Source organism: Paenibacillus sp. FSL H8-0175, from assembly GCF_045040615.1.
Taxonomy (GTDB): domain Bacteria; phylum Bacillota; class Bacilli; order Paenibacillales; family Paenibacillaceae; genus Paenibacillus_AQ; species Paenibacillus_AQ odorifer.
This window is the reverse complement of the sequence record NZ_CP150299.1, coordinates 4,612,325-4,669,995: the sequence shown is the minus strand read 5'-3', so window position 1 is coordinate 4,669,995 and position 57,671 is coordinate 4,612,325. Positions and strand designations below refer to the sequence as shown.

Sequence of the window (57,671 nt, the reverse complement as noted above, 5' to 3'; positions counted from 1 at the left end):
TGTACATTTGAAGATGAACAAGAAACAGGCGCGCATCCGGGCGATTGAACTGATTAAGCAGGTAGGCATATCACGACCAGAGCAAATTGCTGATAGTTACCCGCATGAATTAAGTGGAGGTATGCTGCAGCGGATTATGATTGCTATTGCCATTGCCTGCAGTCCAAAGCTATTGATTGCTGATGAACCGACTACGGCGCTGGATGTAACGATTCAAGCGCAAATTCTGGATATGCTGCGTGAAATTAAAGATAGCTCGGGCATGTCCATTCTACTAATCACCCATGATCTTGGCGTAGTGGCAGAGATGGCCGATTATGTGATTGTTATGTATTCCGGAAAGATTGTGGAGGAGGGGGAAGTTGTTGAATTGTTCAACAACCCCAAACATCCCTATACAAAAGGGCTGCTCAAATCGAAGCCGGTAATCAATCAGCGACAGGATGAGCTGTATTCCATACCAGGTCAAGTGCCAAATCCGCTTGAGCTGGTGCCCTCTTGTTATTTTCATGACCGCTGTGAGCATTGCATGCCTGTATGTGTCAGCCAGCAGCCCCAGCTTAAAGAGGTGGCCAGCAGACAAAAGGTAGCTTGCTGGTTGTATGAGGAGGCGGTTGTTCATGCCTGAAGCACTGCTTGAGGTCAATCATTTAAAGAAATATTTTCCTGTTACTAAGGGGCTCCTTAACCGAACCGTTGGGCATGTAAAGGCTGTTGACGATATTAGCATCACACTTCAACCTGGGGAAACGTTTGGGCTTGTAGGGGAATCTGGGAGCGGCAAAAGTACAGTCGGACGGACGATTTTACGGCTAACGGATAAAACGGCAGGTGAGATCAAGTTCAAAGGGATAGACATTCACTCCCTGTCGCCCGCTGAATTGCGCAATATTAGACCCCAAATGCAGTTGATCTTCCAAGATCCTTATAGCTCACTTAACCCACGGGTTCGTATAGGTGATGCCATTGGTGAAGCTTTACTGGATCATGGTTTATGCTCAAGATCCGAGGTGCGAGATCTGGTGCTTGAAGCGCTAGCGGCTTGCGGGTTATCTTCTTATCATATTGATCGCTTTCCGCATGAATTCTCCGGGGGGCAGCGGCAGCGGATCGGGATCGCCCGTGCGCTTGTTTTGAATCCTGAGCTGATCATTGCAGACGAACCAGTTTCAGCACTGGATGTTTCCATCCAAGCACAGATTATTAATTTATTCAGTAAGCTCCAGCAGAGTCGAGGGTTAACGTATTTGTTTATCTCCCATGACTTGAGTGTTGTGGAGCATTTGTGTTCAAGAATCGGTGTCATGTACCTGGGCTCTATGATGGAGACGGCTTCAAGAGATGAACTGTTTAAGAATCCGCTCCACCCGTATACCAAAGCGCTGCTGTCGGCTGTTCCGATTCCTATTCCAAAGCTGAAAAGGGAAAGAATTGTACTTAAGGGAGATATTCCGAGTCCGGTAAACCCGCCTTCTGGCTGTAAATTCCATACCCGTTGTCCCTTTGCGCAAGAGGTTTGTAGATCTGAAATCCCGGTATTTCGTGATGTTGGCAGTAACCATTTTGTAGCTTGTCATTTAGTTTAATAGTTGTCACAAATATAGCAATGATTTACTCCTAAGACATGAATAATTAATGTTGAATTGTATAATAATACAATTTGACCTTATTTTTGCCTGGGCTCAAAAGTCGTGAGAGGTTTCAAAGCCAGGTCAATGGGGTAATTAGAGAGTGGTTAGGTTAGGCGTACATATCTAATCGGTCTAGTATAAAATCCCTACTTAGGAGGAATCATCGTGAATACAACAGTACGTTTGACAGAAAGATCCGGCTCCACTTCTTCACAGCGCAGAAAAGGCTTTGTACCGGTAGTCGTGTACGGTGCAGGTTCAGATAGCCAGTCCTTTACAGCGGATGCTAAGACAATTTCAGGTATTTTAGCCAGCAACCCACGGGCTGTTCTTACTTTGGAATTGCCAGACTCGGGCAAAAAGAACGTGGTTATTCAAGAAATCCAACGTCAGCCCATTTCCAAACAACTGCTGCACATTGATTTTCAGCAGATTGATATGAAGGCCAAATTGGATACAAAAGTAGCGTTCCACTTTACAGGTGAACCAGTAGGTGTGAAGAGCGGCGGCGTGCAACAAATTGAATTGCATGAGCTGGATATTCGCACACTTCCAGATAAAATAGCTGCATCCTTTGAAGTGGATATCAGTGGACTAGATATTGGTGATCAATTGCTGGTATCTGATTTGCCGAAGCATGAAGGCTGGGAAGTATTGACGCCTGAGGACACATTGATTGTCCGTATTTCACCTCCAGCAGCGCAAGAGCCAACAGAAGAAGATACTGCTGAACCCGCTGTAGCTGAAACTGCTGGCGAAGATAAAGCAGAATAGTATAGAGATAAATAGTAAAGAGCAGATAGAATCCTTATAAAGGAGCTGTCTGCTCTTTTTGTTTTGTCTTCATAAATATGAATTCATAAAAATGATGCTGGTCTTTCGTATGATTTCTCAAATGGCAATTTTGGTTGTTTCGCCTCATTTAGTTAAAAATTTACATAAAATCGTTGACGAACGGGTTTCTAAGCCTGAAAATGAGGACAATTACCATGGTAAAATATTCAAAAGTCCCTGTTGTTGCTGTTTGAAAACGCTTTAGTTTTTATGCTTCAAAGAACTCTTATTGCCTAGTTCATCATGATTAAGAGGAGGAAAGTTATGAAGATGAGGAAGCTGTTTTCGATCTTAATGACAAGTTTGCTGGTGCTTGGGGTAGCTCTACCCTTTGGTGGAAAAGCGAATGCAGATGCTGCAAGTGACGCTTCAAATCGTGCTTTAATCTGGCTGAAGGCCCAGCAGGATGCAACAGCGGGGTATGCTTTTGAGGGACTGGTAGATAGCTTTGAAGATTTCTGGGGACCAAACAACCCCAAACAGATTGTATACACATATGATCAAGCGGTTGCAGCTATCGCCTTTATTGTAAAGGGTGAACGGACGCGGGCAGAGCAGGTTTTGAACAAAATGCGGGACATTCAAGATCCATCAGGCTTCTGGCTGAATTCTTATTGGTATAACAACGGCTTCGGAGAAGAAATCCGTAAACATGTGGGACCCGTTGTATGGATGGCAATGGCTGCTATGGCTTATGAGAAGCAATATAATGATTCACGGTATCGTCCAATGGCGCTCAAAGCACTAGATTGGAGTTTACAGTATAAAAAGGCTAATGGCAGTATCGCAGGGGGATGGAGTGGTTGGAGTAATTCCGATGAGCCTTGGAGCTCAACCGAGCACAATATCGATATTTACCGGGTATTGCAGTATTATGCTTCGGTGGATTCCTCAAAGGCAGCCACTTATAACAGTGCGGCTTCTGGAGTCAAAACCTTCCTGGATAATTATGTGTGGGATGACACAGTCAAACGTTTCAAGGGGGGCTGGAAAAACGATACAAATCTGATCGACCCCAAAATACCTTTAGACGTGAATCCTTGGGGAGTATTAGCTTTAGGCGTATCCGGAACACATAACTACGGCGCAAGCTTAACCTATGTGGAAAATGCCTCCGGCACCCCGGGAACACTTGCGAATCCGCGTTACAAGCAGACGCTTACTTACAATGATGCTGGGAATACGCTCACCGGATATGATTTTGACTGGACAGATGAAGTATTGCCAGCGTATGACGATAACGGAAATCAAATTGGCAATACGGGTGCTGACGTATGGTTTGAAGGAAGCGCATTCATGTCGCTCGCTTATTATCTGCAAGGCAATGCCTCAAAGGCAGACGCTATTAATACAGAGATTATTAAAAAACAAGGCACAAGCGGTGCTTCGCTTGGGGGTATTCCCTACTCGCTGAAAGGGTCCAGCAACAGTTATTGGGTGATGGCGCAGCAAAACTGTGTTTCCAGCACAGGTTGGTTAATAATGTCCCTGCACCGGTTTAATCCATTCACAGGTCAATATTTGACGGGTGGTGGTAATACTGGGGATACAACCGCGCCAACCGCTCCCGTTAATCTAACGGTAACCAGTAAGACGGATACAGGAGTTAGCTTAAGCTGGTCCGCTTCTACCGATAATGTTGGCGTTACAGGTTATATTGTTTATCGCGGAACACAGCAGGTGTCCACTGTGGGGGGAACTACAGCTACTGTTAGTGGACTTACTCCAAGCACAGCCTATACGTTTACAGTAAAAGCCACGGATGCAGCAGGTAATTTATCCTCCGCTAGTAATACCGCAACAGTTACTACTAATCCCACTGGAGGCAGCGGAGGCGGTGATCATGTGACGGCTGACTTTACAGCAGGGGTAACGAGACTTTCTGCTACAGAGGCGAGTATCTATATTACACCTGTAACCAGTGCCCTTTATGTAGATGTGCATTACAAGATTAATGGGGGTTCCCAGCTTAATTACAGGATGACTAATAACTCAGGAACATGGAAGCAGACGGTGAGTGGATTAAGCGCTGGCAGCAGTATTGAGTACTGGTTCACTTACGAAAAATCCGGCCCGCAATATGATTCAGCACATTATACTTTTGTTCAGTAAGATTAGCAGATCGTAAAAATCATTCTAAGAGAAGGCTGTTCCATGCTGCTATTTATAGCGGCGGGGGCAGTCTTTTGTTGTGGAAAAAATAGTGAATGACCGTTAAATCCTTCTCAAGACGGAGGTCTGCTCTTAAGGTATGCTTTAAAATCTTTGGGGGAGACGTTAGGACACGATGGTTACTAGCGTAGGTAGGTATGAGGGGAGTTTAATTTATTGGTTTTACAACGTAACAGTGTTATGTTACGATGGCTTCAAGGAGTGATAAGCATGGAAGAGGATTTGATCTCAAAGAAGCAGCTATTGGATTTAACCGGTATATCTTATGGGCAATTGTACCGCTGGAAGCGGAAGCAGTTGATTCCAGAGGAATGGTTTATCCGTAAATCTACGTTTACTGGACAGGAGACTTTTTTTCCAAAAGACATGATTTTGTCCCGTATCGATAATATTGTGAATATGAAAGATGGACTTTCTTTGGATGAAATGGCTGATAAGCTATCAGATAAGGCTTCTTTTGACAGAGTAAGTGTATCTGCTGCGGAAATTATAGAACGTAACATTGTTTCGTCGATGACGCTGGGGAAATTTGGAGAGAGGCTCGGTGTCAAGAATGGATATAGCTTCGATCAACTCACTTATTTATTGGCTGTAGATCGCCTGCTTAGTGCAGGGGAGATGAGTATGGAGGAAGCAGAGCTGCTGTTTCGAACCTTAATGGATAAAGCCTCCAATCTTGAGAGTGGCAGCTGGGAGTTATTTTTTATCCGCAAAATGGGGGTGTCATCCTTTATTCTGGCTCAGGCACCAGCGGAGTTATGGTTCGATGAAGGGGTAAAGCTGGTCAGTAAAATACTAAGTGCAGATGTAATAGAACAATTGAAAGGTAAGCTTGCTTTTAAGCTTGTTGAATAGGGGGTTAGTGTAATGGACAAACGAGAGCTGCCGGATCTGATTATAAACGGAGTCAGCGGGGGGGCCGGAGGTACTTATAACAGCGTGCGAATCGATGGTGTAGGCAAAGTAACGGGATCCATCGTGACGCGAATTTTTAAAGGAAACGGGCATATGAATTTGAAGAATGATCTCTCGGCGGAAGAAGCGGAATGCAATGGAACGATGAAAGTGCTGGGCCATTTGCGTTTTAACTCCCTAAAAGTGGACGGAATGATTACTGTCGGGGAGAGCATTCGGGGAGAAAGCTGCACACTTCATGGAATGCTGAATATCAAGGGTGATTGTGAGCTTGAGGATTTTGCGGGGGAAGGAAGCTTTAGTGTCGGAGGTTTACTTAGTGCAGGACATGTAGACTTCAAACTGCAAGGGCAGGGAAAGGCGCATGAAATTGGTGTGGAGAGTCTAGTGATCCGGCAAACGAATAGTGGAGTCTGGAGCAAAATGTTAAGTGGAATCATCCCTAAATTAAGATCGGAGCTGCGGGCTCGGACTATTGAAGGAGATTTTATTGATTTGGAATATACAACGGCTGATGTTATCAGGGGCAATATTGTGATTGTAGGTCCAGGCTGTACTGTCGAACGGATAGAGTATCGTGATCAGATTACAGTACATCCTGAAGCAAAGGTTGGAAAGGTGGAGAAGATCGGTGACTGAAGAAACAATTCGGAGTAATTTGAAAATAATGGGCACAACGACCTCAGCGGGAGGCTTTTTTCGGGATATTAAGGTTACTGGGGAAGGTCATTTTGCAGGGGATGTAGATTGTGAGAAGTTGAGCCTGACTGGAAATGCCAGGGTAGATGGAAACCTGCTAATGACCAAAATGAAAATAACTGGCGAAATGACACTTATGGGTAATCTTGAAGGGGATGCCTTGCGGGGTCAGGGTGAAATTAAAGCAGCCTCCGTAAAAATCGACGATATTCATCTTAACGGTAATTTGGAGGTTAATGGTGATTGTGAAGGTGAACATCTGCGTATTTCGGGCGCTCTCAATGTGGCAGGACTGCTAAGTGCGGAGCAACTGGAGATCAATTTATATGGTCTAAGTAGAGCGAAAGAGGTTGGAGGCAGTGCTTTAACGATCAAAAAAAGCAAGACCGGAAAATTCCTGCATTTGATGAAGCAGAATCCTAAAGTGCTTTTTGAGGCTGGGCTCATTGAAGGCGATACGATAGAGCTGAATAATACAAAAGCAAATATTGTCAGAGGAGATCGGGTAATCATCGGTGTGGACTGTGAGATTGATACTGTGGAATACCGTAGTGCTTTGGAGATTCACAAGAATGCAATAGTGAGGCATCAAGTGAAGCTGTAACAGATAGTTATAGATCTTTTGACAATGGGGAGTGGAATAAATGAGTGCTGCCAAAGCGCCCAATCTGGGCATTGTAATCGCAGGTCTGCTGTTAGGAATACTGATGGCCTCCATGGACAGCACCATCGTTGCTACAGCAATGGGCAATATTGTTGGGGAACTAGGCGGTATGGACAAATTTGTCTGGGTAACATCAGCTTATCTCGTAGCTGAGATGGCGGGGATGCCTATCTTTGGCAAGCTGTCTGATATGTATGGGCGTAAAAAGTTTTTTGTTTTTGGGATTATTGTATTTATGGCGGGTTCAGCGCTTTGCGGGACGGCAGATACGATTACTCAGCTGGCTGCTTATCGGGCGATTCAGGGAATTGGAGGCGGCGCGCTAGTGCCGATTGCTTTTGCCATAATGTTCGACGCCGTACCGCTGGAGACACGGGGCAAGCTGGGCGGTGCATTTGGTGCGGTATTTGGATTATCGAGTATTTTTGGTCCATTGCTAGGCGCGTATATCACCGATCATATTGCTTGGCAGTGGATATTTTATATTAACTTACCGCTTGGACTGTTGGCTTTTGTGATGATCGTTTTCTTTTATAAAGAGTCACATGAGCATTCCAAACAACCTATTGATTGGCTGGGTGCGGGCACATTGCTGGGCTCTGTCATCTGCTTAATGTTTGCGTTGGAGCTGGGTGGAAAAGAATACGCTTGGGGCTCATCGATGATCCTCGGCTTATTTGCAGCTTTTGCTATATTGGCGGCAGTGTTCCTTTTTGTAGAGACGAGAGCGAAAGAGCCGATCATTTCCTTTGCGTTATTCAAAAAAAGACTGTACGCCGTCAGCATTCTGTGCGCGCTATTTAGTGGTGCTGCATTTATCGTGGCTTCCGTATATATCCCGATCTTTATCCAAGGTGTATTAGGGGGTTCGGCTACCAATTCAGGACTTGTCCTGCTGCCGATGATGGTCGGCTCAGTAATTACCGCCACAACGGGAGGATTCCTGATGGCAAAAACCAGTTACCGCAATCTGCTGATTCCTACGTTTGTACTTTTGGTGATCGGCACAGGACTGGTAGCAACGCTTACTCCGGAAGCTTCACGTCTTTTGGTTACCTTGTATATGATTTTAATCGGATTAGGCATTGGCGCTTCCTTCTCTGTGTTAAGCACGGCAGCCATTCATGGTCTGACTGCGCAGCAACGCGGCTCCGCCAGCGCAACACTGAATTTCATTCGTTCGCTTGGCATGACCATCGGAATAACCACATTTGGCATTATTCAAAGCCATTATTTCTCGGGCAGTCTAACTAAGTTGCTCACAGCAAATGGAGGAGGAGCTGCTTCTGCGGGGGCTGCTGGGGTTATGGATTTTAAAGATCCGCATTCCCTGCTGTCGCCTGAGACTAGAGCACTGATTCCACCGGAAATTTTGAGCAAAATTACAGAGGGACTTTCCTCTTCCATTGCGAACACCTTCGCTTGGGCGGTTATTCCTGCTGCGTTAGCTTTGCTGGCCTCCTTTTTTATGGGGCGCCAGAAAATGGATGCCTCCGCGGAGGGGAAAGATCAGGCGCCCGGGCATTAGGCAATGGCGGAAGGCGCGGGCATTCGAATGACGAGCGGAAAATAGTGCGCATTATGCGGAATGCATTGAATTGGTTGTAAACAAACTAGGGTTGTAAAGTGATGGAGCAGCTCCTCATTTGAGAGGCTGCTTTTTATGTGTGGTTGGGAGTACAAATGAGCATGAACCCTCGAAGTAAGGGAGCTGAGTTCGAAGGTTGAGTAAATGCGATGAATTCTGGAAATAAGAGCATCTGAGTCCGATAGGATGAGGGAATGCGATGGATTCAAGAATGAGTCAGACAGCAGGTGGGAATGCGATGAATTCAAGAATGAGTCAGACTGCATGAGGGAGTGCGCTGAATTCTCGATAGAAGTGCGCCTGAGAATGATGCGTGGAGTGTTGCGGACCGTATAGTCGCTATTGCTGATTTTTGAGCTACTTTGCCGTAGTTTCGGACTGTATAGCTCTTATCGGCATGCATATGCTCGTATTTGGGCTATATTTGTGTGGATAGCTGCACCTGAGTCCGATAGCACGAGAAAATGTGTTGAATTCCGGAAATAAGTGCACCTGAGTCCGATAGCGTGAGCAAATGTGATGGATCCAAGAATGAGTCAGACAGTATTAGCAAATGCGATGAATTCTCGAGAGAAGAGTGCCTGATTTTGCTGCATGAAGTGTGTTGCGGACCGTATAGTCGCTATTGCTGATTTCTGAGCTACTTTGCCGTAGTTTCGGACTGTATAGCTCTTATTGCCACGGATTTGCTCGCAGTTGGACTATATTTGTGTGAATAGCTGCACCTGAGTCCGACAGCACGAGAAAAAGTGTTGAATTCCGGAAATAAGTGCACCTGAGTCCGAAAGCGTGAGCAAATGTGATGGATCCAAGAATGAGTCAGACAGTATGAGGGAATGCGATGTATTCTCGATAGAAGCGTGCCTGATTTCGCTGCATGAAGTGTGTTGGGGACCGTATAGTCGCTATTGCTGATTGTTGAGCTACTTAGCCATAGTTACGGACTGTATAGCTCTTATCGGCATTCATATGCTCGTATTTGGACTATATTTGAGTGAATAGCTGCACCTGAGTCCGATAGTACGATGAAAAGCGCTGAATTCCGGAAATAAGTGCATCTGGGTCCGATAGCGTGAGCAAATGTGATGGATCCAAGAATGAGTCCGACAGTATGAGGGAATGCGATGTATTCTCGATAGAAGCGTGCCTGATTTCGCTGCATGAAGTGTGTTGCGGACCGTATAGTCGCTATTGCTGATTTTTGAGCTACTTTGCCGTAGTTTCGGACTGTATAGCTCTTATCGGCATGCATATGCTCGTATTTGGACTATATTTGAGTGAATAGCTGCACCTGAGTCCGATAGTAAGATGAAAAGCGCTGAATCCTGGAAATAAGTGCACCTGTGTCCGATAGCGTGAGCAAATGTGATGGATCCAAGAATGAGTCAGACAGTATGAGGGAATGCGATGTATTCTCGTTAGAAGAGTTCCTGATTTAGCTGCATGAAGTGTGTTGCGGACCGTATAGTCACTATTGCTGATTTTTGAGCTACTTTGCCGTAGTTTCGGACTGTATAGCTCTTATCGGCATGAATTTGCTCATATTTGGACTATATTTGTGTGAATAGCTGCACCTGAGTCCGATAGCACGATGAAAAGCGCTGAATTCCGGAAATAAGTGCATCTGGGTCCGATGCCAAAACTATGAAGCGTGAAAGACCATAACTAATGAAGAGGACAAAGCGCACCATAGTTGATGTAGCGGACGAAGAGGACAAAGCGCACCATAGTTGATGTAGCGGACGAAGAGGACAAAGCGCACCGTAGTTGATGTAGCAGATGAAGAGAACAAAGCGCACCGTAGATGATGTAGCAGATGAAGAGAACATAGCGCACCATAGTTGATGTAGTGAACGAGGAGAGTCTAGTTGCCCATAGATCCCAAGCGCTCCTTGGCAAACCATCTCTTTCAGCGGCAGGATGACGGGAATCTCCGTCATCCTGCCGCTTTTTATAAGCCCAAAGGCATGTATGCTCTCCATCACTAGACCCACAGCGATTAGGTAGAAAATGGTCGAAATAGATGCGAATTTGGTTCACAAGCATCAGACGGTTCTCCAGTGAGGCCGTTCTGTGATCTATCTCGTCATACGTAAAGGTTCTGATACTATGAAAACGTAATCAAAATCTGGGTATAGGAGATTCCGACATGGGGGTACCTTCTGGTGAATTACTTCCCAGCGTCGATCCGGTTCATCGATCCCGCTGGAAGATGAAGAACAAGCATAAGTTGTTCTTCATGGCTTTTCCGTTTCTTGTTGTCACCTTTATTTTCTATTATCTGCCGATCAGCGGATGGATTTATGCATTTTATGATTTCATTCCCGGAATACCGTTGTCTGACACGCCATATGTCGGGTTGAAATGGTTCAAGACGATTGTATCCAATCCAACACAGACCGCAGAGGTTGTGCGCGTGCTGAAGAACACTCTTGCCATGAGTTCACTTGGACTAATCACCTCGATATTTCCAGTGATCTTTGCGATTTTCCTGACCGAAATTAAGTCAGGCTGGTATCGCAAGATGGTGCAGACGCTAACCACGATTCCGAACTTTATCAGCTGGATTCTGGTATATGCATTGGCCTTCTCGTTGTTTTCCGTTGATAACGGGGTCATCACACACATTTTAGTGCAGCTTGGAATCGTTGATGAGGGTTATAACTTTTTAGCCTCCAGCTCAAATATTTGGGTCACTATGATCATTTGGTATTGGTGGAAATCGTTAGGCTGGGGTGCCATTCTCTATCTTGCTGCAATCGCAGGCATTGATCAGGAGTTGTATGAAGCCGTAGAGGTGGATGGTGCAAGCCGGTTCCGTAAAATCTGGCATATTACCATTCCGGGTCTTATCCCAACCTTCTTTGTCCTACTGCTGCTCTCCATAGGTAACTTAGTCAATAACGGGATGGAGCAGTACTTTGCCTTTCAAAATGCGATGAATAAAGATTCCATAGAAGTGCTGGATCTTTATGTATACAATATTGCGTTCGCTAACAACTTTCCGTTTGCCACAGCTGTCAGTATGCTGAAGTCGGTTGTCAGTGTAATTCTACTGTTCGCAGCAAACACATTATCCAAGATGGTGCGTGACGAATCTATCATTTAAGGCAGGGGTGATCCCATTTGAGAAAGAAAAAACTAACTTCTGGAGAATTAATCTTTCAAATTATTATCTACACACTCTTTGGATTGTTCACCCTGTCATGCATTTATCCATTCTACTATTTGTTCATTAATACGATCAGTTCGAATGATCTTAGCGCAGCAGGGTACATCAAATTTTATCCAAGGCAGATCCATTTTGATAACTATAGTAAGGTTCTAAGAATCAGTGGTTTAGGTCATGCGGCTACAGTCTCTATTTATAGAACAGTTGTTGGTACTTTGCTCACCGTTGGATCTTCGGCATTTCTTGGGTACTTGTTCACCAAAAAGGAAATGTGGGGCCGGAGTATTTGGTACCGCAGTGTTGTAGTTACGATGTATTTCAGCGCAGGGCTGATCCCATGGTATATCACCATGCATAACTTGCATCTGACTAATAATTATCTGGCTTATATTTTGCCAACCATTATTACTCCTTTTAATATCATTTTGGTCAAAACCTTCGTCGAGGCAATTCCGCCCTCACTTGAGGAGTCAGCGTCAATGGATGGAGCAGGTTACTTCCGGGTGTTCTGGAGTATCATTGTTCCTCTTACAACACCTATCTTGGCTACGATTACGATTTTCTCAGCGGTGAATCAGTGGAATGCCTTTATTGATACGGCGTTTCTGATGACAGATACGAAATACTTTACGCTCCAGTTCTTATTATGGCGTTATTTGAACGAATCCAGTTCGCTCGCAGCCTTAATTCGTAATTCGCCAGATATGGCCGCTAGTGCAGCGAATATGCAGACTCCAACCTCTGTGCGGATGACTGTAACGATGATCGTCGTATTGCCGATTTTGATCGTGTATCCGTTCTTCCAACGCTTTTTCGTCAAAGGAATTATGATCGGTGCGGTTAAAGGCTGATGGGTGGCCGCTCTGGACTAGAACTGGGTTTTCCTCTGTTATAAGCAGAGTTGAACTATAAGTGAAGAGATGAAAGGGAGGGTATAAAGCAATGAGATTAAGAAGAGCATCGCTTGTCATGCTATCCGTAATTCTGGTCTTCGTTCTTGCAGCATGTGGCGGGGGGAATAATGCGGCTAACTCGGGCAAAAACACGAGCACAGAGAAACCTACGTCGGCTGCCACGAATGCCCCGGCGGAAGAGACAGCAGCACCGGATGACGGAGCGCTTGATCATTCCAAGCCGCTGAAGCTGACTGTATTCTCAACAACCGCTAACTATGCCGGTCCACAGACCGGATGGTTTGCAAAAATCATCAAGGATAAGTTCAACATCGAAATGGACATTGTAGCTTCAAACCTGACTGGTGGAGATACCAAAATCTCTGCAATGATGGCTTCCGGAGATCTTGGAGATATCATCATTTTCGGTGACGACAAGAACCACTATCCAAACGCCATCAAAGGAAAGCTGCTCTTGGACTGGACACAGGACGGTCTTTTGGACAAATACGGAAAAGACATTTCCAGCACTTTTCCAAAAGCTATTGAGAAAGCAAAGGTAGCTTTTGGCGGTGGATCATCAGTCTTTGGTATGGGGAACAGCGTAGCTTCTAACCCATCCGGACCTTCTGAAGGAAAAGATATGACTTGGGGTCCAGACCTGCGCTTTGATCTTTACCAACAAATTGGAGCGCCAGAAATTACAAAGATTGAAGATTATCTGCCTGTGCTGAAAAAAATGCAAGAGCTCGAGCCTAAGAATGAACAAGGCAAAAAAACCTATGCTTTCTCGATGTGGTCTGATTGGGATGGCAACTATAAAATGACATTGGCTAAACAGTTCGCAAACATGATGGGCTATGACGAAATTCCTGATACTGCTGTGTATGTTAAGGCAGATGAAGAAAAGTATTATGACTTCTTATCCGAAGATAGCTGGTACATGAAATCGCTCAAACTGTATTTTGAAGCTAACCAGATGGGGCTGGTTGATCCGGACTCTATGACGCAAAAATTTGACGATGTTGTTGCGAAATACAAAGATGGTCGTCTATTGTTCTCTTGGTTCCCATGGCTTGGAGCTGCTAACTACAATACACCAGAAAGAACAGCCGAAGGTAAAGGTTTTGCGCTGGTTCCGTTCAAAGATGAATTGATGTATTCCACAGGCTTCAATGTTTACGGTGGTAACGGTATTATTGCAATCGGCGCAAAAGCTAAGGAGCCTGCTAGAATTATGGAATTCATTAACTGGATGTACACACCGGAAGGTGCAATGATTTCTGCAGGAAGTGGTACAGCAGTACCAAACGGACCTCAAGGTCTGACTTGGGATATTGATGCAAACGGCAAACCTGCAGTGACTGATTTTGGTTGGAAAGCTTATACTGATCAACAGAATACTCAAGTTCCTGCTGAATACGGCGGTGGTGACTACTACTATGGCTCCAATCAAATGAACTTCTCGTTTGTGGTTCCGGCGATGGTGAATCCAGAGAATAGTGAGCCATTCGATCATAATCTGTGGACAACAACCCTAGAGCGTAACCCATCCAAGCTTGATAGTGACTGGAGAGCGAAAATGGGCGTTCTGACTCCTAAGGAGTATTTTGAGAAAAACAATCTATTGGCTGTAGCACCACAAGGCTTCACTGGCAAAGAGCCATTAACCATGGATAAAACAGTGGAACAAAAGAATAAACAAATCGGTACGGTTATTCAACAGATTTCCTGGAAAATGGTCTTTGCTAAAGATCAAGCGGAATACGATAAATTGAATAAAGAAATGCATGATAAGGTAAATGGTCTTGGGTATTCCGAAGTTATGGATTTCTCGATTAAAAAGGCTGAGGAATTGTTCGAGGCTCGTAAAAGCGTTAAATAAACACGGCTAGTAACTATAAAATAAGGCGGGGCGGCGTGGAGGCTGTTCTGCCTTATTCTATTCAATTAAGGATAAATGTGGTATTCTCACATTAATATAAAACGCTTTCAGATAGAAAGAAGAGGATAATCCAGATGGTAAGAGTACCCCTGCGGAGTCATACTCCAGCTGTCAAATCCTTACGTAATACCTTATTTATCTATCTAGTAATCGGAACACTACTTCCGCTTCTCTTAGTAGGATTCGTAACCTACACCTCTATTTACTCCATCCTTTCAGGTAAAATTGGCAACGGGATCAGCGCTAGTCTGAGACAGGAAGCCTCAAGCCTGGAGAATGCCATCGACAATATGGATTTTGCCTCCAAACAGTTTGCTCTGGACGGTCAGATTGTGCAGGAGATGTCCTCATTTATTCAGGAAAAACAAATTTTTCGCAAATCGCAAATGATGAATTCCATCAACCAGAAGATCAATCTAGTCAATTTTACGAACCCTTATATTGGACTTACAGCCTACATTATGCCGGACAGCGATGATCCCGTTCTGTTCACCAACATGAGCGCACGCAGAAATTTTGATATCAGTACATTGCCGTCTTTTATGCGATATAACGGGGCTGACTATTATGGACCACATCCTACTATGTACGCTGTTGGTGATAATCTCGTATTCTCGGAGCAGCGGATTGTCCGTGTGCCGGGTCAGCATAAGCTTTATATTTATTTGGAGACGAATTATAGTTTGTTTCGCAAAATCTTCAATCAGGAGTCCTACGGGATGAAAGTAAATCATCTGCTGGTCAATCAGCAAGGTAATAGTACAAAAGTGATCGATGGCAAACTTCCGCTAAGTATTATTAAAGCTGCGGGAAGCAACTCCAATCTCACCCATGAAACGCTAAGCGGATATCATCTTTTTCGTTACGCGAGTCCTCAGGGCTGGAAACTTATTGCTGTTGTGAAAAAATCAGAATTCAACAGTGAAATTTATTCTTGGTTTTATAAAATGATCTTACTTGCCTTCTCCACCCTTCTTTTTGCCGGATTTCTGGCTTGGATCATCTGGAGGAAAATTTATGGTCCGTTGCGTAAGGTCAACCTTGAAATCAACCGAATGGCGGAAAATGTTACCGCTCCGGTAGCCTATACGAATGTGGAAGAATTTGATTTCGTGCTTACCAACTTTCAGCAGATGAAAAAACAGGTGAATGAGCTGATTGTTGCGGTTGCCCATAATGAGAAACAGAAAAGCCAATTTGAGATTGAGAAGTTGCTCAGCCAGATCAATCCTCATTTTTTGCATAATACCTTAAATACGGTACAGTGGATGGCCCGGTTAAACGGCCAGAAGGAGATCGACAAGCTGGTCACTCTTCTTGTAAAGGTGCTGCATTATAATCTGGGCAAGCAAAGCATCATTGTTACCATTGGCGAGGAAATTGAAGCGATTCGAAATTATATGGAGCTGCAGCGTATTCGTTATGATTATGAATTTGAATTTAACGTTGAAGCTGATGAGGATGTATTGTCTGTGGCAGTCCCGAGATTTCTGCTTCAGCCTCTGGTGGAGAACTCGATTTATCATGGATTAAGCGATAATGGCAAGGTAGATGTTGAGATAACGAAACATGGTGAAGGAGAGGTTCAGCTATGTGTGAGAGACAATGGCGCTGGGATGGATGCAGATACATTAGATCAGCTGTTGTCTGATGATGGAGCGAAAAAACGGGGACTTGGAATTGGTTTTTCATATGTGAACCGGATGCTTAGAACCTATTATGGAGAACAAATGAAGCTAGAGATGTTCAGTAAGCCAGGAGAAGGTACGGTTGTATCCATTGTGATTCCGAGGAAAGGTAAGGAGGACTTCGATGATTAAGGCTGTAGTTGTCGATGACGAGAGACTCGTGCGAAAAGGCTTCATTTCCCTGATCGACTGGTCATCCTTAGGGATTGTTATAGTTGGGGAGGCAGGTGATGGTAAATCTGCTTTGGAGCTGCTTCAACAGCAGGAAGTAGATTTATTATTTGTGGATTTGACCATGCCAGGCATTTCAGGCTTCGAGCTTATTAAAATGGTTAGACAACGGTTCGCAGGCATTCGCTGTGTTGTCCTTACTTGTCATCATGAATTTGACTATGTTCAGGAGGCTATGCGTTTAGGAGCCGTTGACTATATTGTAAAAACACTGCTTGAGATGGAAAATGCGGATGAAACCATCAGACGTCTTGTCGATCGTATTAAATGGGAGGACAATACACGGGATGCTCTGGTTCGTGGGGAAAGTAAACGTATGGCTGCTGATAAGGCTCTGCTGTATTTGCCCCTAAATCATCAATGCAATGAAGAAGAATTATTTCAGCTGTCCAGCGTGAAAAATAATCCGCTCATTACTTTTCATGAGATGTGGATGTCGCCCTTATTACATCGTTTCTCAATAGATGAGAGCAAACGTGAGCTTAAGATCCAGCTATCCGGACGATGGCAGACCGCGCTGATCAGTGGATTGAGAGATCAACCCTTGCAGGAACTGGAGGAACAGCTCACTGCGAAATTACGCCGTATTCTATTTTATCATCCTGAACCTGAGGATTTGACCTCATTGAAATATGAAGACATAAAGAAGGAACCAGCGGCTCCCTATTCAAAACAAGAGGCGGATAATCTGCTGGAGCAAGCACAGAATCTAAAGTGGACAATTGATGGAAATGAGTGGGAGAAGTTTGTAGCAAACATACTTCAGCAGAAACCCCGTTCTGATCAGTTTCTGGCGTTTGCACACTCTCTAATACAAAGCTGGAGCTCTTTACTTTTAAAGCCTGAAGATGCTGCTCAACTGGAAAGGGACATCTCCCATAATCTGAACTGGTGCCATTGGAAGAACTGGCTGCGGCGATTTTCTGATCATGTGGGACGAAGAATGCTGGAACTTGGATTAACTAAAGAGGTTATGTCCTGTCTTATTCGTGCAGTTCGTTATATGCAGAGCCATGCAGGTGACAAAATCAATCAGAGCGACGTAGCAGCCGTCATTAATATGAGCCGTGGTTATTTCAGCCAATGTTTCGCTCGTTTTGCCGGAGAGACATTTGGTGAATGTTTACGGGGAATGCGGCTGGAGCTTGCCAAATCACTGCTGCTGGAGACTACGCTTCCCGTCTGTGAGATTGCTTCGCGGTCCGGTTTTGAGGATGATCGTTATTTTAGCAGATTGTTCAGAGAACGTATTGGTAAATTACCAAGTGAATTCCGTGCGGAGGGGAAAAACCAAATATGAAATTTTGGAAATCTATCCTCCTAGTGTGTCTGGTCATTGGAATGACATCATGTCGTGACAATATCGGTACTGTAGATTCGGTTGCAAGCCCTCAGGCAGGGGATGAAGCTACTTCTATCGCTTATAGCAAATATGAGGATCCGATTGTGATCCGAGTAGGGTTTAAGGTTCCCGACTCGCGGCTTAATACAGGTGACAGCAACGATAACAATCCAATCACCCGTTATTTAGAGAGCATTACGAATATCAAAGTGGTTCACTCCTGGGAAGCGAAGGGTGAGGATGCTTTTACGCAAAAGGTACAGCTTGCCATTGATAGCAACGATTTGCCTGATGCCATGGTTGTGGATCGTGATCAACTGAAGAAATTAATTGATAATGATATGATTGAAGATTTGACAGAGACTTATAAAATATATGGATCTGAACTTATCAAGGATATGTACAATTCTACAAAGGGTGAGGCATTAGAGGACGCTTCCCGCGATGGTAAACTATATGGATTACCGAATGTAGCTATTGATGCTGACTCTCCCGTGCTGCTCTGGGTACGTCAGGATTGGCTGGAGAAGCTGGAGCTGCGGCCTCCTCAAACTTTTGAAGACATCGAAAAACTTGCCAAAGCTTTTATTGAAAAAGACCCTGATGGAAATGGAAAAAGAGATACCGTCGGTCTAAGCGGCTACAAAAATATCGTATATGGAACTAAACCATTAGTTAATGGTCTGGATGCTGTGTTTAGTGCATTTCACGCTTTCCCCACGAATTGGATTAAGGATAACAACGGCAATATCGTGTATGGCTCTATTACACCAGAGACCAAACAAGCGCTTGCTAAACTTGCTGATTGGTATAAACGCGGGTTGCTGGATCCGGACTTTGCACTATATAAGGAAACTCAGGAGCCTATTATTACAGGTAAATCCGGGATGTTTTTTGGTCCTTGGTGGATGCCTTATTATCCTTTATCAGAGGCAGTGGCTTTGGATACGAAGGCAGAATGGAGAGCATATGCAGCTCCAGTTGACGATTCCGGTAAGTTTGTCGCTCATTTAGCGCCGGTAACAGATCGATATCTTGTTGTGCGTAAAGGGTTTGAACATCCTGAGGCTGTAATCAAGCAATTAAACGTGTTTACAAGACTCGAAAGAAGACAGGATCCTAATCAAGAGGAGGTAAAAAAGCTGGGTGATTTCTCTGCGCAGACAGGCATTCAGCTGCGTGCTTATTATCCGTTCGATCTTCTGATAGATTATAGGGATGCGATTGAGAAACATTATGCTGATATCCAGCAGGCTTTGCACGGAAAGATAGACCCGGATACATTAAATTCTGATACCCGGCTCATTTATGATCAATGGGTAGCGGAAACAGAGCAGCCCAAAAAAGATCTTGAAGGCTGGAAAGCAGCGAATGCGTATAAATATGGAGTAGCTGTGTTAACCTCAACTGCTATAGAGGGAGTGCGTGGGGTCTTTTATGGGAACACCCGGCTTATGAAGACTAAATGGCCGGAACTGCAGAATCTGGAGAATGAGACGTTCTTAAATATCATTGTGGGTGATTCACCGCTTAGTGATTTTGATGCGTTTGTAGCTAAATGGAAGAGTATGGGCGGAGAAGAGATTACGGAAGAAGTTACTGAGCTCGTAAAGCAAAAGTAAACGTGGGATGTCTCAACAGCCTAATGGCTGTGGGACATCCTTTTTCTTATGTTCTATTCTTCGTTTTTGCTGATTTTTTGCAGCAGGAAATGTAGTTGCTCTACTTCTTCATCGGTTAAATGGCCAACAAGGCTTTTATTAAATTCATCTAAGATGGACTGTAAAACTGGGAAGAAATCAATGGCTTTTGGGGTAGGATATAGAAGGTGAGAGCGTCGATCATTAGGATCGTCTTTGCGCTCGATATATCCCGAATTCTCTAATTGCTTCACAGAACGTGCTGTAGTTGCTTTATCGAACTTCAATTCGGCAGTTAACTGATCCTGAGTAATGCCTGGCCGAGAAAGAATCAATTTAAGAAAGCTATGCTGTCCACCACTACCGATTCCATAGGGGACAAATTGCTTAACCAGTTTCTTTTGATTTTGACGGTGAAGATGGGAAATTAGCTTCCCGATAGGCTCTCTTGCCAATATAGACACCTCTTTGGGTTATATGTTCGCTCATTTGTTGCCTTGAAATAAAGTGTACAATAAAGTCGTTGCGCACGCAACTAAATTGTTGTACACTGGGTATGGTGAGTTTGGTTGCGTGCGCAACTAAACAGTGATTATTAATATTTAATGAGGTGTTAGTTATGAGTTCTGTAAGTGCAACCTATCAGGAGGATAAAGAAATTCAGAAGAAACGCTGGATGATCTTAATTGTTCTGAATATTTTTACGTTCATGTCCACCCTTGATGGTAGTATTGTCAATATTGCTCTGCCTGAGCTATCCAAACAACTGAAGCTGCCCATGGCGCAAATCGAATGGGTAACAACAGGATATTTAATGGCGATCTGTGCGGCGATCCTTTTCTTCGGCAAGCTTGGAGATATCGTAGGAAAGATTCGAATTTTTAAGATTGGCACGATTGTATTTGTTATTGGATCTATGCTGTGTGGGCTTAGTGTAAGCTTACCAGCCTTAATTGCTTCACGCGTTGTTCAAGCCTTAGGTGCTTCGATGACCATGGCGAACAGTCAGGGAATTGTTACGGATATCTTTCCTGCCACGGAGCGTGGCAAAGCCCTTGGTTTCATTGGTACATTCGTGTCTCTGGGAAGTATAGCTGGTCCAAGTCTAGGCGGGATTATGGTTTCCACCTTAGGCTGGGAGTATATCTTTTGGGTAAACGTCCCTATTGGCCTGATCGCTATATTTTTTGGCTGGAAGGTATTGCCTAAGGATTTAACGAGAGTGAAATCTTCGATTGATGTGCCGGGCAGTTTACTGTTCGCTGTCTTTATTATTACTTTGTTCGCAGGATTATTACTAGGTCAACAGCTTGGATATGGTAACAGCTTAATTGTTACATCAATAATTGTTGCTGTAGTCAGCTTCGTTGCTTTCATATGGATGGAGCTTCGCAGAAAAGAACCGCTGTTGCAGCTGTCATTATTTAAGAATCCGTTGTTTTCTTTAAGTATCTTATGTGGTTTTCTCGTATTTACAGCGAATTTCTGCTTCAATATTATCGCGCCGTTTTATGCACAGAACATGCTTAATTTATCGCCATTCTATGCAGGCTTTTTGTTAATGCTGCTGCCGATATGTATGGTAGTCGTGGCTCCAATGAGTGGAGCGCTATCGGATAAAATAGGCTCGGAATTTTTGACTTTTGCAGGGCTGGTGGTCATGGTTATTGCGCAGTTCGGATTAGCACAGCTTCATGTAGGAAGCTCTGTTGTGCTGGTAGGTGTGTGGATCGCTATGCTGGGGATAGGAAGTGGTCTATTTCAATCGCCGAACAATTCGCTTGTCATGTCTAAGGTACCAAGAACACAGCTTGGTTCTGCGGGTAGTGTCAATTCGTTAGTTCGTAATGTTGGTATGGTTGTCGGCATAACAATTGCTACTACAATACTTTTTCAAGTGATGAGCAGTAAAGCCGGCTATAGGGTGACAGGGCTAGTTCCTGGTCGGCCAGAGTTATTTATCGAGGGCATGCATGTAGTGTTTGTAACCTCGGCATCGATATGTCTAGTGGCTGCTTTATTAACTGGCTGGAGATTGGTGAGTGCAAGAAGTGCCAAAGTGCAGTCATCTGAAAGATAACATAAAATGAAAAAGATCCTTCTGGCGCTACGGCTAAGAAGGATCTTCTTTGTGATGAAACTGTAAGGCTTCCTTAACGGCTTGCAAGTATTGATATTGATAACGTACATCCGGTTCTAGGTAGGCCCCTTCAGCCCATTCATTCCAGGCGTTGATATAAATATATTCACTTTTGAACATTTTTTTGGCGCGCTCAATTTGTCGTGAAAGGTATTGGCCGAATTTTTGAGGATTAGCGCCTAAGGTGCTTTGTCCGGCAGGGCCTTTACGTGGTGTGTTATCCCAGTTGACAAAGGCTCCCGGATATATGATCTCTCCGTCTCTATGGGGTGTCCGCTCCAACATGGATTCCCATAACTCATCATAATCAATTACGATATGCCTCTGATCCTCCACCTGCTTTGAGCTCCATAAATGCTTAACTCCGCCATGTGCGAATGTGTAATGCGGCTCAAATTCCAGACTGGCATCGAATCCTTGCTCTTTCTTTAGGGGGAAACCGCCCAGTGTCCGGACCAGATGAAGTCCTTTAAGTCCGTTCTGCAGAGCCAATTCGCGCCAATATTGAAGCATTTCTTCACAGTGCGGGATACTAGCAGACCGATAAATGATAAAGACAGGCTTATCCTCCACCCGGATATAACGATCATCTTTGAAGGCTTCCAGCAAAGCAAAAAAGTGCATTCGCCAATCCCGTTCTTCTCCGTATTCCTGTGGCATCAGGACATCCTCTTCGGTACCATCCCAGCTACGTGTCCAGGGTTCGTTAGCCCAAGAAAGGCAAAAGGGGAAGTCAGGCTCTTTGCTCGCAAGAATCTGCTGAACCGGTTGTTCCAGTAGCCGCCTGCCATTAAACCAATAGTGATAATAACAAAAACCGTAAATGCCATGAGCCCTTGCCGTCTCTGCCTGCCATTGTTTCACTTTAGGATCCGTTAAATCATAGTAGTAATTATTTAATGGCTTCTTGGGCTGATCATGTTCAGGATAAAGGGCTGCAGCCTTCCTGACATTTGTCCATTCTGTAAAACCCTCACCCCACCAGGAATCGTTCTCTGAGATCTGATGAAACTGAGGCAATACAAAAGCAATGCATTTCAAGTCAGGTCACCCCCTATGGTTCCTTGAATATTTTTCTCAGCAGTAACTTTCCTTGCTGGATATAAGAATGGTTATATTTAAGTTCCTTTAGGGCACGAGAGGCAGAAATTCTTCTTTCTTCACTATGTGAAAAATAGTGCTTAAAGCTATCGGAGAGCTCTTTGAAGTTCTGGAAACGAATGAGATCTTCTTCTGCAATTCGGTAATTATGAAGATGGGGATGATCCTCCACTAACTGAAATACACCGCAAGCGGTGACCTCCATAATCTGCTGCACAGAACCAGTGCAATTGATGACGATTTTTGCTCCATTATAATAGCTGGACATATCTTTACTATGGGTGATATCAATGAAATTTCTGGGGGGTTCCCAACCACGCCCGGCGATCATTACCTTAAGGCCTTGAAGTAGGTCTGAATACGCCAACGTGTAAAGCACACTATCGATTTGAAAATCGCCAAGAATGAGTACGTCACTCTGATAACAGTCCTCCACACGTCTTGGATAATAGAGATCCGTATCCGCAGCATATGGGAGAAAGCTGGAATGTTTGCCCCATAAACCCTGATAATAGATCAGATTAGCTATGTTCTGTGTGAAAATATAATCGAACAACAATGCCAGATTACGTTCTGTTGGAGTAAGACAAGCGGCATCTGCCATCCATACCGCTTTGGGAACGTTGGAAGCTTTCAGAGCAGGGAGGTTCTCCTCCGGAAATAGGGTCTCCGATCCTAGAGCTAATATTAGATCAGGTTGAAAATGGGCTAAATATTCCTCCAGATTATGCTGGAATTTAATAGCAAGTACTTCTTTGACCAAATGCCTTAGTTGATCCTTAAAAAGTCGTACATTAGGCATTTTATCACTTGCCACTGTAGGAACAAGCAGCAATATTCTTAATTGCTTGAGTTCCCGTTGCAAAGGCTCTGCTCTATAAGAGTTCATCTCTAGGATGAGGTTATGGTGTTGCGATGGATTAACTTGGCTGATGGTGACTTCGTGACTTGAAGGCCTTTCAGGAGTGAGCCTATTAGCTGTCTTCTTCATAATTCCTCCTGTATTCTGTGGAGCCAGTCGTCCGCTCTAGCACCGAGTCTTGCTAATCATTATATGTGTAGGGGGTTATTTTGACTTTAGGTATAAGACCATTAATCAGAGTCTCGAAGATAAAAAGCGGATTTAGTGAAAGCTGTATATCTATCTATGACAGGGCTGGCTTGTTTAACATAAGATATACTATAAAACCTGAAAGGGATGATCGCCTTGCCAACCTTCGATAGCGTTCTAGTTACAGGAAGTCAGACCATTCAAAATGATCTGCACGTTAATGGAAATGAGACTATCGATTCGAATCTGCATTTGAATGGTAGTCAGACTATAATGGGAAGCCTAAATGTGAACGGCAGTGAATCCATACTCGGTCATCTGGGGGTAACCGGTGAAATTAGCGGGGCAGGCACCATCAGAGCTGCAACCCGGTTGATCGCTACGAACCAAGCAACATTGCCACCAGGCGCTCCTACCAGCCTGCAACAGGTTCGATACTTTTCTGTAGGTGCTGTAGGTCAGACTGGTCTCGTTCTGAAGGGCACAGATGGAAATGATTATGTATTATTTATCGATTTGACTGGCGGAACGCCTAATATCGGCATTCAACGGGCTTAATCAAGATAAACAAATATTCTCAGCTTTAGAATATAAAAAAACAGCAAGTCTCCTATGTACAAATAGGGACTTGCTGTTTGAGGTTTCTATTAATTCTTAAAGCTATGAATTGGAGCAGGGATTCGTCCGCCACGATTAACGAAGTTCGCGCAGTTGAAGCCATTCACTGCCATAACTGGTGCATATCCGAGCAGGCCGCCAAATTCGACCATTTCACCAACGTCCTTGCCGATTACTGGAATCACGCGAACCGCAGTGGTTTTGTTATTCACCATGCCGATTGCAGCTTCATCCGCGATGATGCCGGAAATGGTCTCCTTGGTAGTGCTTCCTGGGATAGCGATCATATCCAGTCCTACGGAACACACACAGGTCATAGCTTCCAGCTTCTCTAGTGTAAGGGCACCCCGCTGAACCGCTTGAATCATGCCATGATCTTCACTGACCGGAATAAAGGCTCCACTAAGTCCACCTACATAGGAGGAGGCCATTACGCCACCTTTTTTAACATTGTCATTTAGGATCGCCAGAGCAGCGGTTGTTCCCGGAGCGCCAGCTTCCTCCAGACCCATGACTTGAAAGATTTCGGCAATGGAATCTCCGATTTCTGGAGTAGGAGCTAAGGATAGATCGATAATCCCAAAAGGAACATTCATCCGTTTGGAAGCCTCTTGAGCAACTAGCTGACCGACACGTGTGACTTTGAAGGCTGTCCGTTTAATGGTTTCACATAAGGTTTCAAAATCCTGCCCTCTAACCTCTTCAAGCGCACGTTTGATTACACCAGGACCGCTGACGCCAACGTTGATGACACATTCCCGTTCACCAACCCCGTGAAATGCTCCGGCCATAAAAGGGTTGTCCTCAACTGCATTACAGAAAACTACCAGCTTGGCGCAGCCGATGGAATCCCGATCCTTGGTGCGTTCCGCAGTTTGGATAATGATGTCGCCCATTAATTTCACAGCATCCATGTTGATTCCACTTCTGGAGGAACCGACATTGACCGAGGAGCAGACTCTTTCAGTGACTGCCAATGCTTCAGGAATACTGTCGATCAGAATACGATCGCCTTTGGTGCAGCCTTTTTGTACAAGTGCAGAGAAGCCGCCGATAAAGTTAACGCCTACCTCTTTTGCAGCCTTGTCCAGGATTTCAGCAACAGGTACATAGGTATCTGTCTTCACCGCACCAGCGGCAATAGCGATGGGTGTGACAGAGATCCGTTTGTTAACGATAGGAACCCCAAATTGTCTTTCCAGATCTTCACCCGTCTTTACGAGCTTTTCAGCGGATCTGGTGATTTTGTCATATACATTTTGATTAAAGGTGCGCATATCCGTGTGGGCACAATCCATGAGGCTGATCCCCATCGTTATGGTACGCACATCCAGATTCATTTCACGAATCATCTTATTCGTTTCTTGTACTTCCACTAGTGATATCATGGTCAGCCATCCTCCTAGATTCGGTGCATAATATTAAAAATATCCTCATGCTGAAGCTTGATTTCCACGCCAATCGATTCGCCAAGCAAATGTAATTCCTCTACAATATTCTCAAAAGCTTTAGTTGAGCTAGAAATGTCTACAATCATCATCATGTTAAAATAATCTTGAACAATCGTCTGCGAAATATCCAGAATGTTCAAATTGTGTTCGGCTAGATATGTACATACTTTAGCGATAATCCCTACTTTATCTTTTCCTAATACAGTAATAATCCCCTTCATGAATACAGCCTCCCTTTGTATTTGTTGATTTCACCGTGTATACGGAATGAACCATTCCAACTATTATTGCAAATGATGAAACAAGCTTCAACCAAAGGTTTTTTGTCAGTTTGATTAAATATTTATTTTGGCAGCTGAAATTATAGAAAATTCATTTGACAGCCTATAAAAAATGTGATGAACTGAGAGTTTGATATGATAGTCTGAAGGAGTAAATATGACTACACAAAAATATAAAGACATGGTTGAGCAAAGAACGAAGATGACCCTCCAGGAATGGACGGAACAGGCGGAAGTGAAGGAAAAGGACATTTATCGTTTTTTGCATAATTTAAAAGGCACTGCTGGAACTGTCGGATTACCAGATGTCGAACAATTTGCCGAGGATACGCTGCCCTATTTCATGGAAAGCAGTCTTAAGAGTTGGTCAGTCGAGGAATGGGGGGATTATTTATATCCACTGATTCCATTGTTTAATGTCCATTCATTGGCAGCTTCAAGCTCTGTTAAAGCATTGGATAAAAAGGGACCTGCTGAGACGCTCACGCAGAATGATATTCTTCTTATCGACGATGATGTAGAGTTAGTTGCTTATCTGAAAGAGTCGTTGGAGAGGCAGAATTACTATGTAAGCATTGCCTTATCTGCTGAACGGGGACTCAAAATCTTTTATGAAACGAAACCAGATCTCATTCTGCTGGATATTCTTTTACCGGATAAAAGCGGGATTGAGGTGTTGAACCAAATTATCGGCAAGGCTAAAAAAGAACGAATTCCCATTATCATTATAAGCGGGGAGTACTCCAAAGCGACGCAAATGCAGGCGTATTCGCTGGGGGTGATGGATTTTTTACCGAAGCCTGTAGATATTGATTTATTTCTGGTATTGATCAAAAATCGCTTTCAGCTCAAAAGAGAATGGCAGGAGTCCATCATCGTGGATGATTTGACCGGCGCATTCAATCGCAAACACTTTAATCAAGTCATGAAGCAGCTGATTGGTGATTTTAAGCGGACCAACCGCGTATTTTCGTTAGCGCTGATTGATTTGGATTATTTTAAAAACGTTAATGATACATATGGTCACCTAATCGGAGACGAAGTTCTGCAGGGCTTTTCCGAGCTTGTGAAGAATTCCATCCGTCTGGAGGATACCTTTTGCCGTTATGGGGGAGAAGAGTTTGCAGTGTTCTTACCTCACACGGATGCGGAATCTGCAATGTTGGTTATACAACGTATTCAAGAGCGGTTTGTGGCGACTGACTTTTTTGCGAAAAATGAAATCTTTCATGTGACTATCTCTAGCGGGATTTCTGAGGTAACAGATGCCGAGAATATAGCCGATAAATTGATTGAGGAAGCAGATCAGGCTCTTTATGCTAGTAAGCATGCTGGAAGGAATCAGACAACGCTTTATTCGGACCATTTATCCACTACTAAAAAGCATTCGGTTCTGAATGTGATTGTTGTGGATGACGATACGCTAATTCGGAGAATTGTGACCAGTCAGTTCGCCATTTGGGAGCCGGAGAATATTGCTGAGGTGAAGGTTAGCAGCTATGCGAATGGGCTTGATTTCCTGCAATCGGATTGGTATGCCGTGGATGAGAAGTATATTATTTTGCTGGATGGTGTGATGCCTGATCTGGATGGGGTAGAAGTTCTGGAAAGAATCCGCAAAACGTATCCGGAAGTAAATATATTAGTGATCATGTTGACGGGAAGAAACAATCAGGCGGATATTGTACATGCCCTGCAGATGGGTGCCGATGATTATGTAGTCAAACCGGTCCATATGCCTGAGTTATTGTCGAGGATAGAGCGGTTGGCTCATAGATTTTTGTTCTAATTGGGTTCTGAATATGTTGTGAGCACCAGGAGAGATCTAAAGCGGAGGGAACTAGGCAGCTATGCAAAAGGTAATGGTAGTGGATGATGAAGAAGTATTACGAATGTTAATCGTAGACACCTTAGAAGATTTGGAAGACGTGGAGATCCACACTGCCGAGAACGGATTAGAGGCGCTTTCAAAATTGTCACAGGATCATTATGATTTGGTGATATTGGATTATATGATGCCTGAAATGACAGGGATTGAAGTCCTAGGCCAACTGGATGATGAGAAAAAGAAGGCTACAGCTATTTTAATGTTAACAGCCAAAGCCCAAGATGTAGATCGTCTTCGAGCGGTAGATGCAGGCGCACGTTATTTTATGCCAAAACCTTTTAGTCCGATGGAACTCTTGCAGATTGTGGAGGGGATCCTAAGTGACAAAGGGTAGCAGCTCTAATCACAGTATTAAAAATAGATATTTTCGTATCATTGCCTTGGTTTTTTCGTTAATCATTCTTATGGGATCTGTATTTTTGTTTTTCATAAACAATGAGCAGAACAAATTAAGTAGAGACCGTGAAGTTCTGCAAAATAAGGCGGACACGATTAACGAATTGGCGACTGCGTTAAATGAGGTTTTTTTCCGAGCGAGGGGATTCAGCGCACTTAAGAGTGACAATGAATTAGAGCTCTTAAACTTAGGACTTGTTAACTTTGATAAGATTCTGGATACCTATTCTAATCTCAATTTATCTCCGGAAGAAGCCTTGTTTAGAGATGGTTTGAAAGCATTTTATGTTCAGTACAAAACTAAAGTTTTGCCGGAAGCGATTCGGTTTGTCGAGGCAGACGATTATGTGTCTTTGAGAGCTCTATCCGCAGATGGCAACACGAAATCAGTAAATGATTTTTTAATGTATACAAAAGAGTACAAGCAACGATCCGATGCCGCATTAAATACTATGGCTATGGATTACATCAAACGTGCCAATGAGTTTACCTTTATCGCATTCTTTTTCAGCACGATTATTCTGCTAATCTTCACCTTTATGATCTGGCGGATTCTGAAGAACCTAATAGATCCTATTCTGAAGCTGGAAGGGGCAACCCATTCCCTGGCTGCAGGAGAAGAAATTCTTCTGGGCAAGCTTAAGAATCAAGATGAAATTGGCCGACTTTATGATGCTTTTCTAAATATGGCTAGAAGTATTCAAGATAAAGAAGAAGAATTGATGATGCAGAATGAAGAGCTGCATGCGCAGCAGGATGAACTTCAGGATCAGCAATATAGGCTGCAGCGCTCGCTTAGTGAAATTGAGAGTATGATGAAAGCCTTGGATCAATCGTCTGCGGTGGGGATCCTTACTGCTAAAGGTGTCTTTACCTACGCGAATGATAATTTAAGTGGATATACCCGCTATAAGAAGTCTGAGATTATCGGTTACACCTATAAGTTATTTGAACTTTATAATCTCTCTGATGAGGGTTATCAGAAAATCTTTAACAAATTAAATACAGGCGGAGTGTGGAACAATGAGCTGCAGATTCTAGCCAAAGACGGATTGCCCATCTGGCTGCATCTGACGATTGTGCCGTACCTGAATGAAGAGGGTGTGATTTATCAATACATCCTTATTGCGAACGATATCACCTCAATGAAAAGCGTGCAGCAGGAGCTAGCCGAAACGTTAAAAAACACAGAACAGACCAAGATGATGCTTGAACTTAATAATCAGCTGAATCATGATATTACTTATACTTTGGATAAACATGAATTTGCCGATAAGTTTATTGAGTTTATGCATCGCCTGTATGCCTTTGATTCGAGTTTCTTCCTGCTTGTGAAAGATAATATTGCGGCTGTGAAAGGCATTCCACAGGAGAATGTGGAGCGTTATCTTGATCATGAGAATAATGAGATGTTATATCGCTTGCAAGCGGAAAAAACGTACCTAATCAAGCGCCTGGCCACACAATCAGAGCAAGGGATTTCTGCGAGTGAGGTCTATGTTTACGACTTCTACACTACTGTTGTGAACGCAGAGGATGAGATTCTTGCAGTGTTCTGTGGCAGCCGGATTGGTCATTCCTTCAGCAAAGAAGAGATTAATGAGGTTCAGGGGATGATGAACCGCGTAGCGCTGGCGATTGAACGTTTATTCATGTATGAAGAGATTGAACATGGACGAAAGCTGAATCGGGACATCGTAAATAATGTGAACGAGGGCATACAATTTGTGAATACAGAAGGTATGCTCCTGCAGATGAATAAAGCGTTGAGCAACATTTTTAATTATGAGTGGACAGAAGGAGCTTTGATTCCCCGTCAGAAATGGATGGATTATTTCATTGAGCACTCGAATGAGAATCATGAACTTCGGATGTTTTTTGAAAAAGCGATTGCTGAGGATGCTCTGGAATCCAGCAGCATGCAATACTCCATTGGAACTGAATCGAAGAAGCATATTGACGTGTATGCGATCCCTGTATTCCGTCGCGAGCTGCGTATTGGTACATTGTTTGTCTACAGAGATATCACTAGAGAATATGAGCTGGACCTTATGAAATCTGATCTTGTCAGTACGGTAAGTCATGAGCTAAGAACACCGCTATCGAGTGTACTTGGTTTCACAGAACTGTTATTGTCTAAGACCATGAAGCCTGAGAAGCAGCTTAAATATCTGGAGACGATTCATAAAGAAGCTAAACGACTGACGGAGCTCATTAATGATTTTCTTGATTTGCAGAGAATGGAGTCAGGTAAGCAGCAATATATCACGGAGCATTTGAATCTCAGTGAAATTGTATTAGGTGTAATTGATCAATATAAACTGAGCAGTACCCATCATGTGCTCCTAGTGGATGAGGCTTTAAATGCGGATGTTGATGTGGACAAGGATAAGATTGTCCAAGTTCTGACGAATCTGTTAAGTAATGCGATTAAATTCTCACCTGATAACAATGAAGTTAAAGTACTGCTGCATAACGAGTCGGATAGAATTATTGTACGTATCCAGGATAATGGTCTTGGCATTCCTAAGGATCAAATAGGACAGCTATTCCAAAAATTCAGAAGAGTGGATAATAGCGCCTCTAAAAGAATTGGAGGAACAGGACTCGGACTTGCTATCTGTAAGGAGATCATTGAGAAACAAAAGGGAAATATCGGTATAGATTCCGTTGAAGGAGAGGGCACTACCGTCTGGTTTAGCCTCCCTATCCTCCATGCGGAAGCGAGCCGGCAACGGGATGAGCTTAATAAATGGAGCACCGAAAAAGAGCTCAAGCCTAATGTAATGATCGTTGAAGATGATTACAGTCTTTCGTTGCTTTTATCAGAAGAGCTTAAAGGGAAGGGGTTCCGTGTTACCCATCATTACCATCCACAGCAAGCTTTTGATCAGGCCTTGAAAACACCATTTGTGGCGATTGTGGTAGATTTGATGTTGGGTGAAGAACTGGATGGCTGGGATTTGATCCGAATGCTTAAAGAAGATCCAAGAACTGAAAATATACCTATCGTTATTTCTTCTGCTCTGGATCAATCGGATAAGAACCAATTAAACGATGTAATTCAAAAATATTTAACTAAACCTTATCCGCCCGGCGAGCTGTCGAATACGCTTGAGGAGATAGTGAAGATTAAGACGGGGATCGGCGAGGTGTTATTTCCCGAAAGTCAGCAAAAATTATAGCTTTTATTTATCACAATATTTTATAAATAGTATCACTTTTTATAATGAAACCGATCAAAACAGGTTAAATCATACTGTTTTGATCGGTTTTTACGTACTTTATAGATACTTTTTCAATAAATTACAATTATTAGGGTAAATCGACATCATTGATCGTTTACAATTATTGTGATAGCCTGATTTCATGAGGTACGGATCATCAGAAGATTTCATGTTTAGGAGAGGTGGATATTGTTGCAACTACAGGTAACGAACAGTCCTTTTAACGAGAGCCAAGTCGAGCTACTCAATCGTCTTCTACCATCCTTAACGGAGACACAGCAAATATGGCTTAGCGGTTATTTGTCAGCCATGGGCCTTACTACTGCATCATCGGCAGGTGCCGAGGTTCAATTAGTACAATCAAATACGATAGGAAATGTGGAAGGTAGTGCCGTTAGTCAACCTGTAGCTTCACGTGAAGTGACCGTGTTGTTTGGGTCCCAGACAGGGAACTGCCAACGGCTGGCTGGGAGCTTGTCCCGCAAGCTGGAGGAGCAAGGATTTCAGGTCACACTCACTGCGATGAACAGCTTTAAGCCCAATGCGCTTAAGAAGGTTCAGAACCTCCTATTGCTGGTCAGTACACACGGTGAAGGCGAGCCGCCAGATAATGCACGGATGTTCCATGAATTTCTCTATAGCAAAAGAGCCCCTCAATTAGAGAATCTGAAGTTCTCAGTGCTGGCACTGGGGGATACCTCTTATGAATTCTTTTGTCAGACCGGCAAGGATTTCGATCAGCGGCTTGAGGAACTTGGCGGCAAGCGGTTAAGTCCACGTGTGGATTGTGATCTTGATTATGATGATTCGGTTACCGAGTGGTTTGAAGGCGTGATTGGTGCCTTAAATGCACATTTAAATGCTCCGGCCATTGCGGCAAAAGCGGTTCAAGCTGCGGAAGACGCAGATTCTCAGGAGCCTTTGTATACCCGCAACCATCCTTTTAAAGCGGAAGTATTGGAGAATCTAAATCTGAACGGACGTGGTTCCGACCGTGAGACCCGCCATTTGGAGCTATCCCTAGAAGGTTCTAACATACAATTTGAGCCAGGGGATGCGCTGGGTGTCTATCCGGAGAATCATCCTGAATTGGTAGACGCTATTATTCATACTATGGGCTGGAATCCTAATGATATTGTTCCATTTAATAAAAAAGGGGAAGACGGCACCTTACGTGAGGCCCTTCTTCACCACTATGAAATCACTGTATTGACCAAACCGTTACTTGAACAAGCGGCGAAGTTATCTTCTTCTAACCATTTAAGAGATCTATTGTCGCCAGAACGTGCGCAACAGCTTAAGGAATATATTCAAGGCCGCGATCTGCTCGATTTGGTTCAGGACTTCTCTCCATGGGAGGGTTCGGCCAGTAGCTTTGTGACTATTTTGCGCAAGCTTCCGGCACGACTCTATTCAATTGCCAGCAGCTATAAAGCTAATCCAGATGAGGTTCATTTAACGGTTAGAGCTGTACGTTATGAGGCACATGGCCGTGAGCGTTATGGGGTCTGCTCGGTACATTGTGCTGAAAGAGTCCAGCCGGGAGATACGTTGCCCATCTACATTCAACATAATCCGAACTTTAAGCTTCCGACGAATCCTGATGCACCGATCATTATGATTGGACCGGGCACAGGTGTTGCACCCTTCCGCTCTTTCCTGGAGGAACGTGGCGAGCTTGGGGCGGAAGGTAAATCATGGCTGTTCTACGGAGATCGGCATTTTGTGACGGACTTCCTCTATCAGACGGACTGGCAGAGAATGCTTAAAGACGGCTTGTTAACTAAGCTGGATGTTGCTTTCTCCCGTGATACCGAAGAGAAAGTATATGTTCAGCATCGCATTCTGGAAAAGAGCCGCGAGGTCTACGAATGGCTGCAAGCGGGAGCTCATATTTACATTTGCGGAGACGAAAAGCATATGGCACATGATGTTCATTCTGCTCTGATTACTGTCATCCAGCATGAGGGTGGTCTGAGTCCTGAAGAAGCGGCAGCTTATTTGGATAATATGCAGCAGGCGCAGCGCTACCAACGTGATGTTTACTAATGGATAGAGGAAAGTTATCGAATGACTTCGGGGGGAGATAACAACAATGGCAAACAATGAAAAGGTTAAGCCGATCGGCGGGCCTCCAAGCGATGTTGAGCACATTAAGCAAGAGAGTAACTATCTGCGGGGCGCGCTTGTTGAGACATTAAGCAATCCGATTACCGGAGGCTTGCCGGAAGATGATAATCGGCTGCTGAAATTTCACGGAAGCTATATGCAGGACGATCGGGATTTACGCAACGAGCGCGAACGGCAAAAGCTGGAGCCTGCATTCCAGTTCATGCTTCGTGTAGTTGCCCCAGGCGGGGTAGCGACACCAGAGCAGTGGCTAGTGATGGATGATCTGGCACAAAAATACGGCAATGGAACCTTACGTCTGACTACCAGACAGGCGTTTCAAATGCATGGGGTACTCAAATGGAATCTTAAGAAAACCATTCGCAGCATTAATGATACGCTGATGACGACGCTGGCAGCTTGCGGCGATGTTAACCGTAACGTAATGAGTAATCCGAATCCTTACCAGTCAGAGGTGCATGCAGAGGTCTACGAATGGGCGCGCAAAGTAAGTGATCACTTATCACCACGTACGCCTGCTTACCATGAAATCTGGTTGGACGGTGAGAAGGTAGTAGATAGCTTAGGCGAGCGTGCGGAAGTAGAACCGATCTATGGACCGGTATATTTACCGCGTAAATTCAAGATTGGTCTAGCGGTGCCTCCTTCTAATGATGTGGATGTATTCTCGCAAGATCTGGGTTTTATCGCTATTCTGGAAAATGAGAAGCTAGTCGGCTTCAACGTTTCTGTAGGCGGCGGTATGGGGATGACTCATGGCGATACCAGTACTTATCCTCAGTTGGGACGTATAATTGGTTTTTGCCGTCCGGAACAGTTGATTGATGTGGCAGAAAAGACCGTAACAATCCAGCGGGATTATGGCAATCGCTCTGTCCGCAAAAATGCACGGTTCAAATATACAATTGACCGCCATGGTCTGGAATGGTTCGTAGACGAACTGCATGAAAGACTCGGATGGCAGCTTGAAGCAGTACGTGATTATCATTTTGATCACAACGGAGACCGTTACGGCTGGGTGAAGGGGACCAACGGAAAATGGAATCTGACACTTTATATCCAAAGCGGACGGATTCATGACCAAGAAGGATACACCTTGATGAGTGGCTTGCGGGAGATTGCTAAGATTCATACTGGAGATTTCCGGCTAACGCCGAATCAGAATCTAACGATTGCCAACGTCACTACTGCCAAAAAACGCAAAGTAGCTGAGCTGGCTAAACAGCATGGACTAACAGATGGAGCACATCTTTCTGCATTGCGGCGCAGCTCCATGTCCTGTGTAGCACTGCCAACCTGCGGACTTGCGATGGCTGAAGCGGAACGCTATCTACCTTCGCTGATAGATAAGCTGGAGCTTGTTATAGATAAAGCTGGTTTGCGGGACGAGGAAATTGTGATCCGAATGACCGGCTGCCCTAATGGCTGTGCTAGACCGGCGCTGGGTGAAATCTCGTTTATCGGCAAGGCTCCTGGCAGATACAATATGTATTTAGGAGCAGGCTTTACGGGTGATCGCCTCAATAAAATGTATAAAGAAAACATAGATGAGAAGGAGATCCTAGAGACGCTTGAACCTATTCTTCACCGATATGCCAAAGAACGTCAACAAGGCGAGCATTTTGGAGATTTCGTGATCCGTGCAGATTATGTTAAAGCCGTTACCTCTGGACTTAATTTCCATGACTAAATGAAAGTAGATTTAAAAATGTCCCGGGGCCAGTTGATGGCTGCCGGGATTTTTGTGGTTTGGTCGTAGTTAGATGCGCGGGGTGTCGTGTCGTACACATAATGCTCCAGAGGTAAAGAACGGTAGGTGAGCGCAGACGAGCGCAGACGAATAGAAGATGAGTAGTAGATGAGGGGCAGATGAGTAGTAGATGAGTAGTAGATGAGCAGCAGATGAGGGGCAGATGAGTAGTAGATGAGCGCTGACGAGCGGCAGTAGACTAACAAGGTGGCGGACTCAGGAGCCCGTATTTCCTGAAATCTTGCCAATTTGCCGAGTATTCGGACCCCAGCGCCGTTATGGGGATGAAAAGAGGCCAAAACAGGCTTTTTTCAGAGGAATAGCGCCTCTCCAGTCCGAAAGTTGCTCAAAACGGCTTAACTCGCACAAATAGCGTCATCTGAGTCCGAAAATCATAACAGAGTGCTCCAAAGGTAAAGAACGGCAGATGAACAGTAGATGAGCATAGACGAGCGGCAGTAGACTAACAAGGTGACGGACTCAGGAGCCCTTATTTCCTGAAATCTTGCCAATTTGCCGAGTATTCGGACACCAGCGCCGTTATGGGGATGAAAAGAGACAGGAACCGGCCTTTTTCAGAAGAATAGCGCCTCTCCAGTCCGAAAGTTGCTCAAAACGGCTCAAATCGCACAAATAGCGTCATCTGAGTAAGAAAATCACGACAAAAGCGCTCCAAAGGTAAAGAAGGCAGATGAGCGCAGACGAGCGGCAGTAGACTAACATCAGAGTAGTAAAAGGGTCATATTAGATAGTGGGACAGAGTGATATTAGCGCAGTAGGAGCAATTGTAGAGTAATACGCAGAACAGCAGGAGCAATAGTGAAGTAACGCAGAACAGGCAAACAAAAGAGCAGTAACCGACTAGCGGCACAATAAACGAGCGGCAGTAGACTAACATCAGAGTGGTGAAAGGGTCGAATTAAATCGATAGTAAAATAACATTAGATGGTGAAATAGTAAAATTAGATTAGCTCAGCAGTAGCAATAGTGGAGTAGTACGCAGAACAGCCAAATAAAAGAGAAGCAACCGACTAGCGGAACAATAGACGAGCGACAGTAGACTAACATCAAAGTAGTAACAGTCCAGCGGTAGACTAACATCAGAGTAGTAACATTCCGGGAGCAGGCTAACAGCAGTAGATCACCGTTGACTGACAAATCTAGCAACAGCCTTCATTTGATCTACAATAATCTAGTAAGATCCCAACATCTGCGCTACAACAGATTCAATTTAAAAACCAGCAAGTCTCCAATTCCGGGAGGCTCGCTGGTTTATGTGTTTAAGGAGCGATGCCGGAGATCAGTACATCGTTTTGATACAGGGTTACTTTGTTCCAAGTGCTGAAGGAAACTTTGGTTGGATCGAACGAATAGTCATTTGCTTCATTGAAGTTAGACCAGTCGCTTTTGTGCACGCGTAATTGGATTTCTCCTGATTGTCCACCGGCAGGTATGGAGCCCGCGCTAGTATTGAAAGTAAGCTCAACGTAAGAGTCGGCGTTCGTCCCACTTGTGGACCCGAGGGCAACCGATATATTAGAAGCACCGACCTGCGCCCAATCGATTACTCCATTGAGAGAGGCGCTTCCATCTTTAGTAAAGTAATAACGAATTTTCAGTCCATTTAAATTGACTGCCGTTGTTCCGTTGTTATAGATGTTGAAGTAGGGCTTGATTGAATTATCAGTAGCATTGGTATCTGCTGCACGGTAGTAAAGTGCCAGATTACTGGATGGCGAGCCGGTAGGAGTGGCTGTAGGTGTTACTGTAGCTGTTGGTGTAGGTGTAGGTGTAGGTGTAGGTGTAGGTGTAGGTGTAGGTGTAGGTGTAGGTGTAGGTGTAGGTGTAGGTGTAGGTGTAGCTGTTGGCGTAGGTGTAGCTGTTGGTGTTGGTGTAGGTGTAGGTGTAGGTGTTGGTGTTGGTGTTGGTGTTGGTGTTGGTGTAGCTGTTGGTGTAGTGCCACCATCCGGCACAGGTTGGTAACCAGGTGTTGTGTAAATTTTATTAAGCACGGAGGTTGCTAAGGTTCCGTTTGCTCCATTAACGACTGTATTTCCCCAGTTGCTGAGTGTTCCTGCTGGACCGCTGGCTAGATCCAGATATTCAACGCCTCCGCCATTACCATACCAGGACCAGGCGAGCCAGCCCACCTTTTTTTCCTTCGTGTAGCTCATAATGGTGGCTTCATCGACATCTCCACCCGTGTGCTTGTCACCGAATTCGCCGATAATCACAGGGGCTCCAATAGCCAAGGCACTATCGATATTACTCTTGACTGTAGCAGCATTACCTCCAGCATATTCGTACATATGAATTGAGAAAATAGTGTTTTTTAAGGTATCTGAATTAAATACAGCCTGACCACTAGTGAAAATAGATTGTGGGTATTGACCCCATCCCGCTGCATCTACAACTAAAGTGTTCTTAATGCCCGCATTTCTTAACGCAGGAATTGCCGCTTGGTATCCACTGGCCCATGTTGCAGTGTTCCAAGAACCGTACCATTCATTAGCAATATTCACAATGACACGATCTTCTTTACCGATCAAAGCATCCTTGATGCTGATCCAATAGTTTACTGCAGCGTTAAGGTCAGAGGTGTTGTCTGAGCCCGTAGCATCATGCACTTCAAGCATGGCAATCATTTTATACTGATCACAAAGCTTTAGAATATTTTGGACATCAGCTAAAGTATCGAGAGACCACTTGCTGCCATTAGAAAGTACAATTCTGACGGTATTGGAGCCAGTCGCTGCGATGGCCGGTATTGCAGTAGCCAGATCGTTTTTGTACCAAGTGTGTGCATGATTCACCCCACGCATTACAAAAGGACTGCCGGTGGCATCGTATAAAGTGGTACCGCTTACATAAAAACCTTTAACAGAAGTGTTTGCTGCCGCTGCCTGCTGTTGAGGTAAAGAAATAGAAAGAGTAAGGATACTAATTAATACTAACAAACTGATTTTCCGGAACGAAAAATGCTTTCTGAATTTCATCAACATTTCCTCCTTAATCAAATAGGGTTGCTTCTTTGATTATGCGTATCCTCCAGGTGGTTGCAGTAAATGCACTCAATTACAGGCATGTATCACCTCCTCAGTTATTTTGAATATAACATATAAAGGAATTTTTAGGAATAATAAATAATTTAACGATAACAATAACTTTATGTTTTATTAGAAAGATAAGAGAAATTGCTGATAAGGCACTCGTCTTTCATCTAACATTCTCAAAAAAAATGATGTTATTTTTAGATTCAGGAAGGAAAATATAATTTTTTTTGCCTAATGATTTGGATTTCTCGCGATTTTCTTTCATAATATAAAGGGTAAACTAAATACAAAAGAAGAACCGTTGCCCGAGAGCGATGTGTTCTGTACAGAAGAGGCGATATTATGATTATCATGAAAACGATGGAAGAGATCGAAAAAATGCGTGCGGCGGGAAAAATTCTCGCTGCATGTCATCGTCAAATTGCGCAAATTTTGCAGCCTGGTATTACGACCTGGGAAATTGATGAATTTGCAGAAAAATTTATATTGTCTCAAGGAGCTACTCCTGAGCAAAAAGGATATAATGGGTACCCGTACGCAACCTGTGCATCTGTAAATGATGTAATATGCCACGGATTCCCGAAAAAAGAGCCGCTAAAAGACGGGGATATCGTAACCATTGACATGGTTGTTAACTTAAACGGCTGGTTGGCAGATTCGGCCTGGTCTTACGGGATTGGCAATATTAGTGAACAGGCGACCAAACTTCTAGACACTACTAAGGAATCTTTATTCCGTGGAATCGAGCAGGCGGTTGCAGGCAACCGTATTGGCGATGTTGCGCATGCCATCCAAGTTTATGCAGAGTCTAACGGGTTTTCTGTAGTGCGTGATTTTATTGGCCACGGGATCGGTTCAGAAATGCATGAAGCTCCGGAAGTACCTCACTATGGTCCAGCAGGGAGAGGGCCTCGTCTTAAAGAGGGGATGGTATTTACCATTGAGCCCATGCTGAACACAGGCAGTTACAGAACAAAAATTGATGCGGATGGTTGGACTGCGCGTACCATTGACGGCGGATTGTCAGCACAATATGAGCATACTTTAGCGATTACCCCACAAGGAACGATTATCCTGACTGAACTGTAATTTTGATGAAAAATAAAATGACCAGTCTCCGTAATGGAGATTGGTCATTTTTTATTAATCTGTAATGTTGCGAGTGTAATATTCAATGATATCTTTTCTCCTAATAATTCCAACAAATACACCCTCATTATCAATCACAGGAACGAAATTCTGATCCGCAGCAAGCGTCAGCATATCCTCCATTTCTGCATTAATGAGAACACTTTCGTTATGAACATGCTTTTGGATGTCGCTTACTGGAACTTCCCCTATATTGTCAAAGGTTAAATCTGCTGTGTTTTTCAGCTTCCACAATAGATCACCCTCCGAAAGTGTTCCTACATATTTTCCTTCATTATCAATAATAGGGATAGCCGTGTAATGGTGCTGTTCTAATTGTTCTAAGGCTTCCAGCATGGATAGTGAGTTAGTGATATAGGCGACTTGATCTTTTGGCAACAAAAAAGAGGATATTTCCATCGGCATGAACTCCTTTGTATTATGTTATTTTTTGATTAGGCTACTTTTATTTAAACATACTTTTGGAATGGATAGAATTTTAAATTTTCACCCCTTGAATTATAGGTAATAAGTCCTATTGAATAGAGGTCGTATTTTGTCGATTAAAGATATATTATCCTAGAGTGGAGTTGTTCAGATGGCATTGTATCGAAGGCTTTCATTAACGTTTAAATTTGTTATGGTGGTAAGTTTAGTAATTATTGTGATCTTTTTCTTTAGTTTAGTCGCAAACCTGGCTAATCTGCGTAGTGTGAGCATATCCAACGGTGAACTTCAGGCAGAGGTCGCAGGAAAAAGTTATGCGGAGACCATTCAGAATAGAATGATAGACATTCAGTCGACGGGTGAAGCGCTCGCTGAAGTACTCCTTGAATCAAGAGAACGTCAAACCTTGGACCGTGAAGATGTTGTTTCTACAATGAAAACTATGCTTGAGCACAGACCAGAAATTTTTGGGATGAGCATATTATGGGAACCCAATGCTTTTGATCAGAACGATCAGGCTAATATAAATAAGATGCCATATGATGATGGTACGGGGCGTTTTATTCCTTATGTCTTTAGAAATCAAGGTGCAATAAAGGTTGAACCCTTAAAGAATTATGATGTAGAAGGTGCGGGTGATTATTACCTTTTACCAAAAAAAGAGAAAAAACCGGTCTATATTGAACCCTACTCCTATGAGACGACTGGTGGAGCTATAGAGATGATTTCGGTCATGCTGCCAATTTTGGATAAAACGGGTGCATTTCTGGGGACTGTAGGGTTCGATGTTTCGTTAACCCAATTGCAGGAAGAAGCCGTTAACTATAAACCTCTGGGAGGTTATGTTTCTTTAATCACTGGTAATGGCAAATATGCAGCCAACCCAAATGATCCTCAAAGTGTACTCAAAGAATTTGGTGATACAGAAGATAAAACAGTACTGTGGAAGCGTGTGAAGAATGGGGAGGCCAAACTGGGATACACGATAAATTCCAAGGGAGAAGACGTGCTGCGGACTTTTGTTCCGATACCAATGCCTGGAAGTGACCAGGTCTGGTACACACAGACAGCGATCTCTAAGGATGTTATCATGGCTGATTATGAACAAGCTAAAACAGAATTTTTTATCATTATGATTATTGGGATTTTGATTTTAGCTGTTATTGTTGGTCTTCAACTATGGTTGATGGTAGTTAAACCGCTTCGTTTGTTATCTGAGAAATTGCAGCTGATGTCTCAGGGGGATTTGACTCAAACCCTGCAGGTTCGAAATGATGATGAATTCGGCAAAATGGCTACACATTTTAATCATATGACCCATAAGCTTCGAGAAATGTTTGGACTTGTCGCTGATCTATCAATGTCCGTGGGAGCTACCTCTGAAGAGCTGACAGCTAACGCTGAGCAGACTGGAAAAGCTGCTGAACAAATTGCTGTGGCAATTGGACGAGTAGCCGAAGGAGCGCAGCTGCAGAATGATTATGCGGGTGATTCTTCAATGGCGATGAGCGAGCTGAATGTTGGAGTGCAACGGATCGCTGACTCTTCGTCATCGGTGTCTGCGTCTGCAGATGAAGTTACCGATCAGACGAAAAAGGGCAGTGCCCAGCTGCAAATGGCAGTGAATCAAATGTCGGAGTTAAAGCTGTCTGTAGATGAGACAAGTCTGGCGATTGAACGTTTAGGCGAACGATCTGCTCAGATCAGCGGGATTATCGGCTTGATTTCGAACATAAGTAAACAGACCAATCTGTTGGCACTAAATGCGGCTATTGAGGCGTCCAGAGTGGGTGAACATGGCCGAGGTTTTGCGGTGGTGGCCTCAGAAATTCGCATGCTGGCAGATCAGACTAAAAAAGCTGCCGAACAAGTTACTGCTTTGGTTGAAGATGTGGTGCAAGATACTAATCAAGCTTCACAAGCGATGGCTGTCGGCAATGAAAAAGTAATTCTTGGTGTGCAGAGTGTATCTGATAGTGATCTTTTATTTACGTCGATTCTGACAGAGATGACACAGGTAACCGATCAGATCCAAGAGGTCTCAGCAGCTGCACAGCAGATGACCGCGGGAACGGAGCAAATTTCAGTTACCGTTAAACAATTAGCCGATCTTGCTTCGGAAGCTTCCTCGGACTCCCAAAGTGTGGCAGCAGCCTCTGAGGAGCAGCTTGCTTCTATGGAAGAGATCTCAGCCTCGTCGGAGTCACTCAGCTCAATGGTGCAAGACCTGTTGGATAAATTATCTTACTTTAAAATTTAGATTGCCTTTTCAAATATAGAGAAGGGCTGTCACCTAAAACTATGAAAATGACTGCTGTGTCGAAAGCAGATGCTTAGTCACTGGAAAATACGCTTAGTAACCTGCTAACGGACACAGTGGTCCTTAAAAGTACGATTATCCGATATTTGGAATGTTATCGGACTCCAGTGCAGCTATTGGCCTAAAAAATGCTTATTATGAGCCTCTTTCCAAGGAATAGCGTCACTGGAGTCCGAAATCTAGCGGTAAAGAATTAAAACATGTAAATAACGTCTACCGAGTCCGAAAGCCCCGTAGGATAATGAATGTGTAGTCGTAGTAGGCCGCGAATGACCAAAAAACGCCGAACAGCGATTCTTCGATAACAGAAGAATCGCTGTTTTGTTGATTTTAGGATTTTGAAAGTGAGGAGGTCAGTCACCGCTCGTAGAATCAATTATGGCACAGCTCATTCTTACCTCCCATTTTCTTCATAATGCAGAAGAGTATCTATTTGGTGTTAGCTGTGTTATAATCAATCTATCGAAAGTATTTACCTGGCGAATTCACATAGCGTAGAGGGTTATTCTTTAGACATTAATAACCTTGTACCATATGTGAATTTTTATTTTTTTAGAGATTTTGCAAGAGATTTTTTGAGGATAAGAATAACATGTAAATAAAAATAAGGTGGTAATTATATTATGCAAACAGGAACAGTGAAATGGTTTAACGCAGACAAAGGTTTTGGTTTTATCGAGGTTGAAGGTGGAGAAGATGTATTCGTACATTTCAGCGCAATTACTGGTGACGGATTCAAGTCCCTGGATGAAGGACAACGTGTAGAATTTAACGTAGTTCAAGGTAATCGTGGTCAACAAGCTGAGAATGTTGTAAAACTGTAAGTAGTAAAATGAATCCCCAAACGTATCGTTTGGGGATTTTTTTATAGAAAGGTGGCGGATGTAAATGCAGGTGTTTGAAGACTGGAATTTAAAAGTTAAGAAAACCTTTAACGCTACAAGTAACAAGGAAGTATTGACGGTGTCTGAAGCGGGAAGCTTGCTCGGGCTGTCTAAAGATCAAATGAAAAGTTATGTAGATCAGCATAAGTTGACTAAAGTTCCGATCATGAGAAGTGTCGTCAGATATCTTTTACTCAAGAGTGAGATCGATATGATTGTGAAAAAAAACTAAGATCATCATTAATAAATAGGGTAGACCAATCCTTGATAGGATATGGTCTTTTTTTGTCTCACAAATTTCTTATAAATAGAAACTTATCGACCCTAAGATCGTCTATAATAATGGGATATTTTAGGTAACAGTGTCATCCAGCAAAAAATACCCTCACATACTGGTGGTTATCTATCAAAACATTACGTGAGATCTAAGGAGAAAATTATGAAACGACTAGAGCGTAAAGATTATTACAAAGCTATTGAGCCTTTAGGAAAAGTGAAAATAAATACGATGTTTGCTGAGTCAGTGGTTAAACAAGTCATACCTGGCAGCGTATATGTTGACGATATAGTTAACCCGCGTGCTTTTTACATTGCACACCCTTGTGGAATGTCTTTATTAATTGGAGAGTCGGATAATGAAGAGTTTAAGCGCGATCTTTTTGATTACATAACCAATAAAAATATGATTCGGCATCATCAAGAGCTGCTGCAGGCTGATCGAGCGGGAGGCTGGACGGAAGTTATCGCTCATTGGAGTGAACAGGAAATGCTCCATAGAAATACAAGGGTCAACTTCAGCTTTAACCGCGAGAAATATCTGAAACAGAAAGCTTCTTATCTTAACCAAGACCTTGAAGTGGTGCGAATGAACAAAGAACGGTTTTTGGCGGCAACAGGAGGTGTCAATCCTAAGGCGTTTTGGAGGAATGAAGAGCAATTTCTTGCTGAGGGGCTGGGCTTCAATATTCTTGACGCTGGGGAAATTGCCTCTACGGCATTTTCGGGTTTTGTTAATGAGCATCAACTGGAAATTGGCATAGAAACTTCAGAAGCACATCGGGGGAAGGGCTATGCCTACGCGGTCTGTTCAGCCTTAATAGAATACTGTCTAGAACATCAGCTTGAGCCGGTGTGGGCGTGTCGTCTGGATAACGAGGGTTCTTTCAACTTAGCGCATAGATTAGGCTTTGAGACAACCTACATGATTCCCTATTATCGGCTGGTAGAATCCGTCATCAGGAAGGGTTAAGGATCCGAATGAAAAATAAACAGACTACCCATTCAGCTTCTTCATTTTCTTTAAGTAGAATTGAGAAAAAAAAGGTGAAGAAGAAAACTAAGACCAGCAAGAAAAAAAAGATCTGGTTATTTACGCTTGCTATCGTACTTATTGCTGGGCTAGGATCTTATGTTTTTCGTAAAGAACTGCTGATTTTCGGATTTAATAATGTTGTGGCTCCGACTATTGAACACACGCTTGATGGATCATACGTTCCTTTAGAAAATAATGAAAACGCTGAAGCTCCTGGATTACAACCAACGGCGGATAACAAGGATCGTCCATTTTCTATCCTCCTACTGGGTACTGATCAGCGGGGAAAAGAGAACGGGCTTTCTGATTCGATTATATATACTGTGATCCGGCCAGTTGATCATAAAGTATTGTTCGTGTCGATCCCTCGTGATTCCTATGCAGAAATTATCGGAGCGGAAAAGGTTAAAGGAGCTAGGAAAGAAACCAAGATTAATGCAGCTCATTCCTATGGCGGTCCTCAGATGAGTGTAGACACCGTTAAAAATTTATTAAACGCGCCTATCGAATATTACGCTACTATTAATTTTAACGGTCTTGTGGGCGTTACAGATGCTCTAGGGGGTGTTGAACTTCCGATTACCAAGGTGATTGAGAACAAGAGCCCGGATCATGAGAAATTAAGAATTGAACCCAACAAACCGATTTATTCTGGCGCTGAAGCATTAATGTATGTAAGATACCGCGAGGATTCTGATTTTAAACGAACGGAGCGGCAGCGGATCTTTTTGAAATCTGCGCTTGAACGGATGAAGAGAGTAGATAATATCCTTAATATACAGAAAATCATCGAAATAGCAGGCAGTAATTTCCAAACCAATATGAAGTCAGACTTTATTCTTGATTTGGCGAAAAGAGTAATTCTTGAAGGGGGTACTCCTGAGATCACAAGCCATATGTTGCAGGGTGAGGGCAGACGGAAGGATCAATGGTATTACATCCTTGACGAAAATGATGTGAAGCGTACCCATGAGTTGATTGAGATTTGGCTGAATCCTGACTCTACCGATACGGATCTGGCCGCAGCTTCTGCGGATGACGCAGCATAGATGTTGTGACTGAATTATTTTATTTTTCATGTGGAGGTTGATCTCTCTGGCTGCAAAAACAAATGAGCAAATGTTACTCGAATTTAAGTCCCTCATCCCGTTCGTAGAATCTTTAGGTGAAGTATCAGCTAAACATTGGAATCAGCCTATTGCAGCTGGTAAATGGACTTTAAAGGATATCATCTGTCATCTCATGTTATGGGATAAATATTTTTATGAAGGTGCGATTAAGAAAATAATTCTCCGGGAACCGATCACAACCAAGCAGTTGGATTTTAACGAGTTTAATGCTAACGCTGTAGAATATGCTAAATTATTATCTGAACAAACATTAATTGAACAATTTGTACGTTATAGAACTAAAATCATAGATGCAGCTGTAGGCTTAACGGAAGAGGAATTCAATCAGGAATATAAGGATGGAGATCGCAAAAAATTCAGCGTTCGCAAGTACTTGAGAAGTTTTATCCCACATGATAAGCATCATAAAAAACAGATTGAGCAGTTCTTAAAACCTTAAAACTTGGCGCGATTTTGAACTAACTTCATGGATTGGCGTATGAGGATAGGACCAAACATGCTTCCGGCAGAGGCGGCAATTAAGGAATGGAAGGGGAATTTTATAGCAAAATAAAAGACCCATCCAGCAACAATATCAATAAGGATGAACTTCTTGATCTCGGATAATGGTATGGTCACGAAGACAATGGATTGTTTGTTTCTCACAGCAATGACCTCCTAATTTTAAGAAAACATCTTATAAATCCACTGTTCATTCTATTTTGGAACTAAGATGTCCCATTCCGTCTAAATCTACAATCGAATCGTAAAAAAAGGAAGTATGCCTTGCGTATCTTTTTCGCAAAGTGTAATTCCTTTTTTGTATGTGAGGATATTATCCGACTAATATTTGGCAGGGTATGGAAAGTCACAGAAGATATATTCAATCACTAGTACAATGTAAGCGTTGTCTTTTGTGAAAATATATCCTAAAGGAGCTAAGCTATGAGAGTGAAGAGACTATCTTTTAACCAGCTTGTGTTTATCTGTTTAGGTTTTCAATACTTGTTAATGCGTTTGTTCTCTGCCGGCGAGGCGATCGTTATCACATCGATAGAGCTAGTAATATATATTGTTTATACTGTCGCCACCCTTGCCGGATTGTTTCTCCGGAGCAGACGAATTGATAGTGAAGCTGTATCCGGGTTGTCGTCGTTATTTTTCAGCGTGTTATGGACGGTGTCTTTGTTCTCACAATTTCGGAAAGAAAGTTATCCAAATGCTTTAACAATCATTAATTCGCTGGGGGTGTCTTCAGCGGTAATCGTGATGCTCACGCAATTTATAATTTTGGCCAAGGCTTAGGCCTTAGCTGAAAAAAGGCGGGTGCCCAGTAGCTATTTTATGGCTATTGCGGCACTCGTTTGTTTTTTTCATCCCCAGAAATGAAAGCTCACCCTGTTCATTTCGTTTAAATTCAAATTCACTGTCATGCTTGGTATGATGGAATCTTGTTTCTGAGATAGGATAGAACGGTGTAACCTCTTCATCATTCCAGACAAAATAATAGTCCTGGCCCCTACGCTCCACGCTCGCTTTGCAGCCAAATCCCTCATAGGTCCCCATATATTCAGCATACATGCTATCATCAAGTGGGAAGGCTTGCGGGAATATCGGTATCTGGGCAGGCTCACCGAATACTAATCCAGATAGAGATTCCGTTAACTTGGTAATGGGGACACAATCATAATTGGTCAACATGATGACGGTTGTCTGCTCTTCTGGATATCTGTGCATTTCACTTCGGAAGCCGCGATAAGCGCCACCGTGATACATTCTTTTGCGATCATAACGTTCGTCCAAGAACCAACCAAATCGATATTTGAGATTACTTGAATGAAAAGCCATCTCCAGGGTATCGTGAGACACTAATTGATCGGAGTATAACGCTTGATCCCACAGGAAAAGATCAGCAGCCGTCGAATACATGGCACCCGCTGACAGGATAGAGCTCATATGTATGTATTCACCCTGAGTATACTCTCCCCATGAGGAATGATAAGGTGAGGCTAATTTTGAAATGATTTGCTGATTGTTATAAACTCCTGTATTTACCATGCCAAGAGGCTGTAATATAAAAGTAGTGATATAATCTTCAAATGTCATGCCAGTAATCTTTTCAATGATCATCCCCAATAAATAATAGCCTGAATTATTATAGGAAAACGATGTGCCAGGCATAAATGCAGGCGGTTGACTCACAAATAGCTGTAACATCTCCAAGGGAGTCAGCTTCAGTTTATTTAATTTTTGATTATATTCGGGTAGAGAAGTGTAGTTGGCTATACCCGAGGTATGCCCCAGCAGATGAAGGATGGTCATCCCCTCGAATGCATGCTGTTCAGGAAGATATTTTAAGATCGGATCTTCCAGTCGCAGACGTTTTTGTTCTTTTAGCATCAGAATCGCCATGCCAGTGAATGACTTGGTTAGCGACCAGATCCGGAATTTGGTATCTATAGCGTTCGGGACCTGATGTTCAAGATTCGCATACCCATATGCTTTTTGTAGCTTGATTTCTCCATGCTGAGCTATCAAGACTGTGCCGCTCAATGGCCAGCTTTGTTCGTATTTATCTAAAAATTGCTCCAGACGCTGGGATTGTTTATCCACAGGTAACCCCTCCTTAAAGGCATATTCTAACATAATACTAAATTCTGTTGAAGCGGAGAGAAATCCATGAGATATGATTGTTTAATTATTGATGATGAAACTGAACTTGCGGAGACCACCTGCGAATATTTTAATTTGTTCGATGTTCAAACCGCGTTTGTTACAAGCGCTGATGCCTGTCGAAGCTTTTTACGTGAGCATCAGGTCTCAATGTTACTGCTAGATATTAATTTAGGCGGTGAATCCGGCTTCCAGTTATGCAAAGAGCTGCGTCAGACGATGGGGATTCCTATCTTGTTTATTAGTGCCCGCTCGAGTGAAGATGATGTATTGATTGCTCTTGATATCGGAGGAGATGACTATATTCATAAGCCGTATACCCTGCGAGTGCTGCTCGCAAAGGTGAAGGCGGTGCTTAAACGCCACAATAACGAAGTTATAGCTGAGGCAGCTATCCTCCAAGCCGGCCCTATCCAGATAGACCCCGAACTTAGGAGGGCAAGTCTTAATGGCGTAGCTCTCAAGCTGAAAACGATGGAATATAAATTGCTCAGCTATTTGATTCAGCAGAAAAATAGGGTAATCCCCAAAGAGGAGTTATTTACTGAGGTATGGGGAGATGTTTTTGCGGGGGATGGCACCTTAAATGTACATATCCGTCATCTACGTGAGAAGATTGAGCAGAATCCTAATGATCCTCAGTACATCCGTACAGTATGGGGCATCGGTTATGCTTTTGAGGACAAATAGTTATGACAAAAAAACTGCTGTTGGCCCTTCTGCTTACTATATTTGCCGCAAGTTTAGCGCTCACCTTCCTAATTCTTAATTTGCAGGTGGAGACAGGAACAGATAGAGTGGCGATCAATACCATTGTGAAGCTCACGGAACAGAACTGGGACAAGCTTGATCCGAAGCTGTACAAGGAAAGTCCTTATGAATTTGCCATTATAGATACCACGGGAGTACTTAAATATCAGACGGGAAATGCGATTTCCGTTACTGTTAACGAAGCCATCAATAATCGGGATACTCTAGTGGACGTTTTTGTTCAGGATAAGATGGTGGGGAAGGTGATTATTAATAATGATTACCGTGCGATCTTTATACATATGAAAAAACAATTTATACAAGTTTCTATTGTGATGCTGCTTCTGCTTACGGTTCTAGGCGTTCTCTATATTTGGTTCCTGAATCGATCGGTTCTCCGTCCGTTCCGCAAAATGCAGCAATTCGCGAAGCATATCGCGAGAGGTGATCTGGAAGTGCCGCTGGAGATGGATCGTAATCATCTGTTTGGTGCTTTTACCGAAAGCTTTGATATGATGCGGGAAGAGCTTGCAGCGGCTAGACACAGCGAATATTTGGCGAATAAAAGTAAAAAGGAACTGGTTGCTAGTCTCAGTCATGACATTAAAACACCCGTTGCTTCGTTAAAGGCGATCACGGAACTGATGTTATTAAGCGCAAGGGATGAGAAGACCGGCAGACAGCTTAACACTTTGTACTCCAAAGCAGATCAGATTGATCGTCTGGTGACTGATATGTTCCATTCGACCTTGGAGGAACTAAATGAACTTAAAGTCAGCTTAACGGAAGAGCAAAGCCACCTGCTGATCCAAATTATAAATAATGTAAATTTCTATGAACGGATTTCAGCAGCGTCTGTGCCTGACTGTCTCATTACGGTGGACCCCTTGCGGTTGCAGCAGGTGATCGATAATGTTGTGAATAATTCCTACAAATATGCCTACACAGACACACCCATAGATATTAAGTTTGAGATCACGGATCATTATCTGGAGGTAGATATTCTGGACTATGGTCCCGGGGTTCCTGAAGAGGAGCTGCCTTTAGTATTCAATAAATTTTTTCGGGGCAGTCTGGCCGTGAGCCAGAATGGTGCAGGTCTAGGCCTGTACATTTCCCGTTATATGATGCAAAAAATGCAAGGCGATATTCTGTGCTCCAATCGGGAGGACGGATTTACAGTCAAACTGCTAATTCCTTTAGCAGGACAGAATTAAGAATTAGCTAAGGATTGCACAAAGACATGTTAAGAACATTTAACGTACGATAAGGTTGCAATTACGAATGAGTTTGTGATTGCAGCCATTATATTTCGCGTAGAGCTATGATTTTTTTTAGCGCAATTAATGAGCATGAATGTAAATGGAGTGTTCAACATGAGCGAAGTGAATAATAAAGTGCTGATGCAGACTAATAAGCTTGGAAAAACCTTCTCCCATGGAGGAACTCAGCAGCATGTTTTGAAAAATCTGGATCTGACCTTATATCATGGTGATTTTACGATTATCATGGGCAGCTCTGGTTCTGGTAAATCAACACTGCTGTATGCCATTTCGGGTATGGATAAGCCAACACTTGGAGAGGTTCTATTTGAAGGTCAGGATATCACAGCCATGAGTAATGATCAGCTTGCGATATTCCGGCGGAAGAATTGTGGGTTCGTGTTTCAGCAGATTCATCTACTGGATACGATGAGTGTCCTCGATAATGTATTATCAAGTGCTTTTCTTGTACAAAAGGATAGAGCAGGGGCTGTAAAAAAAGCCAAAAAGCTACTCTCTGATGTAGGTCTGGATGACTCTGTCTGGGGCAAGTTTCCGGCGCAAATCTCAGGTGGCGAAGCTCAGCGGGCGGGGATTATCCGGGCATTGATCAACAGTCCAAAAGCGGTTTTCGCCGATGAGCCGACGGGTGCGTTAAATAGTTCAGCAGGAATAGGTGTACTGCGCGTCCTTACTGAGGTGAATAGACAAGGGCAAAGTATAATTATGGTTACTCATGATCTTAAAACCGCGTTGCGTGGAAATCGGATATTGTATTTGCGGGATGGAGTCATCGTGGGAGATTTGCGTCTTACCCCTTATAGCGAAGATAACGGACCTGAACGGCAGCAGCAATTACAGTCCTTTCTAACCGAATTGGGGTGGTAGGGATGAGCAGCCTAATAGGAAAATTAGCTTGGTCCAATATTCGTAAAAGAAAAAGTGCTACGGTTACGCTCTTCATTCTTATCATGATAGCTGTGCTGCTGCTGAACATTGGTCTTACGGTCATTTTGAAGCTCAATTCCTTCCAGCAAGAAAAAATGACTGAATTAAGGACTCCAGAAATAAGTGCATATTTTCCAAAAGATGATTATCTAGAAGAGTATGAGGAGCTTGTGGATAGTTATTCATATACAGAATCCTGGGAGAATGAAGCAGCAATTCTGTTAGCAGATGCTAAAATGAAGTACGGACAAACGGACACTACGGTAGCTTTTATAATTCTTAACATGGATACACCGCGGACCAAGGGACTGTTCAAGACAACGACTCCACTAGGATCTAAGGATGCGAATATGATCTATCTGCCTTATTTGTTCCATGTTGGATCGGGGTATAACCTTGGGGATACTTTTACTTTTGTATACGATAATAACTCATTTTCTTATACCATAGGTGGCTTTATTGAGGAGCCGTTGCTAGGGACGTTAACTAATGGAGCTTTAAAAGTATTTTTGAATGATGAAGGTTATAAACAGTTGGAGGAACGTCTTGGAACTGAAGCTCAGTACAGCTTTCTATCAGCAGATTTAACCGATCCTTCAAAGGATGTAAAGCTGGAGCAAATGCTTAGTGAGCGGATTTTTGCCTCAGGAAGTACGGATCAATTTCAAGTCATGCGGGCAGAGGTTGGGCTCGAAGGGAACCGTGTTTTTGTTAATCTTTTAGCAGCCATTTTAATCGTATTTGCACTGATTATGGTTCTAATCTCGCTTATTGTCATCAGGTTTCAAATATTGGGGCATATTGAAGACAATTTAACGAACATCGGTATTTTAAAAGCTAACGGTTATACTTCATGGCAGATTAAAAATGCGCTTCTGCTACAGTTCACCTCAGTTTCCATCATTGCAGCTATACCGGGAGGCGGGTTATCTGGGCTGGTTATGCCGTTGGTAGGGAATATGATTTCGTCTTCAATCGGACTTCTGTGGCCAATATCCTTTGAAGGGGGCAGTGCAGTACTTAGTTTGGTTATTGTCTCTGGACTAGTGCTACTTGTTACCTATCTGTCGAGCCGGCGAATTCGGAACATTACTCCGATTACAGCTCTGCAGAGCGGAATTCTCACTCACAATTTTAAGCGGAACCCAATTCCACTCGAAACATCCCGGATGAATCTGCAATTCAGCTTAAGCCTTAAAGCTTTAGTAAGGCAGATGAAGCAGAATATGATGATCGTATTGATCGTTGCCGGATTAACCTTTTCTAGTATTTTTTGCTCTATATTGAATTTCAACTTTAAGGGAGACACTTCAGCAGTTATAGAACTGGTAGGTATAGAACGCAGCGACTTTTTGTTATTGCCGAAAAACGGTGACCTACAGCAGGGGAAGTTTACAGAATTAGAAGCCATGCCAGGGGTTGAAAAGTTGACTGTATTGGATAGCATGGTCGCTTCGATTAAAAACACCAGCTTTATGCTCCGGGTATCTGACGATTATAGCAAGCTGGAGACACAAACCATATACAAAGGGCGAGAGCCAATTTATGATAATGAAATTGTGATTTCCGGTGTTATTGCAAAGTTGGAAAATTCAGAAATAGGGGACGAGGTCCCGATCACTTTTAATGGTGTGACGGAGAATTATTTGGTTACTGGCTTAAGCCAGCAGATTAGCCAACTTGGAATGGTGGCGAGTATGACCGGTGATGGAATGAGAAGACTTCAACCGGAGTACACCCCTCTGTCCATCAATGTGTATCTGAAAGAGGGGGGAGATGCGCAAGCTTTTGTGAAGGATCTGGAAGCACGCTTCCCTAAGCAATGGAACATTACTAACATTCGAGAAACGGTTGATAGTACGCTCAGTACATTCACTGCCGCAGTATCTTCTATGACAGCAGTCATCACTGTGGTGACGATTATAGTAGTCAGTCTGATTTTGTATTTAGTGATTAAGACTTTGATTCTGAAGCGAAAACGTGAGTTCGGCATTCTTAAAGGAATGGGTTATACCACTTTTAATCTGATGACGCAGATTACCTTTAGTCTGTTTCCGGTGATTGTGGTGGGAGTAGCTTTGGGGAGCATAGGGGGGTATTTTTTCTCAGACTCAGCGTTTGTACTATTGCTCTCGAGTTTAGGGATTTATAATGTCCAACTGGCGGTTAGTTTGCCTCAAGTATTGCTATTGTGTGCAGCCATTCTAGTAGTCGCTTATGCGGTGTCTATGCTTGTTGCCCGGCGAATTCGGAAGGTTAGTGTGTACGATTTGATTATGGACTAATTTAAGCGAAAAACAAAAAAACAACGAGCAGGAGGTTAGTTACTCCATGCCCGTTGTTTTTTTATTACATATTTATTCGTCCGTCATCATAATTGAATTGCCAGTCGATGCCGAATTTATCTTTTAGACTACCATAACAAGAGCTCCAGAAGGTTTCTTGCAGTTCCATAACTACTTTACCGCCCTCTTGAAGCTTATCGAAATATTTCTTTATGTTATCTAAATCCTTACTAACTACGGAAAGACTAATATTGTTTCCTTCGATAAAAGGCATGCCTGGAAAAACATCGGAAAACATTACATTACTGCCTTCGATATTCAAGCGGGTGTGCATAACCAAATCTTTAGCTTCCTCAGGAAGAGTGAAATTGGGATCGGGTGGTGTTTCACCAAAGGTCATGATTTGTGGACGTTCAGTGCCAAACACCTCTGCGTAAAACTCTGCTGCGTCACGACAATTCCCATTGAAATTAAGATAAACATCGATGGACATTTTTTTCACTCCTTAAAGGTTTGTTAGCGTTACTTTGAAAATACTTAAAATTCAAAATACCTTGTCACTTCCACATTGTATCATTTACCAGTTTATAAACAAATATTCTTATAGTCTCATTATTAAACTTTTATTTCATCTACTATCTTCTAATTAAAAATAGGATATGGTAGTATTCAAGAAAAGGGATAATTTTCTATAAATTAAATAAAATTATATTTATGTTAAATAGTTAGAGGATTTAGGCTCTTGTTAGATCTTTAAAACGGAGGGGAGGTGATGATGAGTGCGGGTAAGGCATAGAGGAGGTGACCATTCTTTAAAGGAGTGAATACTGCAATTGTAGCATCGCGCGGCTATTAATAAATTATTTGCGAATTTATTTAATTGTCGAAAGGAGAATAATAAATGACAAAAGCACTAAGGAAGCAAATGTTGTTATTGCTTACGATCATGGCTTTAGTTATCACCGGATATGCTCCTTCTACCACGTATGCCAGTGAGGCGCATGTTGACAATCCGTTTGTAGGAGCTACAGCATATGTTAATCCTGATTATGCCGCACTGATTGATACCTCTATTGCTCAGGTTACCGATAGTACTTTAGTTTCCAAGATGGAGACCATTAAAAAATATCCGACAGCCGTATGGCTGGATCGAATTGCTGCAATTTATGGCGGGACAGAAAACGGAGGCAGAAAAAGTCTTGAGGAAACATTAGATTCCGTACTCGCGCAAAAGCAACCAAACACGCCGATTACAGCCACATTCGTAATTTATGATATGCCTGGGCGGGATTGCCACGCTTTGGCCTCCAATGGCGAGCTGCCACTGACAGCAGCGGGTTTGACAACCTACAAATCAGATTATGTTGACGTAATCGCCAGTATTTTTGCAAAGCCCAAATATAGTGACATTCGGATAGTGACTATCGTAGAGCCGGACTCGCTTCCGAATCTAGTTACTAATCTCAGCACACCACAGTGTGCTCAAGCTAACTCCACGAATATTTACCGTGATGCTACACGTTACACTTTAAATGCTCTCCATGCCATTCCAAATGTGTATACTTACATGGATATTGGTCACTCTGGCTGGCTCGGATGGGATACTAACCGTGGCCCCGCTATCGACCTCTTTACTTCGGTTGTGTCAGGCACTACAGCTGGACTTGCTAGTGTCGATGGATTCATTACGAATACAGCCAATACCACTCCACTAGTAGAACCTAATCTTCCAGATCCGAATCTTACGATAGGCAGCCAGCAGCTTCGTTCTGCAAGTTATTATGAATGGAATCCGTATTTTGATGAAGCTGATTTCACAGCAGCTTTGTATTCAGGTTTTGTAGCAAAAGGTTGGCCTTCCACGATCGGCTTCCTTATTGATACTTCCCGTAACGGGTGGGGAGGACCAAATCGTCCGACTAGTGCAAGCGGAACAACCGTTAACGCTTATGCGGATTCCGGTCGGATTGATAAACGTCTCCATCGCGGCAATTGGTGTAATGCCAGCGGCGCCGGAATTGGAGAAGTTCCACAAGCAGCACCCGCAGGTTATGCAGCCTCACATTTGGATGCATTCGTCTGGGTGAAACCTCCGGGAGAATCTGACGGCTCCAGCAGCGCCATTCCAAATAATGAGGGCAAGGGCTTTGACAGAATGTGTGATCCGACTTATACCAGCTCAAGCGGCACACTGACCGGTGCATTACCTAATGCGCCTGTATCAGGCCACTGGTTCCATGATCAATTTGTTCAGCTGGTACAGAATGCTTACCCTGTAATTCCTCTGAGTAACGGAGGGGGTACTGTAGTTCCTGCGTCACCCACTAATTTGGTAGCGACAGCGGGAGATGCAAAAGTAAGCCTGAGCTGGACGGCATCCAGCAGTGCGATTAGTTACACCGTAAAACGAGCGACCACAAGCGGAGGGCCGTACACCACTGTAGCAACCGGGCTAACGGCAACGAGCTACACCAACACAGGCTTAACGAACGGAACAACCTATTACTATGTTGTAAGCGCAACCAATAGTGTAGGAGAGAGTGTGAATTCGGGACAAGCGAATGCGACCCCAGCGGCGGTGGCGACTGTTCCGACGGCACCCACTAACTTGGTAGCGACAGCGGGAGATGCGAAAGTAAGCCTGAGCTGGAGCGCATCCAATGGTGCGACTAGCTACACTGTGAAAAGTGCAACCACAAGCGGAGGCCCGTACACTACTGTAGCAGCAGGGCTAACGACCACGAGCTACACTAACACCGCCCTAACGAACGGAACAACTTATTACTATGTTATAAGCGCAACCAATAGTGTGGGAGAGAGTGCGGATTCTACACAAGCGAGTGCGGCTCCAGCAGCAGTGGCGACTGTTCCCGCGGCGCCAACCAATTTGGTAGCGACAGCAGGAGATGCAAAAGTAAACCTGAGCTGGAGTGCATCCAGTGGTGCGACTAGTTACACTGTGAAAAGTGCAACCACAAGCGGAGGGCCGTATACCACTGTAGCAACAGGGCTAACGGCAACGAGCTACATTAACACGGGCTTAACGAACGGAACAACCTATTACTATGTTGTAAGCGCAACCAATAGTACAGGAGAGAGTGTGAATTCGGCACAAGCGAGTGCTGTTCCACAAGTTCCGGCAGCAACTAGTCTGACGTTGCAGTATCGGGCGGGAGATACTAATGCGACAGACAATCAGATCAAACCTTATTTTAATATTAAAAATAACGGCACAACCGCAGTGAACTTAAGCGATCTTAAAATCCGTTATTATTTCACTAAAGATAGTAATCAGACGTTAAATGGCACAATTGATTGGGCACAGATCGGCAATAATAATGTTCAAGTCGCCTTTGCAGACTACACTGGCACGAATGCAGACACTTACGTTGAACTTTCGTTTGCTTCTTCGGCTGGTTCCATTCCAGCTGGAGGCCAGTCCGGAGATATTCAACTCAGAATATATAAATCAGATTGGACTAATTTTAACGAAGCCAATGACTACTCCTTTGATGCTACTAAAACTGCTTATACTAACTGGGATAAAGTGACGCTTTATCAAAGTGATGCTCTCGTATGGGGGATTGCTCCGTAACGGAAAGCAGGGGATAATTAAAAGAGCCGCTGGAGTGACCCTGGCGGCTCTTTCTGTATTATTTAATTCGTTTACCGAGTAGCACAAGCAGCCAGATGATTCCAGCCCCAACAATGGCGTGACCAAGCCCCGCAATATGGGGCAGGAAGCTAATATCACTGCCGTTAATTTGCAGCATTCCACGTGTAGCCATTGCACCAATCGTGATTAGAAGACCAATGTTATAGACAATGTACCATGCACCAAAAGATTTAGCCTCATGGATATTAAATAACTTGTCTAAGATCATAGCAATAATAAAGAAAAAGAATCCTAAGACTAGAATGTGAGTGTGAAGCGCAACTAATATAGTATCTCCTGTGAAATCATTCATTTTAGTAATTTCGCGATAGGCCACTCCGGCTATCAAACCAAGAATTGCATAGAAAAAAGACGTGTAATACAATTTTTTCATAAGA

45 protein-coding genes (1 of these 45 cut by a window edge) are annotated in these 57,671 nt (G+C 43.4%); 34 read left to right on the top strand and 11 right to left on the bottom strand.

What is annotated here, in order from left to right; genetic code table 11:
- From MHH46_RS20795 to MHH46_RS20730, 14 genes are all read left to right on the top strand, one after another.
- Nucleotides 1–628: the 3' portion of an ABC transporter ATP-binding protein gene (locus MHH46_RS20795; protein WP_076130798.1), read on the top strand. The gene continues 356 nt to the left of window position 1, outside the view; only the last 628 of its 984 coding nucleotides appear in the window; the start codon falls outside the window, past its left edge; the stop codon is at nucleotides 626–628.
- Nucleotides 621–1,586, top strand: coding sequence for an ABC transporter ATP-binding protein (locus MHH46_RS20790; protein ID WP_036685744.1), 966 nt, complete (start codon nucleotides 621–623; stop codon nucleotides 1,584–1,586). The genes MHH46_RS20795 and MHH46_RS20790 overlap by 8 nt, the downstream gene beginning before the upstream one ends.
- Before the next feature lie 210 nt (nucleotides 1,587–1,796).
- Nucleotides 1,797–2,405, top strand: a complete 609-nt coding sequence (locus MHH46_RS20785; protein ID WP_076130800.1) for a 50S ribosomal protein L25 — start codon at nucleotides 1,797–1,799, stop codon at nucleotides 2,403–2,405.
- A 324-nt stretch (nucleotides 2,406–2,729) separates the two neighbouring features.
- Nucleotides 2,730–4,577 carry a fibronectin type III domain-containing protein gene (locus MHH46_RS20780; protein WP_081386409.1) on the top strand — a complete coding sequence of 616 codons (1,848 nt, stop codon included), beginning with the start codon at nucleotides 2,730–2,732 and terminating at the stop codon, nucleotides 4,575–4,577.
- 270 nt (nucleotides 4,578–4,847) lie between these two features.
- The gene (locus MHH46_RS20775) at nucleotides 4,848–5,492 is read left to right on the top strand and encodes a YhbD family protein (protein WP_076192157.1); all 645 of its coding nucleotides are present in this window, start codon (nucleotides 4,848–4,850) and stop codon (nucleotides 5,490–5,492) included.
- A gap of 12 nt (nucleotides 5,493–5,504) precedes the next feature.
- Nucleotides 5,505–6,191: a hypothetical protein gene (locus tag MHH46_RS20770; RefSeq protein ID WP_076192155.1), complete on the top strand. Its 687-nt coding sequence runs from the start codon at nucleotides 5,505–5,507 to the stop codon at nucleotides 6,189–6,191.
- Nucleotides 6,184–6,855: a hypothetical protein gene (locus MHH46_RS20765; RefSeq protein WP_076187581.1), complete on the top strand. Its 672-nt coding sequence runs from the start codon at nucleotides 6,184–6,186 to the stop codon at nucleotides 6,853–6,855. Before MHH46_RS20770 ends, MHH46_RS20765 begins: the two co-directional genes overlap by 8 nt.
- A 40-nt stretch (nucleotides 6,856–6,895) precedes the next feature.
- Nucleotides 6,896–8,443 carry an MDR family MFS transporter gene (locus MHH46_RS20760; RefSeq protein ID WP_076192153.1) on the top strand — a complete coding sequence of 516 codons (1,548 nt, stop codon included), beginning with the start codon at nucleotides 6,896–6,898 and terminating at the stop codon, nucleotides 8,441–8,443.
- A gap of 2,209 nt (nucleotides 8,444–10,652) precedes the next feature.
- On the top strand, nucleotides 10,653–11,612 hold the full coding sequence (locus MHH46_RS20755; RefSeq protein ID WP_076130774.1) for a sugar ABC transporter permease: 960 nt from the start codon (nucleotides 10,653–10,655) through the stop codon (nucleotides 11,610–11,612).
- Nucleotides 11,613–11,629: 17 nt separating this feature from the next.
- Complete coding sequence (locus MHH46_RS20750) at nucleotides 11,630–12,526, top strand: carbohydrate ABC transporter permease (protein WP_036685756.1); 897 nt, start codon at nucleotides 11,630–11,632, stop codon at nucleotides 12,524–12,526.
- Nucleotides 12,527–12,617: 91 nt separating this feature from the next.
- The gene (locus MHH46_RS20745; protein WP_076190503.1) at nucleotides 12,618–14,453 is read left to right on the top strand and encodes an ABC transporter substrate-binding protein; all 1,836 of its coding nucleotides are present in this window, start codon (nucleotides 12,618–12,620) and stop codon (nucleotides 14,451–14,453) included.
- A 134-nt stretch (nucleotides 14,454–14,587) separates the two neighbouring features.
- The gene (locus tag MHH46_RS20740) at nucleotides 14,588–16,333 is read left to right on the top strand and encodes a sensor histidine kinase (protein WP_076130772.1); all 1,746 of its coding nucleotides are present in this window, start codon (nucleotides 14,588–14,590) and stop codon (nucleotides 16,331–16,333) included.
- Nucleotides 16,326–17,732: a response regulator gene (locus tag MHH46_RS20735; protein ID WP_076190505.1), complete on the top strand. Its 1,407-nt coding sequence runs from the start codon at nucleotides 16,326–16,328 to the stop codon at nucleotides 17,730–17,732. The genes MHH46_RS20740 and MHH46_RS20735 overlap by 8 nt, the downstream gene beginning before the upstream one ends.
- On the top strand, nucleotides 17,729–19,396 hold the full coding sequence (locus MHH46_RS20730; protein ID WP_076190507.1) for an extracellular solute-binding protein: 1,668 nt from the start codon (nucleotides 17,729–17,731) through the stop codon (nucleotides 19,394–19,396). The genes MHH46_RS20735 and MHH46_RS20730 overlap by 4 nt, the downstream gene beginning before the upstream one ends.
- A gap of 53 nt (nucleotides 19,397–19,449) precedes the next feature.
- Here MHH46_RS20730 and MHH46_RS20725 read toward each other — a convergent pair whose 3' ends face one another.
- Nucleotides 19,450–19,869: a MarR family winged helix-turn-helix transcriptional regulator gene (locus MHH46_RS20725; RefSeq protein WP_076130769.1), complete on the bottom strand. Its 420-nt coding sequence runs from the start codon at nucleotides 19,867–19,869 to the stop codon at nucleotides 19,450–19,452.
- A 164-nt stretch (nucleotides 19,870–20,033) separates the two neighbouring features.
- On the opposite strand from MHH46_RS20725, the gene MHH46_RS20720 reads away from it, so the two are divergent.
- On the top strand, nucleotides 20,034–21,494 hold the full coding sequence (locus MHH46_RS20720) for an MFS transporter (RefSeq protein ID WP_076190510.1): 1,461 nt from the start codon (nucleotides 20,034–20,036) through the stop codon (nucleotides 21,492–21,494).
- 33 nt (nucleotides 21,495–21,527) lie between these two features.
- On the opposite strand, the gene MHH46_RS20715 is transcribed toward MHH46_RS20720, so the two are convergent.
- Both MHH46_RS20715 and MHH46_RS20710 read right to left on the bottom strand, forming a co-directional pair.
- Nucleotides 21,528–22,595, bottom strand: a complete 1,068-nt coding sequence (locus tag MHH46_RS20715; protein ID WP_076190512.1) for a glycoside hydrolase family 99-like domain-containing protein — start codon at nucleotides 22,593–22,595, stop codon at nucleotides 21,528–21,530.
- A gap of 13 nt (nucleotides 22,596–22,608) precedes the next feature.
- Complete coding sequence (locus tag MHH46_RS20710; RefSeq protein ID WP_076190514.1) at nucleotides 22,609–23,646, bottom strand: glycosyltransferase; 1,038 nt, start codon at nucleotides 23,644–23,646, stop codon at nucleotides 22,609–22,611.
- A gap of 207 nt (nucleotides 23,647–23,853) precedes the next feature.
- On the opposite strand from MHH46_RS20710, the gene MHH46_RS20705 reads away from it, so the two are divergent.
- Nucleotides 23,854–24,264: a hypothetical protein gene (locus MHH46_RS20705; RefSeq protein WP_248548519.1), complete on the top strand. Its 411-nt coding sequence runs from the start codon at nucleotides 23,854–23,856 to the stop codon at nucleotides 24,262–24,264.
- An 89-nt stretch (nucleotides 24,265–24,353) separates the two neighbouring features.
- On the opposite strand, the gene MHH46_RS20700 is transcribed toward MHH46_RS20705, so the two are convergent.
- Both MHH46_RS20700 and MHH46_RS20695 read right to left on the bottom strand, forming a co-directional pair.
- Nucleotides 24,354–25,712 carry a PFL family protein gene (locus tag MHH46_RS20700; protein WP_036685774.1) on the bottom strand — a complete coding sequence of 453 codons (1,359 nt, stop codon included), beginning with the start codon at nucleotides 25,710–25,712 and terminating at the stop codon, nucleotides 24,354–24,356.
- Nucleotides 25,713–25,726: 14 nt separating this feature from the next.
- The gene (locus MHH46_RS20695) at nucleotides 25,727–25,996 is read right to left on the bottom strand and encodes an ACT domain-containing protein (protein WP_036685776.1); all 270 of its coding nucleotides are present in this window, start codon (nucleotides 25,994–25,996) and stop codon (nucleotides 25,727–25,729) included.
- A 217-nt stretch (nucleotides 25,997–26,213) separates the two neighbouring features.
- Between MHH46_RS20695 and MHH46_RS20690 the strand changes: the two genes are divergently transcribed.
- The 5 genes from MHH46_RS20690 (at nucleotide 26,214) to cysI (ending at nucleotide 35,387) form a co-directional block, all read left to right on the top strand.
- Nucleotides 26,214–27,845: a diguanylate cyclase gene (locus MHH46_RS20690; protein ID WP_076190516.1), complete on the top strand. Its 1,632-nt coding sequence runs from the start codon at nucleotides 26,214–26,216 to the stop codon at nucleotides 27,843–27,845.
- 61 nt (nucleotides 27,846–27,906) lie between these two features.
- A complete protein-coding gene (locus MHH46_RS20685; protein ID WP_076130763.1) occupies nucleotides 27,907–28,278 on the top strand; it encodes a response regulator in 372 nt (123 codons plus the stop codon).
- Nucleotides 28,265–31,525, top strand: a complete 3,261-nt coding sequence (locus MHH46_RS20680; protein WP_076190518.1) for an ATP-binding protein — start codon at nucleotides 28,265–28,267, stop codon at nucleotides 31,523–31,525. The genes MHH46_RS20685 and MHH46_RS20680 overlap by 14 nt, the downstream gene beginning before the upstream one ends.
- Before the next feature lie 234 nt (nucleotides 31,526–31,759).
- Nucleotides 31,760–33,616 (top strand): assimilatory sulfite reductase (NADPH) flavoprotein subunit, encoded by a 1,857-nt coding sequence (locus MHH46_RS20675; RefSeq protein WP_076191012.1) that lies wholly within the window; start codon nucleotides 31,760–31,762, stop codon nucleotides 33,614–33,616.
- A gap of 46 nt (nucleotides 33,617–33,662) precedes the next feature.
- Nucleotides 33,663–35,387, top strand: coding sequence for an assimilatory sulfite reductase (NADPH) hemoprotein subunit (gene cysI / locus MHH46_RS20670; protein ID WP_076190520.1), 1,725 nt, complete (start codon nucleotides 33,663–33,665; stop codon nucleotides 35,385–35,387).
- Nucleotides 35,388–36,727: 1,340 nt separating this feature from the next.
- Here the strand turns inward: cysI and MHH46_RS20665 are convergent.
- Nucleotides 36,728–38,443 carry a cellulase family glycosylhydrolase gene (locus MHH46_RS20665; protein WP_405132510.1) on the bottom strand — a complete coding sequence of 572 codons (1,716 nt, stop codon included), beginning with the start codon at nucleotides 38,441–38,443 and terminating at the stop codon, nucleotides 36,728–36,730.
- Nucleotides 38,444–38,842: 399 nt separating this feature from the next.
- On the opposite strand from MHH46_RS20665, the gene map reads away from it, so the two are divergent.
- Nucleotides 38,843–39,589 (top strand): type I methionyl aminopeptidase, encoded by a 747-nt coding sequence (gene map / locus MHH46_RS20660; protein ID WP_076190525.1) that lies wholly within the window; start codon nucleotides 38,843–38,845, stop codon nucleotides 39,587–39,589.
- A 54-nt stretch (nucleotides 39,590–39,643) separates the two neighbouring features.
- On the opposite strand, the gene MHH46_RS20655 is transcribed toward map, so the two are convergent.
- Nucleotides 39,644–40,048 (bottom strand): CBS domain-containing protein, encoded by a 405-nt coding sequence (locus tag MHH46_RS20655; protein WP_038572361.1) that lies wholly within the window; start codon nucleotides 40,046–40,048, stop codon nucleotides 39,644–39,646.
- A gap of 178 nt (nucleotides 40,049–40,226) precedes the next feature.
- Between MHH46_RS20655 and MHH46_RS20650 the strand changes: the two genes are divergently transcribed.
- The 6 genes from MHH46_RS20650 (at nucleotide 40,227) to MHH46_RS20625 (ending at nucleotide 46,160) form a co-directional block, all read left to right on the top strand.
- The gene (locus MHH46_RS20650) at nucleotides 40,227–42,335 is read left to right on the top strand and encodes a methyl-accepting chemotaxis protein (RefSeq protein ID WP_076129908.1); all 2,109 of its coding nucleotides are present in this window, start codon (nucleotides 40,227–40,229) and stop codon (nucleotides 42,333–42,335) included.
- Nucleotides 42,336–43,018: 683 nt separating this feature from the next.
- Nucleotides 43,019–43,219: a cold-shock protein gene (locus MHH46_RS20645; protein WP_036685790.1), complete on the top strand. Its 201-nt coding sequence runs from the start codon at nucleotides 43,019–43,021 to the stop codon at nucleotides 43,217–43,219.
- Nucleotides 43,220–43,283: 64 nt separating this feature from the next.
- Nucleotides 43,284–43,511 (top strand): DNA-binding protein, encoded by a 228-nt coding sequence (locus MHH46_RS20640; RefSeq protein ID WP_076190527.1) that lies wholly within the window; start codon nucleotides 43,284–43,286, stop codon nucleotides 43,509–43,511.
- Nucleotides 43,512–43,718: 207 nt separating this feature from the next.
- Nucleotides 43,719–44,528, top strand: a complete 810-nt coding sequence (locus MHH46_RS20635; protein WP_076190529.1) for a GNAT family N-acetyltransferase — start codon at nucleotides 43,719–43,721, stop codon at nucleotides 44,526–44,528.
- Between the two features lie 74 nt (nucleotides 44,529–44,602).
- Complete coding sequence (locus MHH46_RS20630; protein ID WP_076191015.1) at nucleotides 44,603–45,640, top strand: LCP family protein; 1,038 nt, start codon at nucleotides 44,603–44,605, stop codon at nucleotides 45,638–45,640.
- Between the two features lie 37 nt (nucleotides 45,641–45,677).
- On the top strand, nucleotides 45,678–46,160 hold the full coding sequence (locus MHH46_RS20625) for a DinB family protein (RefSeq protein WP_179086268.1): 483 nt from the start codon (nucleotides 45,678–45,680) through the stop codon (nucleotides 46,158–46,160).
- Here the strand turns inward: MHH46_RS20625 and MHH46_RS20620 are convergent.
- Nucleotides 46,157–46,366, bottom strand: a complete 210-nt coding sequence (locus MHH46_RS20620; RefSeq protein WP_076100132.1) for a hypothetical protein — start codon at nucleotides 46,364–46,366, stop codon at nucleotides 46,157–46,159. The two genes, MHH46_RS20625 and MHH46_RS20620, sit on opposite strands and share 4 nt — an antisense overlap.
- Before the next feature lie 279 nt (nucleotides 46,367–46,645).
- On the opposite strand from MHH46_RS20620, the gene MHH46_RS20615 reads away from it, so the two are divergent.
- Nucleotides 46,646–47,005, top strand: coding sequence for a hypothetical protein (locus MHH46_RS20615; RefSeq protein ID WP_036685802.1), 360 nt, complete (start codon nucleotides 46,646–46,648; stop codon nucleotides 47,003–47,005).
- Between the two features lie 3 nt (nucleotides 47,006–47,008).
- On the opposite strand, the gene MHH46_RS20610 is transcribed toward MHH46_RS20615, so the two are convergent.
- Nucleotides 47,009–48,313: a serine hydrolase gene (locus MHH46_RS20610; RefSeq protein ID WP_076190533.1), complete on the bottom strand. Its 1,305-nt coding sequence runs from the start codon at nucleotides 48,311–48,313 to the stop codon at nucleotides 47,009–47,011.
- A gap of 66 nt (nucleotides 48,314–48,379) precedes the next feature.
- Here MHH46_RS20610 and MHH46_RS20605 point away from each other — a divergent pair, with 66 nt between their 5' ends.
- The 4 genes from MHH46_RS20605 to MHH46_RS20590 all read left to right on the top strand — a co-directional run bounded on the left by MHH46_RS20605 (nucleotide 48,380) and on the right by MHH46_RS20590 (nucleotide 53,618).
- Nucleotides 48,380–49,063: a response regulator transcription factor gene (locus MHH46_RS20605; protein WP_076129903.1), complete on the top strand. Its 684-nt coding sequence runs from the start codon at nucleotides 48,380–48,382 to the stop codon at nucleotides 49,061–49,063.
- 2 nt (nucleotides 49,064–49,065) lie between these two features.
- Nucleotides 49,066–50,340, top strand: coding sequence for a HAMP domain-containing sensor histidine kinase (locus MHH46_RS20600; protein ID WP_076190536.1), 1,275 nt, complete (start codon nucleotides 49,066–49,068; stop codon nucleotides 50,338–50,340).
- Nucleotides 50,341–50,469: 129 nt separating this feature from the next.
- Complete coding sequence (locus MHH46_RS20595) at nucleotides 50,470–51,273, top strand: ABC transporter ATP-binding protein (RefSeq protein WP_405132509.1); 804 nt, start codon at nucleotides 50,470–50,472, stop codon at nucleotides 51,271–51,273.
- Nucleotides 51,274–51,275: 2 nt separating this feature from the next.
- Nucleotides 51,276–53,618 carry an ABC transporter permease gene (locus tag MHH46_RS20590; protein WP_076190538.1) on the top strand — a complete coding sequence of 781 codons (2,343 nt, stop codon included), beginning with the start codon at nucleotides 51,276–51,278 and terminating at the stop codon, nucleotides 53,616–53,618.
- 64 nt (nucleotides 53,619–53,682) lie between these two features.
- Here the strand turns inward: MHH46_RS20590 and MHH46_RS20585 are convergent, their stop codons facing one another.
- A complete protein-coding gene (locus MHH46_RS20585; protein WP_076183122.1) occupies nucleotides 53,683–54,111 on the bottom strand; it encodes a VOC family protein in 429 nt (142 codons plus the stop codon).
- Between the two features lie 408 nt (nucleotides 54,112–54,519).
- On the opposite strand from MHH46_RS20585, the gene MHH46_RS20580 reads away from it, so the two are divergent.
- A complete protein-coding gene (locus tag MHH46_RS20580) occupies nucleotides 54,520–57,213 on the top strand; it encodes a glycoside hydrolase family 6 protein (RefSeq protein WP_076190541.1) in 2,694 nt (897 codons plus the stop codon).
- A 58-nt stretch (nucleotides 57,214–57,271) separates the two neighbouring features.
- Here MHH46_RS20580 and MHH46_RS20575 read toward each other — a convergent pair whose 3' ends face one another.
- Nucleotides 57,272–57,667 carry a DUF2871 domain-containing protein gene (locus MHH46_RS20575; protein ID WP_076129897.1) on the bottom strand — a complete coding sequence of 132 codons (396 nt, stop codon included), beginning with the start codon at nucleotides 57,665–57,667 and terminating at the stop codon, nucleotides 57,272–57,274.
- Nucleotides 57,668–57,671: the final 4 nt, after the last annotated feature.

Coding starts and splice junctions, on each gene's coding strand:
- MHH46_RS20700 (WP_036685774.1), bottom strand. CDS start 25,712: ATGATATCACTAGTGGAAGTACAAGAAACGAATAAGATGATTCGTGAA.
- MHH46_RS20605 (WP_076129903.1), top strand. CDS start 48,380: ATGAGATATGATTGTTTAATTATTGATGATGAAACTGAACTTGCGGAG.
- MHH46_RS20685 (WP_076130763.1), top strand. CDS start 27,907: ATGCAAAAGGTAATGGTAGTGGATGATGAAGAAGTATTACGAATGTTA.
- MHH46_RS20695 (WP_036685776.1), bottom strand. CDS start 25,996: ATGAAGGGGATTATTACTGTATTAGGAAAAGATAAAGTAGGGATTATC.
- MHH46_RS20640 (WP_076190527.1), top strand. CDS start 43,284: ATGCAGGTGTTTGAAGACTGGAATTTAAAAGTTAAGAAAACCTTTAAC.
- MHH46_RS20770 (WP_076192155.1), top strand. CDS start 5,505: ATGGACAAACGAGAGCTGCCGGATCTGATTATAAACGGAGTCAGCGGG.
- MHH46_RS20590 (WP_076190538.1), top strand. CDS start 51,276: ATGAGCAGCCTAATAGGAAAATTAGCTTGGTCCAATATTCGTAAAAGA.
- MHH46_RS20720 (WP_076190510.1), top strand. CDS start 20,034: ATGAGTTCTGTAAGTGCAACCTATCAGGAGGATAAAGAAATTCAGAAG.
- MHH46_RS20775 (WP_076192157.1), top strand. CDS start 4,848: ATGGAAGAGGATTTGATCTCAAAGAAGCAGCTATTGGATTTAACCGGT.
- MHH46_RS20710 (WP_076190514.1), bottom strand. CDS start 23,646: ATGAAGAAGACAGCTAATAGGCTCACTCCTGAAAGGCCTTCAAGTCAC.
- MHH46_RS20780 (WP_081386409.1), top strand. CDS start 2,730: ATGAAGATGAGGAAGCTGTTTTCGATCTTAATGACAAGTTTGCTGGTG.
- MHH46_RS20790 (WP_036685744.1), top strand. CDS start 621: ATGCCTGAAGCACTGCTTGAGGTCAATCATTTAAAGAAATATTTTCCT.
- MHH46_RS20690 (WP_076190516.1), top strand. CDS start 26,214: ATGACTACACAAAAATATAAAGACATGGTTGAGCAAAGAACGAAGATG.
- MHH46_RS20740 (WP_076130772.1), top strand. CDS start 14,588: ATGGTAAGAGTACCCCTGCGGAGTCATACTCCAGCTGTCAAATCCTTA.
- MHH46_RS20585 (WP_076183122.1), bottom strand. CDS start 54,111: ATGTCCATCGATGTTTATCTTAATTTCAATGGGAATTGTCGTGACGCA.
- MHH46_RS20760 (WP_076192153.1), top strand. CDS start 6,896: ATGAGTGCTGCCAAAGCGCCCAATCTGGGCATTGTAATCGCAGGTCTG.
- MHH46_RS20635 (WP_076190529.1), top strand. CDS start 43,719: ATGAAACGACTAGAGCGTAAAGATTATTACAAAGCTATTGAGCCTTTA.
- MHH46_RS20735 (WP_076190505.1), top strand. CDS start 16,326: ATGATTAAGGCTGTAGTTGTCGATGACGAGAGACTCGTGCGAAAAGGC.
- MHH46_RS20730 (WP_076190507.1), top strand. CDS start 17,729: ATGAAATTTTGGAAATCTATCCTCCTAGTGTGTCTGGTCATTGGAATG.
- MHH46_RS20595 (WP_405132509.1), top strand. CDS start 50,470: ATGAGCATGAATGTAAATGGAGTGTTCAACATGAGCGAAGTGAATAAT.
- map (WP_076190525.1), top strand. CDS start 38,843: ATGATTATCATGAAAACGATGGAAGAGATCGAAAAAATGCGTGCGGCG.
- MHH46_RS20600 (WP_076190536.1), top strand. CDS start 49,066: ATGACAAAAAAACTGCTGTTGGCCCTTCTGCTTACTATATTTGCCGCA.
- MHH46_RS20655 (WP_038572361.1), bottom strand. CDS start 40,048: ATGGAAATATCCTCTTTTTTGTTGCCAAAAGATCAAGTCGCCTATATC.
- MHH46_RS20745 (WP_076190503.1), top strand. CDS start 12,618: ATGAGATTAAGAAGAGCATCGCTTGTCATGCTATCCGTAATTCTGGTC.
- MHH46_RS20755 (WP_076130774.1), top strand. CDS start 10,653: ATGGGGGTACCTTCTGGTGAATTACTTCCCAGCGTCGATCCGGTTCAT.
- MHH46_RS20705 (WP_248548519.1), top strand. CDS start 23,854: ATGATCGCCTTGCCAACCTTCGATAGCGTTCTAGTTACAGGAAGTCAG.
- MHH46_RS20615 (WP_036685802.1), top strand. CDS start 46,646: ATGAGAGTGAAGAGACTATCTTTTAACCAGCTTGTGTTTATCTGTTTA.
- MHH46_RS20650 (WP_076129908.1), top strand. CDS start 40,227: ATGGCATTGTATCGAAGGCTTTCATTAACGTTTAAATTTGTTATGGTG.
- cysI (WP_076190520.1), top strand. CDS start 33,663: ATGGCAAACAATGAAAAGGTTAAGCCGATCGGCGGGCCTCCAAGCGAT.
- MHH46_RS20645 (WP_036685790.1), top strand. CDS start 43,019: ATGCAAACAGGAACAGTGAAATGGTTTAACGCAGACAAAGGTTTTGGT.
- MHH46_RS20575 (WP_076129897.1), bottom strand. CDS start 57,667: ATGAAAAAATTGTATTACACGTCTTTTTTCTATGCAATTCTTGGTTTG.
- MHH46_RS20580 (WP_076190541.1), top strand. CDS start 54,520: ATGACAAAAGCACTAAGGAAGCAAATGTTGTTATTGCTTACGATCATG.
- MHH46_RS20665 (WP_405132510.1), bottom strand. CDS start 38,443: ATGAAATTCAGAAAGCATTTTTCGTTCCGGAAAATCAGTTTGTTAGTA.